The sequence below is a fragment of the Bradyrhizobium sp. WBOS07 genome (genome assembly GCF_024585165.1).
In the GTDB taxonomy this organism is placed as follows: domain Bacteria; phylum Pseudomonadota; class Alphaproteobacteria; order Rhizobiales; family Xanthobacteraceae; genus Bradyrhizobium; species Bradyrhizobium japonicum_B.
In genome coordinates this window covers 2764684-2822354 of the sequence record NZ_CP029008.1, presented here as the reverse complement: position 1 = coordinate 2822354, position 57671 = coordinate 2764684, and the positions used below count along the sequence as shown (strand labels likewise).

General features: G+C 64.8%; 47 protein-coding genes and 1 pseudogene (2 of these 48 only partly in view). 30 read left to right on the top strand and 18 right to left on the bottom strand.

Annotation, left to right across the window (positions count from 1 at the left end):
• The 5 genes from DCM79_RS13245 to DCM79_RS13225 form a co-directional block, all read left to right on the top strand.
• A protein-coding gene (locus tag DCM79_RS13245; protein WP_257180208.1) for a penicillin-binding protein 1A crosses the window boundary here: on the top strand, positions 1-1146 show its final stretch. 1353 nt of this gene lie to the left of the window's left edge; the window shows 1146 of its 2499 coding nt (coding positions 1354-2499); its start codon lies off the left edge, out of view; it ends in the stop codon at positions 1144-1146.
• Positions 1147-1250: 104 nt separating this feature from the next.
• Positions 1251-2382, top strand: a protein-coding gene (gene prfB, locus DCM79_RS13240) for a peptide chain release factor 2 (RefSeq protein ID WP_257180207.1) whose coding sequence is annotated in 2 segments (ribosomal slippage) — positions 1251-1319 and positions 1321-2382 — 1131 coding nt in all. Because the reading frame shifts where the segments join, the coding sequence is not laid out codon by codon here.
• Positions 2383-2384: 2 nt separating this feature from the next.
• On the top strand, positions 2385-3257 hold the full coding sequence (locus DCM79_RS13235; protein WP_257180206.1) for an NAD(P)-dependent oxidoreductase: 873 nt from the start codon (positions 2385-2387) through the stop codon (positions 3255-3257).
• Between the two features lie 86 nt (positions 3258-3343).
• On the top strand, positions 3344-4252 hold the full coding sequence (locus DCM79_RS13230) for a DMT family transporter (protein ID WP_257180205.1): 909 nt from the start codon (positions 3344-3346) through the stop codon (positions 4250-4252).
• Positions 4253-4607: 355 nt separating this feature from the next.
• The gene (locus DCM79_RS13225) at positions 4608-6785 is read left to right on the top strand and encodes a hypothetical protein (RefSeq protein ID WP_257180204.1); all 2178 of its coding nucleotides are present in this window, start codon (positions 4608-4610) and stop codon (positions 6783-6785) included.
• A 67-nt stretch (positions 6786-6852) separates the two neighbouring features.
• Here the strand turns inward: DCM79_RS13225 and DCM79_RS13220 are convergent, their stop codons facing one another.
• On the bottom strand, positions 6853-8205 hold the full coding sequence (locus DCM79_RS13220; RefSeq protein ID WP_257180203.1) for a M23 family metallopeptidase: 1353 nt from the start codon (positions 8203-8205) through the stop codon (positions 6853-6855).
• 111 nt (positions 8206-8316) lie between these two features.
• Positions 8317-9006: a peroxiredoxin gene (locus DCM79_RS13215; RefSeq protein WP_257180202.1), complete on the bottom strand. Its 690-nt coding sequence runs from the start codon at positions 9004-9006 to the stop codon at positions 8317-8319.
• Positions 9007-9210: 204 nt separating this feature from the next.
• Here DCM79_RS13215 and DCM79_RS13210 point away from each other — a divergent pair, with 204 nt between their 5' ends.
• Positions 9211-13032 carry a DUF3971 domain-containing protein gene (locus DCM79_RS13210; protein WP_373568135.1) on the top strand — a complete coding sequence of 1274 codons (3822 nt, stop codon included), beginning with the start codon at positions 9211-9213 and terminating at the stop codon, positions 13030-13032.
• Between the two features lie 151 nt (positions 13033-13183).
• On the opposite strand, the gene DCM79_RS13205 is transcribed toward DCM79_RS13210, so the two are convergent.
• The 4 genes from DCM79_RS13205 to tyrS form a co-directional block, all read right to left on the bottom strand.
• Entirely contained in the window at positions 13184-14878 is a 1695-nt protein-coding gene (locus tag DCM79_RS13205; RefSeq protein WP_257180199.1) for a methyl-accepting chemotaxis protein, read from the bottom strand.
• A gap of 369 nt (positions 14879-15247) precedes the next feature.
• Positions 15248-15652 carry a DoxX family protein gene (locus DCM79_RS13200; RefSeq protein ID WP_257180198.1) on the bottom strand — a complete coding sequence of 135 codons (405 nt, stop codon included), beginning with the start codon at positions 15650-15652 and terminating at the stop codon, positions 15248-15250.
• A 208-nt stretch (positions 15653-15860) separates the two neighbouring features.
• Complete coding sequence (locus DCM79_RS13195; RefSeq protein WP_257180197.1) at positions 15861-17120, bottom strand: MFS transporter; 1260 nt, start codon at positions 17118-17120, stop codon at positions 15861-15863.
• Between the two features lie 56 nt (positions 17121-17176).
• Complete coding sequence (gene tyrS / locus DCM79_RS13190) at positions 17177-18430, bottom strand: tyrosine--tRNA ligase (protein ID WP_257180196.1); 1254 nt, start codon at positions 18428-18430, stop codon at positions 17177-17179.
• Between the two features lie 162 nt (positions 18431-18592).
• Here tyrS and DCM79_RS13185 point away from each other — a divergent pair, with 162 nt between their 5' ends.
• Together DCM79_RS13185 and DCM79_RS13180 are read left to right on the top strand one after the other, a co-directional pair.
• Entirely contained in the window at positions 18593-19693 is a 1101-nt protein-coding gene (locus DCM79_RS13185; RefSeq protein ID WP_257180195.1) for an anhydro-N-acetylmuramic acid kinase, read from the top strand.
• A gap of 1043 nt (positions 19694-20736) precedes the next feature.
• On the top strand, positions 20737-21414 hold the full coding sequence (locus DCM79_RS13180) for a glutathione S-transferase family protein (RefSeq protein ID WP_257180194.1): 678 nt from the start codon (positions 20737-20739) through the stop codon (positions 21412-21414).
• 101 nt (positions 21415-21515) lie between these two features.
• Here DCM79_RS13180 and DCM79_RS13175 read toward each other — a convergent pair whose 3' ends face one another.
• Positions 21516-22163 (bottom strand): alpha/beta hydrolase, encoded by a 648-nt coding sequence (locus DCM79_RS13175; protein WP_024337874.1) that lies wholly within the window; start codon positions 22161-22163, stop codon positions 21516-21518.
• Positions 22164-22510: 347 nt separating this feature from the next.
• Positions 22511-23494, bottom strand: coding sequence for a LytTR family DNA-binding domain-containing protein (locus tag DCM79_RS13170; RefSeq protein ID WP_257180193.1), 984 nt, complete (start codon positions 23492-23494; stop codon positions 22511-22513).
• Between the two features lie 59 nt (positions 23495-23553).
• Here DCM79_RS13170 and DCM79_RS13165 point away from each other — a divergent pair, with 59 nt between their 5' ends.
• The 9 genes from DCM79_RS13165 (at position 23554) to DCM79_RS13125 (ending at position 32446) form a co-directional block, all read left to right on the top strand.
• Complete coding sequence (locus DCM79_RS13165) at positions 23554-24789, top strand: acyltransferase (RefSeq protein WP_257180192.1); 1236 nt, start codon at positions 23554-23556, stop codon at positions 24787-24789.
• Between the two features lie 9 nt (positions 24790-24798).
• Complete coding sequence (locus tag DCM79_RS13160; protein ID WP_257180191.1) at positions 24799-25938, top strand: cysteine desulfurase family protein; 1140 nt, start codon at positions 24799-24801, stop codon at positions 25936-25938.
• A gap of 113 nt (positions 25939-26051) precedes the next feature.
• Positions 26052-27548 carry a Fe-S cluster assembly protein SufB gene (sufB, locus tag DCM79_RS13155; protein WP_257180190.1) on the top strand — a complete coding sequence of 499 codons (1497 nt, stop codon included), beginning with the start codon at positions 26052-26054 and terminating at the stop codon, positions 27546-27548.
• Between the two features lie 132 nt (positions 27549-27680).
• Positions 27681-28433, top strand: a complete 753-nt coding sequence (gene sufC, locus DCM79_RS13150; RefSeq protein ID WP_028136651.1) for a Fe-S cluster assembly ATPase SufC — start codon at positions 27681-27683, stop codon at positions 28431-28433.
• Between the two features lie 12 nt (positions 28434-28445).
• On the top strand, positions 28446-29750 hold the full coding sequence (sufD, locus tag DCM79_RS13145) for a Fe-S cluster assembly protein SufD (RefSeq protein WP_257180189.1): 1305 nt from the start codon (positions 28446-28448) through the stop codon (positions 29748-29750).
• Positions 29747-30994 carry a cysteine desulfurase gene (locus DCM79_RS13140; RefSeq protein WP_257180188.1) on the top strand — a complete coding sequence of 416 codons (1248 nt, stop codon included), beginning with the start codon at positions 29747-29749 and terminating at the stop codon, positions 30992-30994. The genes sufD and DCM79_RS13140 overlap by 4 nt, the downstream gene beginning before the upstream one ends.
• Positions 30991-31362 (top strand): SUF system Fe-S cluster assembly protein, encoded by a 372-nt coding sequence (locus tag DCM79_RS13135; protein WP_018641712.1) that lies wholly within the window; start codon positions 30991-30993, stop codon positions 31360-31362. Before DCM79_RS13140 ends, DCM79_RS13135 begins: the two co-directional genes overlap by 4 nt.
• Positions 31363-31426: 64 nt before the next feature.
• The gene (locus DCM79_RS13130; protein WP_257180187.1) at positions 31427-31837 is read left to right on the top strand and encodes an iron-sulfur cluster assembly accessory protein; all 411 of its coding nucleotides are present in this window, start codon (positions 31427-31429) and stop codon (positions 31835-31837) included.
• Positions 31838-32032: 195 nt separating this feature from the next.
• A complete protein-coding gene (locus tag DCM79_RS13125; RefSeq protein WP_257180186.1) occupies positions 32033-32446 on the top strand; it encodes a TfoX/Sxy family protein in 414 nt (137 codons plus the stop codon).
• On the opposite strand, the gene DCM79_RS13120 is transcribed toward DCM79_RS13125, so the two are convergent.
• Entirely contained in the window at positions 32425-34647 is a 2223-nt protein-coding gene (locus DCM79_RS13120) for a fused MFS/spermidine synthase (protein ID WP_257180185.1), read from the bottom strand. The genes DCM79_RS13125 and DCM79_RS13120 overlap by 22 nt on opposite strands.
• A gap of 352 nt (positions 34648-34999) precedes the next feature.
• Between DCM79_RS13120 and DCM79_RS13115 the strand changes: the two genes are divergently transcribed.
• Positions 35000-35812, top strand: a complete 813-nt coding sequence (locus DCM79_RS13115) for a nickel-binding protein (RefSeq protein WP_257180184.1) — start codon at positions 35000-35002, stop codon at positions 35810-35812.
• A gap of 122 nt (positions 35813-35934) precedes the next feature.
• Here DCM79_RS13115 and DCM79_RS13110 read toward each other — a convergent pair.
• Positions 35935-36162 (bottom strand): annotated as a pseudogene (locus DCM79_RS13110) (beta-hydroxydecanoyl-ACP dehydratase); the annotation flags it as partial.
• A gap of 827 nt (positions 36163-36989) precedes the next feature.
• Between DCM79_RS13110 and DCM79_RS13105 the strand changes: the two are divergent.
• The 4 genes from DCM79_RS13105 (at position 36990) to DCM79_RS13090 (ending at position 39773) form a co-directional block, all read left to right on the top strand.
• Positions 36990-37652, top strand: coding sequence for a glutathione S-transferase family protein (locus tag DCM79_RS13105; protein ID WP_028135874.1), 663 nt, complete (start codon positions 36990-36992; stop codon positions 37650-37652).
• 257 nt (positions 37653-37909) lie between these two features.
• Entirely contained in the window at positions 37910-38113 is a 204-nt protein-coding gene (locus DCM79_RS13100; protein ID WP_126258634.1) for a hypothetical protein, read from the top strand.
• A gap of 172 nt (positions 38114-38285) precedes the next feature.
• Positions 38286-39290, top strand: coding sequence for a hypothetical protein (locus tag DCM79_RS13095; RefSeq protein WP_257180183.1), 1005 nt, complete (start codon positions 38286-38288; stop codon positions 39288-39290).
• 42 nt (positions 39291-39332) lie between these two features.
• Positions 39333-39773 carry a DUF1489 family protein gene (locus tag DCM79_RS13090; protein ID WP_257180181.1) on the top strand — a complete coding sequence of 147 codons (441 nt, stop codon included), beginning with the start codon at positions 39333-39335 and terminating at the stop codon, positions 39771-39773.
• On the opposite strand, the gene panC is transcribed toward DCM79_RS13090, so the two are convergent.
• Positions 39770-40621 (bottom strand): pantoate--beta-alanine ligase, encoded by an 852-nt coding sequence (panC, locus tag DCM79_RS13085; RefSeq protein ID WP_257180180.1) that lies wholly within the window; start codon positions 40619-40621, stop codon positions 39770-39772. The genes DCM79_RS13090 and panC overlap by 4 nt on opposite strands.
• Positions 40622-40904: 283 nt before the next feature.
• On the opposite strand from panC, the gene DCM79_RS13080 reads away from it, so the two are divergent.
• The 4 genes from DCM79_RS13080 (at position 40905) to DCM79_RS13065 (ending at position 44695) form a co-directional block, all read left to right on the top strand.
• Positions 40905-41828 carry a division plane positioning ATPase MipZ gene (locus tag DCM79_RS13080; RefSeq protein WP_028135879.1) on the top strand — a complete coding sequence of 308 codons (924 nt, stop codon included), beginning with the start codon at positions 40905-40907 and terminating at the stop codon, positions 41826-41828.
• A gap of 336 nt (positions 41829-42164) precedes the next feature.
• Positions 42165-43025: an alpha/beta hydrolase gene (locus DCM79_RS13075; protein ID WP_257180179.1), complete on the top strand. Its 861-nt coding sequence runs from the start codon at positions 42165-42167 to the stop codon at positions 43023-43025.
• Between the two features lie 122 nt (positions 43026-43147).
• Positions 43148-43897, top strand: coding sequence for a VWA domain-containing protein (locus tag DCM79_RS13070; RefSeq protein WP_257180178.1), 750 nt, complete (start codon positions 43148-43150; stop codon positions 43895-43897).
• A gap of 69 nt (positions 43898-43966) precedes the next feature.
• A complete protein-coding gene (locus DCM79_RS13065) occupies positions 43967-44695 on the top strand; it encodes a DnaJ domain-containing protein (protein ID WP_257180177.1) in 729 nt (242 codons plus the stop codon).
• A gap of 247 nt (positions 44696-44942) precedes the next feature.
• Here the strand turns inward: DCM79_RS13065 and DCM79_RS13060 are convergent, their stop codons facing one another.
• Positions 44943-46805 (bottom strand): D-alanyl-D-alanine carboxypeptidase, encoded by a 1863-nt coding sequence (locus DCM79_RS13060; RefSeq protein WP_257180176.1) that lies wholly within the window; start codon positions 46803-46805, stop codon positions 44943-44945.
• Between the two features lie 387 nt (positions 46806-47192).
• On the opposite strand from DCM79_RS13060, the gene DCM79_RS13055 reads away from it, so the two are divergent.
• On the top strand, positions 47193-47531 hold the full coding sequence (locus tag DCM79_RS13055) for a phasin family protein (RefSeq protein WP_028135884.1): 339 nt from the start codon (positions 47193-47195) through the stop codon (positions 47529-47531).
• A gap of 72 nt (positions 47532-47603) precedes the next feature.
• Here DCM79_RS13055 and DCM79_RS13050 read toward each other — a convergent pair whose 3' ends face one another.
• The gene (locus tag DCM79_RS13050; RefSeq protein WP_257180175.1) at positions 47604-48956 is read right to left on the bottom strand and encodes a pilus assembly protein; all 1353 of its coding nucleotides are present in this window, start codon (positions 48954-48956) and stop codon (positions 47604-47606) included.
• Between the two features lie 482 nt (positions 48957-49438).
• Between DCM79_RS13050 and clpS the strand changes: the two genes are divergently transcribed.
• Both clpS and clpA read left to right on the top strand, forming a co-directional pair.
• Entirely contained in the window at positions 49439-49771 is a 333-nt protein-coding gene (gene clpS / locus DCM79_RS13045) for an ATP-dependent Clp protease adapter ClpS (protein ID WP_164718725.1), read from the top strand.
• 283 nt (positions 49772-50054) lie between these two features.
• Positions 50055-52460: an ATP-dependent Clp protease ATP-binding subunit ClpA gene (clpA, locus tag DCM79_RS13040; protein ID WP_028135887.1), complete on the top strand. Its 2406-nt coding sequence runs from the start codon at positions 50055-50057 to the stop codon at positions 52458-52460.
• A 71-nt stretch (positions 52461-52531) separates the two neighbouring features.
• Here clpA and DCM79_RS13035 read toward each other — a convergent pair whose 3' ends face one another.
• The 5 genes from DCM79_RS13035 to DCM79_RS13015 form a co-directional block, all read right to left on the bottom strand.
• Positions 52532-52990, bottom strand: coding sequence for a PEGA domain-containing protein (locus DCM79_RS13035; protein WP_257180174.1), 459 nt, complete (start codon positions 52988-52990; stop codon positions 52532-52534).
• A 129-nt stretch (positions 52991-53119) separates the two neighbouring features.
• Positions 53120-54541 carry an MFS transporter gene (locus DCM79_RS13030; protein ID WP_257180172.1) on the bottom strand — a complete coding sequence of 474 codons (1422 nt, stop codon included), beginning with the start codon at positions 54539-54541 and terminating at the stop codon, positions 53120-53122.
• 90 nt (positions 54542-54631) lie between these two features.
• Positions 54632-55012: a cytochrome c gene (locus DCM79_RS13025; protein ID WP_257180171.1), complete on the bottom strand. Its 381-nt coding sequence runs from the start codon at positions 55010-55012 to the stop codon at positions 54632-54634.
• 67 nt (positions 55013-55079) lie between these two features.
• Positions 55080-56105, bottom strand: a complete 1026-nt coding sequence (locus tag DCM79_RS13020) for an aldo/keto reductase (protein WP_257180170.1) — start codon at positions 56103-56105, stop codon at positions 55080-55082.
• A gap of 186 nt (positions 56106-56291) precedes the next feature.
• Positions 56292-57248, bottom strand: a complete 957-nt coding sequence (locus DCM79_RS13015; protein ID WP_257180169.1) for a helix-turn-helix domain-containing protein — start codon at positions 57246-57248, stop codon at positions 56292-56294.
• Between the two features lie 195 nt (positions 57249-57443).
• Here DCM79_RS13015 and DCM79_RS13010 point away from each other — a divergent pair, with 195 nt between their 5' ends.
• Positions 57444-57671 carry the start of a carbon-nitrogen hydrolase family protein gene (locus DCM79_RS13010; protein WP_257180168.1) on the top strand. Its footprint extends 789 nt past the window's final position, so 228 of the gene's 1017 nt are visible here — the first part of the coding sequence; its start codon is at positions 57444-57446; its stop codon lies off the right edge, out of view.

Here is a 57671-nt window from a genome sequence, read left to right as displayed (position 1 = left end):
GTGGCGATGGATCCCTGGACCGGGCGCGTGCTCGCCATGGTCGGCGGCTTCTCGTTCGATCAGAGCCAGTTCAACCGCGCCACGCAAGCCTACCGGCAGCCCGGTTCGTCATTCAAGCCGATCGTGTATTCGGCTGCGCTCGACAACGGCTATACCCCCTCGACCGTCGTCCTCGATGCTCCCATCGAAATCGACCAGGGGCAGGGCGCAGGCGTGTGGCGGCCTGAGAACTTCTCGTCGGGCAAGTTCCAGGGCCCGGTCACGCTGCGCAACGCGCTGCGGCAGTCGTTGAACACCGTGACGGTGCGCCTCGCGCAGGACATCGGCATGCCGCTGATCGGCGAATATGCCCGCCGCTTCGGTGTCTATGACGAGCTGCCGAACTATCTGTCCTACGCGCTGGGCGCCGGCGAAACGACGGCGATGCGCATGGTGACGGCGTACTCGATGCTCGCCAATGGCGGCCGCCGCGTGAAGCCGACCTTGATCGATCGTATTCAGGACCGCTACGGCCACACTATCTTCAAGCACGACCAGCGCGAATGCCGCGGCTGCGACGCACCGGGCGGCTGGAAGAACCAGCCTGAGCCGCAGCTGATTGACCGCCGCGAGCAGGTGCTGGACTCCATGACCGCCTATCAGATCACCGAGCTGATGGAAGGCGTGGTGCAGTCCGGTACGGCCACGGTCATCAAGGCGGTCGGCAAACCCGTCGCCGGCAAGACCGGTACCACCAACGAGGCCAAGGACGCCTGGTTCGTCGGCTTCTCGCCCGACATCGCCGTCGCCATCTATATGGGCTACGACAAGCCGCGTCCGCTCGGCAAAGGTAACGCCGCAACCGGCGGCCATCTGGCAGCCCCTATCGCGCGCGACTTCCTCCAGCTCGCGCTTGCCGACAAGCCCGCCGTGCCGTTCAAGGTGCCGGCCGGCATCAAGCTCGTGCGTGTCGCCGCAAAGACCGGCATGCGTGCAGGCCCCGGCGAAACCGGCGGCACCATCCTCGAAGCCTTCAAGCCGGGCACGGCGCCGCCGGACAATTACTCGGTCATCGGCGTCGCCGATGCCGACAGCCGCATGCCGGTCTCGCAGCAGCAGCCGGATTCCGGGTTCCTCATGCGCCCGGGCACCGGCGGGCTGTGGTAGCGGATAACCCCTGATACGGGCGAGGCGGGCGGTTGCGCTTTACGGCCGCCGCCGCTACATCCCCTCTCGAACTGCACGCGGGATTCCGCAAGACAGAGAACGACATGCGCGCCGAAATCGAACGGTTGGTAGAAGAGATCAAGCAGTCAGTCGGGCTGCTGAGGAGGCATCTTTGACGTCGAGAAATCGACGGCGCGCCTCGCTGAGCTGAACAAGCTCGCAGAAGATCCCAACCTCTGGAACGATCCCCAGAAAGCCCAGAAGCTGATGCAGGAGCGCACCTCGCTGGAGGATTCGCTCTCCGGCATCGGCAAGGTCGAGCAGGAGCTCGAAGACGACATCGGAATGATCGAGCTCGGCGAGGCCGAGGGCGATGACGGCGTCGTCGCCGAGGCCGAGGCCGCGCTGAAGAACCTCAAGAAGGAAGTGGCGCGGCGCGAGCTCGAGGCGCTGCTGTCGGGCGAGGCCGACCGCTTCGATTCCTATCTCGAGGTCCATGCCGGCGCCGGCGGCACCGAGAGCCAGGACTGGGCGCAGATGCTGCTGCGCATGTACACGCGCTGGGCCGAAACGCACGGCTTCAAGGTCGAATATCTCGAAGAGTCCGAGGGCGAAGAAGCCGGCATCAAATCGGCGACCATCCAGGTCTCCGGCCACAACGCCTATGGCTGGCTGAAGACGGAAGCCGGCGTGCACCGCCTGGTGCGGATCTCGCCGTTCGATTCCAATGCGCGGCGGCACACCTCGTTCTCCAGCGTGCAGGTGTTTCCCGTCATCGACGACAGCATCAAGATCGACATCAAGGAATCCGACGTTCGCGTCGATACGATGCGGTCGGGCGGCGCCGGCGGCCAGCACGTCAACAAGACCGAATCCGCGGTGCGGCTGACGCATATTCCGACCGGCGTCGCGGTGGTCTGCCAGGCCGGCCGCTCCCAGCACAAGAACCGGGCACAGGCCTGGGACATGCTGCGCGCGCGTCTCTACGAGATCGAGCTGAAGAAGCGCGAGGAGAAGGCCGCCGCCGACCAGGCCGCCAAGACCGATATCGGCTGGGGCCACCAGATCCGCTCCTACGTGCTGCAGCCCTACCAGATGGTGAAGGATTTGCGCACGGGCGTGCAGACCTCCGACACTTCGGGCGTGCTCAACGGCGAGCTCGACGATTTCATGGCTGCGACGCTGGCACAGCGCGCGTTCGGCACCACGACCGGCGAGATCGAGGACGTGGACTGATCATGCCCCGCGTCGCCTTCATCGGATTGGGGCGGATGGGGCACGGCATGGCCGGCCGCTATCTCGACGCCGGCTTCACCGTGACGCTGTGGAATCGCAGCAGGGCAAAAGCGGAAGACCTGATCGCCCGCGGCGCGCATTGGGCGACCTCGCCGGAGGATGCGGCGATCGATGCCGACGCCGTCGTGACCATGGTCGCCGACGACGAGGCCTCGCGCGCGGTCTGGCTCGGGCCGAAGGGCGCGGCCAAGACCGCCAAGGCCGGCACCATCGCGATCGAGTGCTCGACCGTCTCCTATGACCATGCCCGCGAGATGGGCCGCGAGCTGAATGCGCGCGGGCTGATCTACATCGACTGCCCCGTGACCGGATTGCCGGACGCGGCGGCCGCCGGGAAACTGACGCTGCTGGTCGGCGCCGATGCCGCCGATCTCGAACGCGCGCGGCCCTATCTCGAGCCGATCGGCTCGACCATCCGCCATTTCGGCGCGGTCGGCTCCGGCACCGTCTACAAGCTCATCAACAATCTGATGGGCGCGATTCAGATCGCCGGCCTCGCCGAGGGCCTTGCGATCGCCGAGCAGGCCGGGCTCGACATGAAGCTCGTGCTGGAATCGATCCAGGCGGGTGTCGCTGCAAGCCCGCAGGTCACGCGTCATTCCAAGCGCATGGTCGCCCGCGATTTCTCCGGCGCGACCTTCACGGCGGCGCTGCGGCACAAGGATGCCGCCTATGCGGTGAAGCTCGCCGAGAGCCTCTTGGCCGGGAAGCCGCTGGTCGCGCGCGCCGCGGTCGAGGCCTACGCGCAGGCCAAGACCGCGATGCCGGACGACGACGAAGGCAGGATGATCGAGCTGGTGTCGCGGCCGAAATAAGTCGCTTAGCTCTGTTCCGGAAATCGGGTGGTCGCTTCCATGGCTTCGGGCTAGGCGAAGGCTCTGGGCGCCAGATGCGAGACCTCATGCTTCCGACGGATAACAGGATCGACGCACGCGACTGGTTGCTGTTGGGTCTCCTTTCGATCCTGTGGGGCGGCTCGTTCTTTTTCAACAGCGCGGCCTTGAGGGAATTGCCGCCATTGACGCTGGTGCTGCTGCGAGTGGCGGCGGGTGCGGCCCTGCTTCTGCCGCTGCTGCGGCTTTATGGGATCAGCCTTCCGAAAGACGTCGCGAGTTGGCGGCCGTATGTCGCCATGGCGTTGCTGAACAACGTATTGCCATTTTCCATGATCGTGACGGCGCAATTGTACATTTCGAGCGGGCTGGCGTCGATCCTCAACGCGACCACTCCCTTATTCACCGTCGTCGTCATGGCGGTTGTCGGAGAGGAGAGGCTGATAGCGCGTCGGGCTGCCGGTGTTGTCGTGGGCCTGATCGGCGTCATCATTCTGAAGGGAGCTGGGATCGAGTTGCTGACTGGTCAGGGGATCGGGATCCTGCTTTGCATCGGTGCAGCTCTCAGCTACGGATTCGCGGCCTTCGTGGCACGGCGCTGGCTGTCGAAATCACCTCCGCTTGCGACGGCGACATGTCAGTTGCTCGCATCGACGGTCATGATGACGGTGCTGGCTTTCGTGTTCGACCGGCCATGGCGCCTGCCGATGCCCGGCGTGACGACCTGGCTCGCCGTGCTCGGCTCGGCTGGTCTCTCGACCGCGCTCGCGTATCTCGTCTTTTTCCAGGTGTTGCGGCGCTCAGGCGCAACCAACGTGACTTTGGTAACGCTCCTCGTTCCCGTGACGGCAATCCTGCTCGGCTATCTCGTCCTGGGTGAACCGATTTCAGCGCGTGAGATTGCCGGCGCCCTGATCATTGCCAGCGCGCTTCTCGTGATCGACGGGCGTATCTTGACTCTGCTCCGGCGCAGCTGATGCGGTTCGACGGTCGGGCCTTGGAGCCGTTCGCCAACGTCATGACCGGCGAGGTCGGTCACGCGCGGCAATAGCCGGGAGGAAATGCGGCTCCGCCACAGCGGTGATCGGCGCCACCTAAGATTCCTGGCCGAATGTGGGCCACTTCACATTGCAGGTCGATCACGCGGCATAAGTTTCTGAAGCATCATCCGGAAAAGTGCGCAGCGGTTTTCCGAATAGATCATGCGGAAATAGCTCGGGGCATCTGGGTCGAGCGGAGCGCCTCCGCGATGCCCTCTTGGAATTGAGCCCTGCCGCGGCGAGGGGCGGGCCCGATCGTGCAAGCGTCGCCTGCTGAGTGGGAGCGCGCAACATGGATATCATTCGAGAAATCGTTACGCACAGCCAATGGATCATTGCACTCCTGGCCCTCTTTGTCGTCGCCTGGGCTCGCTTCAACTCTCCACCTACCAATCGGTCGGGCACGACGTTCGCAATGTTCTTTTGGGGGGTGATATTTTACTACGCCTTGATGGTACCGCTCTGGCTGGTGGTGATGATCGGACTCGTACAGGGAAGCATCGGGTTCGATTTCATCGTCGACAAGTTGAAGCAGGTTGATCCAAAGGCACAGGCGCAACTCGCTCAATACGCTCCCATCGTAGCCGTGCTCATCATCGTCGTCGCTTCGCAGTTCCGCCAGGTGGCGCGGATCGACAGGGCGGCGCGGGCGTTTTGCGTCAGATTGGCCGCTATTCCGCGTGGGGCCGACCGACTGGCATTTGAACTGGCGCAAACCACCGGTTTTACCCCGCAGGGTGAGGCTCGAATCAAAGTCACCAGGATCATCTCGGAAAATATTGGTCCGAAGGCGCTGAGTTTCAGCAGGGATGGTACTCTTCCCGACCGCTTTACGAGAGCCGTCGGCCTCTACAATTTGTTCGTTGGACCCCGACAGAACGCCACGGTCCCTGACTTCGCCGGAAACGGATATGGTCGATCAGCGTATGCCGAGATCATGCAAATGGGTGACGCGGTCGCAGCTCGTGCAGATGCCCGCTACGAAGAACTGATGCATGCTGGCCTGGCGTTTTTCACCTCTTCGCTTCCCGCCCCCGAATTGAAGGAAGCGCTGAACCGGAACATTGCCGAGGTCACGAATCTGACTTGCAGCCTCGTCGCTCGTTATGTCCTTTTTTGCGAAAGGACTCACAGCGGCCGGTTGCAGCGCCTTGCGAAGATGGGATTCGCCTACAGTCCTGGGCCGACCTTTGGACTGGATCAATGGGCGACAACGATCTTCCTCGTCGTCGCCTGGAGCGTTGCCACGATGCTCTTCATGCCGGGGGCGCGTCCGCTTGACGTCGGAAAGGTCCTGACGATTGCGATTACGTTTGGGATTTCAATCGGCTTCGCGGTCTTGGGTGCGATCGTCGTTGCGCAACGGTTCATATCACGGAAGGAAGGCGCCTCGCCGGGATATCCGCCCATTGCCGAGCTGGTCGTTGCCGGTCTCATCGTTGTGGGACTATCGATTGCGCTCCGTGTCGGCATTCCACTCGTATCCGCCTTGATGCACGGCGAAGGATATCAGAACGTTCTCAAGCAGTTCTTGGAACGGATATATGGGGTCATCACGCCTTTCGTCTGCACCGTTTCCCTCGGGCTAATCTGTTCCTACCTGGGCAGCTCGCGAGGAAGCTGGTACCGCGTGGCGGCCCTCGGGGCCCTTGGGAATGGTGCGGCGCTGACCTGCGCGGGCTGGCTGGTCGCGCATTTGATCGGCCGGCAGGTGCTGGCCCAGTTCTATGTGGAGCCGGAATATGCGGTTCAGCTCGTGGCGCTAAGCACCGGGCTAACCGGCTTCATCGTCGGCGGCATGGTTCTCGCGGTCTTCAATGAGTCGGAGCGCATTCGCAAGGTTACCGCCGAGCGGGCAAGCGATCCGCGCAAGGATTGTCCCGTGCATGAAGCGCCGTCGATTGCCGGCGGTCTCGAATCTCGGATGTCATCTGGTTCCGATGCCGCCCGCGATCTCGGTTGCTATGCTCGTGCAGGCGTCGAGGCTCTCGAGGGCGATTACATATGCTTCAGGCCGGCTTTCTCCAAAGCCGAGATCATTAGTGCGTACCTCATAGGCGTTCACTGGGACGAGACAGAGTCCTGCCTCATGTTCGAGGAACGAGAACGTGTCGATGCCGGGCACACACAGAGAGGACGGATTTACATCCCGGAGGGACGTCCCTTCCTGAATTTCGTTACACTGGAAATGGGGGCCATACGTCTGATCATGGTGTCGCGTCCGGAGAAGAGCAGCGAGCCAGCCCGCGGTCTGATCACGACATTGTCCAATCCTGGAGGCGCGCAGTTTACCCCGGCAAGTGCTCCGATCGTTCTCAGACGTGTGGTCGATCACATCCCTCGACTTGGCTTCATTCGGCCCGGATCGCCCGACTATGAAAGCTACCGCCAAGAACTTGAGATGGTCGTACCCGCTTTCGGCGTCTTTGCGCCGGCGCCGCACCCGGCGCGCCGCGTACCGGCGGAGTGAAGCCGAAAGGGATCGATTCCTGTCGCTCCTGCGGGCGTTAAATGCGTCCGGGTTGCGGAGAGAAGAACTAACCCGCGCTCAGTCGCACGCCGGCGCGCAGGAACTTCTGCGGATCGACCGCTTCGCCCTCGATCCGGGTCTCGTAATGCAGATGCGGACCGGTGGAGCGTCCGGTCGAGCCGACCAGACCGACGACCTGGCCAATCTTCACGATCTCGCCGACCTTGACGTTGATCTCCGAGAGATGGCCGTAGCGGGTCGACAACCCGTTGCCGTGATCGACCTCGACCATGCGGCCATAGCCGCCGGACCAGCCGGCGGAAACGACCTTGCCGTTGGCGGTGACGCGGACCGGATCGCCGCTGGCGGCGCGGAAGTCGAGCCCGGTATGCATCGCGGGCCGGCCGAGGAAGGGATCGCTGCGGACGCCGAAGCCTGAGGTGAACTCGACCTCGCCGATGACAGGCTTGCGGTAGGGCACCAGCGCCAGCGTGCGGTTGAGACGATCCATCTCAGCGCGGGTGATGTTGATGCGATTGAGCTGCTTCTCGAACGGCCCGGCATTGGCGGTCAGCTTGATGGGAACGAAGGGCCCGCCCATTGCGCTGCGCGGCACGGCGGCTTCGAGACTGGCGAGGTTGAGACCGAGATCGCTGACCACGCCGCGCATCCGGCGCATGCGTGAATCCATGCTTTCCTCGACCGCGCTGAGCACCGCCATCTGGCGACGTTCGACCTGATCGAGTGAGGTGGTGAGCCGGACCAGGACGTTGTCGAAGCCATGGTTCTTCGCAAATTGATTGGTCTGGGGAGCCACGACAGCCGGGGCGCGCGATTCGAGCCGCGCCTCACGGTCCGGCGGCGCCACGAAGATCACGGTGTCGCTGATCGGCGAGGGCTTTGGCGTGCCCTGGCTCGAATCGCCGCGCTGCGGGGCCGCGCGGGGAATCGAGCCGGTCACGTCGGGCATGGCTCCGAGCGCCGTGGCCCGGGACTCCAGCGCCGTCTGGCGCTTCATGATCTGGTCGAGCTTCTGGTCGAACTGCTCCTGGTCGAGCAGCTGCCGGCTGGTGGTGCGATCGACCTTGGCGCGCAGCTCGGCGATGCGGTCCTCGTAGGCGTATTGCATCTCGGCCTGACGGGCGATCAGCCGGGTCAGCACGTCGTCGCGGAAAGCGAAGTAGGTGGCGGTCGCCGCCGACCAGAGACCGAGCAGCACCACCGTACCGACCACGATCCAGAACACCACGGGCCCGAAGCGGACCTGCTTGCCGGCATGGACGATGGTATAGGCATCGTCGGTCGCGGGAAGGGGGATCGCTGCGGCGGCCGCAACCGCGGGACGGCGTTGGAAGGCCCGGCCGTGGTCGTGCGGATGATGTTGGGGGTACTGCGAGTATTGGGCAGAACTTTTCGACATCGGCACTCCCGCGCCGGTCGGATGAGTCCGTACGGCCCTAATTTCCGCAGCAATCTGGGCCGGTCATGGTTAATTTTCCGGAAACGGGAACAGGCCAATTCAAAGGACTGGTTAAAGGCTTCTTGCCGCCTCCAGCACCGCATCGGCATGCCCGTCGACCCGGACATTGCGCCAGATCCTGGCCACCTTGCCGTCGGCGCCGACCAGGATCGTGGTGCGAAGAATTCCGAGGAAGCTCTTGCCATACATGGACTTTTCGCCCCAGGCGCCATAGGCTTCCAGCATCTCGTGCTGCTCGTCCGAGATCAGGGGGACACCGAGCCCGTGCTTGTCGCGGAATTTCTCCTGGGCCTTTAACGGGTCGGCGGAGATCCCGAGCACGGCGGTGCCAGCGGCCGCGAAGGCGCCGGCGAGGCGGGTGAAGTCGATTGCCTCCCGGGTGCAGCCGGGCGTGTCGGCGCGGGGATAGAAGAACAGGACCAGCTTTCGGCCGGCATAGTCCGCCAATGTGACGACGTCGCCGCCGTCGCGCGGCAGGCGGAAGGCGGGGGCTTTCTGGCCCTCGGCCAGGCCGGACTTCGCCGTCGCGGGCGCGGAGGCCGATTTGGAGGAATTTAACTGTTTCGATGCGGCCTTATGTGATCCTGCTTTTGCTAAAGTCCCGGCTGATTTGCTCGCCGGTGTCCGCTGCGTCTTTGCGGACTTTGTTTGACTCGATGCCCGCGCTTTCAGGGTGTTCTTCTTAGCCGTCGGACTGCCGGAGGGCGCTTTGGACGATTTCTTTTGGGATTTCTTGGACATACGCCTTCCTTTCGACGCTTTCGGCGGGTCAACCGAAACGGTATTGCAGCTCTCGTCCGGTGTGCCGGACTGGCGCCCTTGGCTGGGCAAGTCTGACGACGCCGGAGTATGGTTACAAGGAATTCCACGCACCACCCCACTGCTCGTTGAACGCGCTCCCGGGGCGAAATGACGAACAGCAGGAATATTCGAAGTATGGCTGCAATGCCGGCGCAGGGAGCTTTGCTCCCTGGGAGCGGCTGCGGTCCCGGCGGCGCTCAATCTCATGACGGGCGCCTGTATCGAGAGGCAATGGCAAGGAATAAGTCGCCCCAGGATTACAATCGGGACTTCGATCGGCACGGCGGTCAACAGCCGCAGGAATGGGACGACGCCGATTGGGATCCGGATCAGGAGGCGGCCGCGGGCCATCGCGCGCGCCGGCTGTTGGCGCGTTCCAGCTCGCGCTTCCTTCGCTTCGGCGACGGGTTTGGCGCGCTGCGCCGCTGGCTGGCGGCCGATCGCTGGCTGAAGCGCCTCGTCCTCGTCGTCGGGACTGTCGCCGTCATCTTCGTCGGCTGTTTCGCTGCGCTGTGGTGGCGGCTCGGCGCCGGTCCCATCAATCTCGACATCGCCACGCCGTGGCTGGCCGCCGCGATCGAGGACAATATCGGCCACGGCAACACGGTCGAGATCGGGGGCACCCAAATCGAGCGGGCCGGGCGCGTCCGCATCGCCGTCCGCATCCGTGACATCATCGTCCGCGACCGCGATCACGCCGTCGTCGCCAGCGCGCCGAAGGCCGAGGTCAAGCTGTCGGGGGCGGGCCTGCTGATGGGGCACCTGCGCGCCGAAAGCCTCAATCTCGTCGATGCCGAGCTCGCGATCCGGATCGCGCCCGACGGTACTGTCACGGTGTCCGCCGGCGACACGGCAAAGCCGCTGGCCACCGGCGTCGCCTCGAAGAAGGATGCCGGCCTGCCGCCGACATTCCCGCGCAGCGGCGTTCCGCCGCCGCCTTTCGCCACGGCGCCCGCCGGCCAGGATCCATCTCAAGCGGCCTCCCAAGCTGCTTCCCAGGCCGCGCCCCAGGCGACCGCGCAGAGCGGCATTCTTCAGGGTCTCGACTGGCTCGACAGCCTGAGCATGACGGGTCTCGACGGCCAGAACCTCAACGAGATCGGTCTGAAGAACGGCAATCTGATCGTCGACGATCAGCAGCGCGGCAGCAAATGGTCGTTCGAGAACATCACGCTCAGCCTGCGCCGGCCGAGCCGCGGCGGCGTCACGCTCAGCCTCGGCGAGGAGGGTGCGCGCCCCTGGATGCTGCGCGCCACGATCGGTCCGGCCGAGAACGGCGTGCGCTCGGTCGACATCAAGGCCGATAAGGTCTCGACCTCCAACATCCTCCTGGCGCTGCGGGTCAAGGACCTCACCTATACCGCCGATTTGCCGCTGACCGGCGAGCTCAAGGGCGAGCTCGGCCGCGACGGCGTGCCGACCTTCTTCCGCGGCAAGATTGCGGTCGGCGCGGGCAATATCATCGACACCGACACGCCCGACTATCCGATGGCGATCGACCAGGCCGAGATCAATCTCGAGTGGGATGCCAACCGGCGGGTGCTGGTGGCGCCGTTCAAGGTCCTGTCGGGCGCGAACCGGCTGACGCTGCTGGCCCATCTCGAGCCGCCCAACGGCACCGTCAACGACTGGCAGCTCGGCTTCAGCGGCGGGTCGATCCTGCTCGGCGGCATCGACAACGAGCCGCCGCTCGTCTTCAACCGCATCGCGATCGGATTCCGCTTCGACACCGACCACAAACGCTTCCTGCTGACGCAGGCCGACATCAGCAACGGCGAGATCGGCGTCGCCGGCACCGGTGCGATCGATTATTCGGGCGAGCCGCGCCTGACGCTGGGCTTTGCGGGAACGCCGATGTCGGCCTCCGCGCTGAAGCGGATGTGGCCGACGCTCGTCGTTCCCGAATTGCGCGAATGGGTGATCGAGCGGATCGAGCGCGGCACGCTCCAGCGCATCGAGATCGGCATCAACTCGCCGACCAAGAATCTTCCGCGCAAGGGCCCGCCCATTCCCGACGACGGCCTCTCGGTCAACATCGTGGCGAGCGGCGTCGCGGTCCGTCCGGTGGACGGCATGCCGGTCGTGCACGATGCCGATCTGAAGGCGCGCGTGACCGGCCGCACCGCGACCGTGACGATCGGCCAGGGCATCGCCGATACGCCTGCGGGCCGCAAGATCACCATCTCCGATTTCGTCTTCGAGGTGCCCGACATGGCGCCGAAGCCGTCGCCGTCGCGGACCAGGTTCCGCGTCGATGGCCCGGTGCCCGCGGCGGCTGAAATGCTGTCCAATGATCGCCTCAGCGATCTGTCGTCGACGATCATCGATCCCAACACCAGCAAGGGGACGTTCACGGCGAACATCCAGCTCGGCCTGCCGGTCAAGGGCGAATTGACCAAGTCTGACACCATCTATGCCGTCACCGCCGATCTCAACGGCTTTGCCGCCGACAAGCTGGTGATGAACCAGAAGCTCGAGGCCAACAACCTCAAGATCGTCGCCAACAACGGCGGTTATCAGGTCAAGGGCGACGTCAAGATCAACGGGCAGGCGGCCTCGCTCGACTATCGCAAGCCGACCGAAGGCGATGCGGACGTCAGGCTGCAGGCAACGCTCGACGATGCGAGCCGCGCCCGCCTCGGCTTTGATCTCAGTCCCGCCGTCAGCGGATCGTTGCCGATCAAGCTGTCGGGCAAGATCGCCGGCGGTCCCGACCAGACCACGAAGCTCGGCGTCGAGGCCGACCTGACGTCGGTCAAGCTCGACAATATCCTGCCGGGCTGGGTCAAGCTGCCGGGCAAGTCGGGCAAGGCCAGCTTCAAGGTGGTGCCGACCGCGCAATCGACGCGTCTCGAGGACATCGTCATCGAAGGCGGCGGCGCCTCGATCAAGGGCTCGCTCGAAGTCGACGCGAACGGCGACCTCGTCAACGCGAACTTCCCGGTCTATTCGCCGTCCGACGGCGACAAGACCTCGTTGAAGGCCGAGCGTGGTCAGGACGGCGTCATCAGGGGCACCATACGCGGCGACGTGTTCGATGGCCGCGGCTTCCTCAAGTCGGCGATCTCAGGCAATTCCAAGGATGACAAGAGCAACAAGATGAAGGGCGTCGACTTCGACATCGACGTGAAGCTCGGTGCCGTCGCGGGCTTCAACGGCGAGGCGATGCGCAGCGTCGATGCCAAGATGTCGAAGCGCAACGGCGCCATCAAGGCCTTTACCCTGAGCGGGAAGATCGGCCGCGATACGCCGGTGGCGGCCGATCTGCGCGGCGGGCGTGCGCAGGGCAGCCGCGAGGTGATCTATCTCCAGACCAACGATGCCGGCGCGCTGCTGCGCTTCACCGACACCTACACCAAGGCGGTCGGCGGCCAGATGGTGGTGGCGATGGAGCCGCCGACATCCGAGCCGAACACCTCGCGCGAGGGTCTCATCAACGTCCGCGACTTCACGGTGAAGGGCGAGGCGCAGCTCGAGCGCGTTGCCGCCGGCGCGCCCAACGGCACCGGCAACGGCGTCTCCTTCAGTGCGCTGCGCGCCGAGTTCACCCGGCAGAACGGCGCCCTGACGATCCGCGACGGCGTCGTCAAGGGCCCGATGATCGGCGCCACCATCGAAGGCTCGATCGACTATCCCGGCAACCAGGTCTGCATGAGCGGCACCTTCGTGCCGATGTACGGGTTGAACAACATGTTCGGACAGATTCCGGTGCTCGGGCTGTTCCTGGGCGGTGGCGACAAGGAAGGACTGATCGGCGTGACCTACGAGGTCATCGGCACGCCGGCCGCGCCGGTGATGCGCGTCAATCCGGTCTCGGCCATGGTGCCGGGCGTGTTCCGCAAGATCTTCGAGTTCAACACCGGCAAGCAGAACACGCCGTTCGAGGAATTCCCCTCGCAGTCGAACGACGGCTCGACCGGCTCGACGCGTCAGCTCTCGAGCGGCTGCAGCCTCACGCGGCGGTAGTAGCGGCCTTTTTCTCGCGAACAGTAGCAGACGATCGTCATGCCCGGGCTTGTCCCGGGCATCCGCGTTCTTCCCTTCGCAGTGTCTGAAAACGTGGATGGCCGGGACAAGCCCGGCCATGACGCACGTGGAGATATTCGGGCCTGAAGGCCTACGCCGCGCGTACGCCGGCCAGGAACGTGCCGACTTCGCCGGAGAGCTGCTCGGCCTGCTTGGAGAGGTTGCTGGCTGCGGCGAGCACCATGCCGGCGGCATTGCCGGTCTCGTTCGCGGCGGTCGAGACGCCGCCGATATTGGTGGTGACCTCCTGGGTCGCCTCCGCGGTCTGCGAGACGCTGCGGGCGATCTCGGCGGTCGCGGCGCCTTGCTCCTCGATCGCGGCGCCGATCGAGGTGGCGATGCGGCTGACCTCCTCGATGGTGGCGGTGATGCCGCCGATGGCGTCCACGGCCTCCCTGGTCGCGCCCTGGATCTGGGCGATCTTGTCGCCGATCTCGCGGGTGGCTTCCGCGGTCTGGCTCGCGAGCGACTTCACCTCGGAGGCGACGACGGCAAAGCCGCGGCCGGCTTCGCCGGCACGCGCGGCCTCGATGGTGGCGTTGAGCGCGAGCAGATTGGTCTGGGCGGCGATGTTGGAGATCAGCTCGGCGACGTGCTCGATCTGCTGGGCGCCGTCCGAGAGCGCGCGCACGATCGTGTCGGTGCGGCGGGCGCTGTCGACCGCGCGTCCGGTGACCTCTGCGGATTGGGCGACCTGGCGGCTGATCTCGGTGATGGAGGAGGAGAGCTCCTCGGCGGCGGCCGCGACGGTCTGAACGCGCTGGCTGGCTTCGGTGGCGGCAGAGCCGACCAATGCGGCGCGGCGGTTGGTGCCTTCGGCGGTCGAGGACATCGACTTGGCGGTATGCTCGAGCTCACCCGAGCCGGAGGCCATCAGGCCGACGAGCTGGCCGACGGAGGCATCGAAGCGATCGGCAAGGGCGATCAGGGCGTCGCGCTTCTCCTGCTCGGTGCGCGTCTTGGTGGCGGCCTGTTCGGCTTCCAGTGCGCGGGCCGTCAAAGCGGTCTGCCTCAGCACCTCGAGGGTCTCGGCCATGCGGCCGATCTCGTCGCCGCGGTCGGTTTCCTCGACCGGCTTGTCGATGGCGCCTTCGGAAATCTCCTGCATGCGGTTCTTCTGGCGTTCGAGCGCGCTGAGCACGTCGCGGGCGATCAGCCAGGACAGTGCCGCCATCAGCAGCATCAGGCCGGTGCCGATCGCGGCAAGCTCCAGCGTTAGCGCACGCACGTCGGCGTCGATGTCGTCGACATAGAGGCCGTAGCTGATGGTCGCATTCCAGGGCGCGAATTTGCGCGCGAACACGGTCTTGCGGACCGGCTCGGTCTGGCCGGGACGGGGGTAGAGATAAGAGGTGACCCCGCCCTGCGCGGTCTGCTCGCCCGCCTTGACAATGGCGTCGGCGATCAGGACGCCGTTGGAGTCCTTGGCGCCGGTGATCTTGCCTTCGAGCTGCTGATTGGCGCCGTTCACCAGGATCGACGTGTCGGGATTGTAGACGACGGGGTAGCCCTGGTTGCCGTTGAAGTTCATGCGGCGGCCGCGCTGGTGGAATTGGGCCTTGGCATCGGCCAATGTCAGCTTGCCGGCGGTCACCTCGTCCTGGAGCGATTGTGCGTAATTGTAGAGCAACTCGACCGCGGTCCGCATCTGCTGGACGCGATCCTCCATCATGCGGCTCTTGCTCAGCACGGACGATACGCCGATGATGGCCGCGACTGTGAGGGCCGCAAGGCAGACCATGCTGGCAAGCTTGGTGCGGATCGTCAGATGGCTCAGCAGTTTCATCACAGCCCCTACGGAATGGTTATTGCTCGCCTGGGTAGCATGAAGTTCTTACCAATCATGAATGTAGGCATGCGGCGGCCTGCCGGGCGCGCGGCATTTGCAGCCTCATGCGCAATCGTGCAGGCAAATCGCCTTGCCGACCGGCTCAAGCCCGTCCGGGGGACAGAATCGATTTTGGATTTTGGGATCTAAACAGCCTGGCTGGACCTGCAATGACTCGATTCGTTCATCGCATCATCATGTCCGTGCTGCTCGTCGCGGCCCTCGTTCTGATCTGGAACGTGCTGGGGGCGCGCTGAGACGGCACCGCCGGTCTGCCGGTGCCGTCCGTTTGCGGGGCCGGCGCCGCAGCGCCGCGGACCGGGGTCGCTAGTCCTTGCCCATCGCTGCGTCGGCGCTGACCGAGCCGCCGCCGGCTGCGGCGAGATACAGGCAGGCGAAGCAGAACAGGATCGCCGAGGTGCCGCCGTTGAGCAGCGGAAGGAACACCGGCGTCTCGCCCTTGAACATGTGGCCGATGAAATAGGCGAACGCCATTTGACCCGACAGGATGAATGCGGTCAGGCGGGTGAACAGCCCGATCATCAAGAGCGCGCCGAGCACGAGCTCGATTGCGCCAGCCGTCCAGATCAGCGGCGGGATGTTTGCGAAGTAGGGAAGCACCGGAAACTTGAAGATCTTGGCGACGCCGTACTGAAACAGCAACAGGCCGGTCATGAAGCGAAACAGGCTCAGGAGAACCGGTTGAAAGCGAGTGAGAAAAGGAAAGTCCATTGGTTTGCCCTCCATCCAATGCTGTGACTAGGACCGTATTCAGCGCCGCCTCGCAAGCCGTCTCAGATCAATTTCGCGCTGACATTTTCGTCATGTCGGACGCGACACCACACGTCCTCCGTCCGCGTCCGAGCTATTGCTTACGGTGTCCGCATGACGTGCGTAATTCCCCGGTGACATCGAGGGGCGCAGGTTACGTCGGGGAGACTTACTCCCGCAAGGCGGGGACGATGAGGAATGGAATCATTCCGAGGATCACGGTCGCAAGTGCGAAAACGAGCAGCAGATTGTAGCCGTGCGTGAAATCGTGGATGAGACCGCCGCTCCATGAGCCGACGGCAGAGCCGAGGCCGCTGCCGATCGAGATGGTGCCGAAGATCGTGCCGACGCGCTTGCCGCGGAAGATCCTCATCGCGGTCGCCGTGATCAGCGGCCCGCGCGAGCCCATCATGCTGCCGAAGCAGACGACGAAGCCGGTGAGCAGGATGACATCTGGATAATACTGAAGCAGCCAGAGCAGCAAGATGCCGAGGATCGAGATGGCGTAGCTGAGCAGCACCGAAGGCCGCCGTCCGATCAGCCCGTCGAGTGCCGATACGCCGATCATGCCGAACACGAGCACGACGCCAGAAAACCCCCAGGCGGTCGCAGCCTGGAGCGGCGGGAAGCCGGCGTCGATCAGATAGGCCACGATCTGGGCAGCGATCGCGTACATGCCGACCGCGGTGAAGAAGAAGGTCGCGAACAGCGCCCAGAAGGCATGGTGGCGCATGGCGCTCGCCAGCGTCCAGCCATTGTCGATGAAGTCGGGATCGCTTCTCTTGGCGACATGCGGCGAGCCGGCGGAAAACATCCGCCAGGGCAGCAGCAGCAGCGGCACCAGCAGCGCGAGCGCGGCGAGGCCATAGACCTGATAGGTCTCGCGCCAGCCGAGATGATCGATCAGAAGCTGCGATGCCGGCAGCAGCGCCAGTACGCCGCCGCCCATCGCCGAGTACACCACCGCCATGGCGGTCGGCAGCTTTGGTCCGAACCAGCGGCCGAGCAGGATCGAGTTCGGCACGTTGCCGATGAAGGCAACGCCGATGCCGACACAAAGGCCGATCGAGAGCTGGAATTGCCAGAGCGCCTGGGCCCGGCTTGCGATCAGGAAGGCCGAGCCGAGCAGGAGCAGCCCGAGTGCGTAGACGATGCGCGGACCGGAATGGTCGAACAGGCGCCCGACCAGCGGCGCGGTCAGTCCGCTGATCAGCCATGTCAGGGAATAGATCGAGACGACTTGCGCGCGGTCCCAGCCGAAGTTCTCGGAGATCGGCTTGAGGAAGACGGTGAAGCTCTCGCTGAGCCCGCGGCCAAGAACAGCCAGCGTGAAACACAGGCAGAGCACCACGAGCGCGGTGCGCACCGCCTGCCGCTGCGTGCTTGCGCCCTGTTCCTTGGGCGTTTCGCTGGGCGTGTTCTGATCCATTGCCGTCAGGGAGCGCGCATCCGCGCAGCCTGACAAGCAGCGAAAAGCTCATACGCCTATGCAGGCTTGATCAGGATGTGCTTCTTCTTGCCGAAGGACAGCTTGATCACGCCTTCCGGCGTCAGATTGGCCGCAGAGAGCGCCATCTTCTCGTCGGTGACGGGCGCGTCGTTCACACGCAGGCCGCCGCCCTTGATCTGACGCCGCGCCTCGCCGTTGGAGGCAACGAGGCCCGCCTTGACGAAGGCGGCGAGCACGCCGAGGCCGGCATCGAGTTCGCCGCGCGGAATTTCCACCGTCGGCAGGCTTTCGGCGAGCGCGCCTTCCTCGAAGGTGCGGCGCGCGGTTTCGGCCGCTTCGTTCGCGGCGTCGCGGCCGTGCAGCAGCGCGGTCGCTTCGGTGGCGAGCACCTTCTTGGCCTCGTTGATCTCCGAGCCGCCGAGCGCTTCGAGCTTCCTGATCTCGGCCATCGGCAGCGTCGTGAACAGCTTCAGGAACTTGCCGACGTCGGCATCCTCGGTGTTGCGCCAGTACTGCCAGAAATCGTAGGGGCTGAACTGGTCGGCGTTGAGCCACACCGCGCCTTGCGCGGTCTTGCCCATCTTGGCGCCCGAGGCGGTGGTCAAGAGCGGCGTCGTCAACGCGAACAGCTGGTGCGTGCCCATGCGGCGGCCGAGATCGACGCCCATGATGATGTTGCCCCACTGGTCCGAGCCGCCCATCTGCAATTTGCAGCCGGTCCGCTTGGCGAGCTCGACGAAGTCGTAGGCCTGGCAGACCATGTAGTTGAACTCGATGAAGCTCATCTCCTGCTCGCGCTCGAGCCGCAGCCGCACGGAATCCATGGTGAGCATGCGGTTGACCGAGAAGTGCCGGCCGACGTCGCGCAGCATCTCGATCCAGTTCAGCTTGGTCAGCCATTCCGCATTGTCGAGCATGATGGCGTCGCTCTTGCCGTCGCCATAGTTGAGCACCTTGGCGAACACGCCGCGGATCGAGGCCTTGTTGCCCTCGATCTCGGCGATCGTCCGCATCGCGCGCGTCTCGTCCTTGCCCGAGGGGTCGCCGACCATGGTGGTGCCGCCGCCCATCAGCGTGATCGGCTTGTTGCCGGATTGCTGCAGCCAGTGCAGCATCATCATGGTCAGGTAATTGCCGATATGCAGCGAGCGGGCGGTGCAATCGTAGCCGACATAGGCGGTCGCTTCGCCCTTGGCGGCGAGCGCGTCCAGCCCCTCGAAATCCGAGCATTGGTGGATGAACCCACGTTCCTGCAGGATATTGAGGAAATCCGATTTAAATACAGTCATCTGTCGGCGTGCCCAACAATTCTTGGTTTACTGTTTTGGGGGCAATTTAAGGGTCTTGCATGGGAACCCGACGGCCGCCCGCCACTTGGCGCTGTGGCATTATAAGATGTGCCCCTCTGGCACAAGATCGGCATGCTGGAAGGGTCTTGAGGACGCTGATCCATGATGTTGACGGCACTCGGTCTGATGAGCGGCACCTCGCTGGACGGGGTAGATGTCGCGCTGATCGAGACCGATGGAAAGCAGGTGAAGGCATTCGGGCCGTCCGGCTACCGGCCCTATCAGCCTGCGGAGCGCAATCTGCTGCGCCAGGCCCTGGGCGAAGCCGTGCATTTGACCCAGCGCGATGCGCGCCCAGGCGTTCTGGCCGAGGCCGAGCGGGCGGTGACGCGGGCCCATGCCGAGGCGGTCGCCAGCTTCCTGGCCCAGAACCGCATGAGGCCGGAGGACATCGACATCGTCGGCTTCCACGGCCAGACCGTTCTGCACCGGCCCGAAAAGCGGCTGACGGTGCAGATCGGCGATGCGCCGGCACTGGCAAAAGCGATCCATATTCCCGTGATGTATGATTTCCGTGCCGCCGATGTCGAGGCCGGCGGGCAGGGCGCGCCCTTTGTCCCGGTCTACCACCGCGCGCTCGCCAATTCGCTGGACCGCGAGGGACCGATCGTCGTGGTCAATATCGGCGGCGTCTCCAACATCACCTATATCGACGGCGACACGCTGATCGCCTGCGACACCGGCCCCGGCAATGCGCTGCTGGACGATTTCATGTACCGCACCATGAACCAGGCGTTCGACGCGGAAGGAAAGTTCGCAAGCCTCGGCAAGGTCGACGAGGCCTGGATCGCGCGGGCGCTGGGGCTGCCGTTCTTCGCGTTGCCGCCACCGAAATCGCTCGACCGCAACGACTTTGCGGCGCTGAAGCTCGGCGACGTCGCACCGGCCGACGGCGCCGCGACCCTGACCGCCTTCACCGCGGCGGCGATCGCACGCGTCATCCCGCTGTTGCCGCGGCGGCCGCGGAGCTGGATCGTCTGCGGCGGCGGCGCCCGCAACCTCACCATGCTGCGGATGCTGCGGGAGCGGGTGGGGGCAGCCACGGTCGAGGCCGCCGAGACGCTGGGCTGGGCCTCCGACGCCATCGAGGCGCAGGCCTTCGGCTTCCTCGCCGTCCGCGGCATGAAGGGCCTGCCGCTGTCGTACCCCGCTACCACGGGCGTACCGATGCCGATGACCGGCGGGGTGATCGCAAGGCCCTGAGGGCGGGCGCTGATGTATCAACGTCTTTGCGAGCGGAGCGAAGCAATCCAGAATCTTTCCGCGGAGGGATTCTGGATTGCTTCGTCGCATCAGCGCAAAACTGCTACGCAATTTTGTCGCGAGCTCTTCGCAATGACGGAATATGGGGTGACAACTTGCCTCTCCAACTGACGCGGTCATTCCCCGCGCAGGCGGGGAATCCAGTACGCCGCGGCTTCTCGGTTCGATCACGGCTTTTCTGGAATACTGGATCGCCCGCCTTCGCGGGCGATGACAACGAGTGGGTGGTTGCAGACGCGTCTTCGCATTCCCGCGGCGCGTTTTGCCCGAGTGGTGCTGCCGTCTTGCGCCCCATGATTGCCAAAGGGCGCAGGGAAGGCCGGGCGCCGGCGGCACCCGCAGGTCCGTGGGCGTAAGAACGCACACGGGGTGGACCACAGGTGTGCCGGTCGCCCGGCCTTCCCTGCGCGGATGGTTTTAACGGTGTCCTTCGTGCTCTCCTCGGGGAGCGTTGCACTATTGCCCCCGTCGCCTTGCGGCTGAACGATGCGCGCGCCGGTTGGCCGCCGCATCGCCGCGAGACTTGACGCCAGAACCCCCGGGCGTCGGGACCACACGACTTCTCCGTCCGCGGACGTTCCCGCCGAACGACCCGAAGGCTTGCGTGTGCTCGCCTCCAGGCATCAACGAGACCGCTGTGACCGCGCCGTGTCGTATGCACGTTGCGTGAGACTCACGGTTGGGCCGCCCTGTCGCCACACATCCGCGCCGGCGCTGCCGCGTCCACCGCACCCCGGCTCGCATCTCGTGACGATCGCGAAGCGCCCCTCTGGCAGGGCCGGGATGGACAGTGTATGCCATAAATCCGAAATTCGGAAAAGTGAAATATTTTCGCCGGCGGGGATTGACGAATTTTGGGTGTTTTGCCCGACGCCTCGATGATCGCAGACGTGCGAATTAATGCAGGTGCATTGACCTTGACAGATGCATGCAAATGCATCTATAATGAATGCAGTTGCATCAAACCGCGCCGGGATCGCATCATGACCGCCTCACTCAAGCTCATCAGCCACAAGCTTTGCCCCTACGTGCAGCGCGCGGTGATCGCGCTGAAGGAAAAGGGCGTACCGTTCGAGCGGATCGACATCGATCTCGCCAACAAGCCCGACTGGTTTCTAAAACTCTCGCCGCTCGGCAAGGTGCCGGTGCTGGTGGTGACGACGGAGCAGGGCGAGGTCGCGCTATTCGAGAGCAACGTGATCTGCGAGTACATCGAGGAGACGCAGGGTGGGGCAAAGCTGCATCCGGCGGATGCGTTGAAGCGCGCCGAGCACCGCGCGTGGATGGAATTCGGCTCGGCGGTCCTCGGCGACCTCTGGGGGCTGGAGACGACGACGGATGCGGCGACGTTCGAGAGCAAGCGTCAGGCGCTGGTGTCGAAGTTCGCGCGTGTCGAAGCCGCGCTAGGCGGAGGCCCCTTCTTCTCCGGCGAGCAATTCAGCTTGGTCGATGCCGTATTCGCGCCGATCTTCCGCTACTTCGATCTGTTCGACGAGCTGACCGAGCACGGCATCTTCCGCGATGTGTCGAAGGTCCGCGCGTGGCGCGCCGAGCTCGCGAAACGTCCAAGTGTGCGCACCGCGGTCGGCGCCGACTATCCGGAATTGCTGCGCGCCTTCCTCGTCCGCCACGACGCGCATCTGCTCAAGCTCGCGGCCTGAGCGCCTTTTCGTAGCCCGGATGGAGCGAAGCGCAATCCGGGTTCTCTTTCCGCGGATGCAGTTTCCCGGATTTCGCTTCGCTCCATCCGGGCTACATGGCCTCAGCGCACGTTGGCCAGACGCATGTCCAGATACGCCGTGATGGTCTCCATCAGCGGCTCGAGCTTGGCGTCGAAGAAATGATTGGCGCCGGGGATGATCTGCTGGTCGATCACGATGCCCTTCTGCGTCTTCAGCTTCTCGACCAGCGTGTTGACGTCCTTGGGCGGCACCACCGCGTCCTTCTCGCCGTGCACGATCAGGCCCGACGACGGGCAGGGCGCGAGGAACGAGAAGTCGTAGAGATTGGCCGGCGGCGCGATCGAGATGAAGCCCTCGACCTCGGGACGGCGCATCAACAGCTGCATGCCGATCCAGGCGCCGAAGGAGAAGCCGGCGACCCAGCAGGCGCGCGCCTCGGGATTGATGGTCTGCGCCCAATCGAGCGCGGCGGCGGCATCCGACAATTCGCCGGTGCCGTGGTCGAACGAACCCTGGCTGCGGCCGACGCCGCGGAAGTTGAAGCGCAGCACCGAGAAGCCGCGATGGGCGAAGGCGTAGTAGCACTGGTACACGATCTGATGGTTCATCGTGCCGTGAAACTGCGGATGCGGATGCAGGATCATCGCGATCGGCGCGTTCTTCTGCTTGGCCGGGTGATAGCGACCCTCGAGGCGGCCGGCAGGGCCGGTGAAAATGACTTCAGGCATGGATGTCTCTGATTGAGTCCCTTGGAGGTGATCCCTGCGCAATCGTCCGATTGTGGCTCTGCCCGCGTTGCCGCCGACGAGAAGCACGGATGAAAGGTGGAGAGGCGCGCCCTCGGATGATGCGCGAGTGGCGCGCAGGTGAACTGACGCGCGCTTCTAACACGAGGCAAGGGTCAAAAAGCAAGCTTCTTCGACATCTCTCAATGGGCTCAAGAGCTTAGCCAGTCATCTCAGCGTCATGTCCGGCCCTGTCGCCGGCGCGGGACGTCGCCTGGATACAATCGGTGCCGGCAAGAGGCGGCGGCTCTGCCGCAGGACACCGCTCAACCGATTGGAATCACGATTGTTTATGCATCGCCGGCCGATCGGGGGGCGGCGATTCCCGCCGGGGCGGGCCGGCTTCCGAGCGAGGCGACCGCCGGCCGGTAACGCCGGCTGCCCCCGAGCGTCTGGCCGTTGTCGAAAACGAGCTCGAAATCTCCTGACGGCTTGAGGTCGACGCCGCGCACCCGGTCGAGATTGGCAAGCTTGGTCCGGTGAACGCGAACGATGGAAAAGCGCGTCAGCTCGCTTTCCGCCGCCGCCAGCGTGCCCCGGATCAGATGCCGGGTGCCGTCGGCGAGGCTGTACTCGATGTAGTTGCCGGCGGAGGCGACCCAGAGGATGTCGCGCGGCACCACGCGAATGCGGCTCGTCCCGTCGCGTAGCCAGATCACGTCGGGGGACGAGGGCTGGAGCGGGGAGGGCGGAGGCGCGGGAGCGGCTGCGGCGCTCTTCAACTCACGCCGGCTTTCGAGCAGCCAGATCGTGCTGGCGATCAGGACGACGGCCACCGCGTCCTTGCGGAATTCGTACAGGACGGTCGCGAGCGAAAAGCGGAAATCGTAGGCGCCGCCGGCGAGCCAGAGCGCCAGCTTGCGCACCCAGACCATGCCAGTGATGTGGAGGGCGGAGAAGCTGAGGACGGTGATCGCCCCGATGGCGGCGCGGGCGGCAAGGCCAGGGGTCCCGCGCATACGGCGGACCGCCAGCACCAGGATCGGCAGCAGCAGCAGGATGATCGCGATGCTCGACATCTCCCAGAACAGCCGCCGGCCGATGTCGTAGCTGTCGCCGCGCCAGGCCGCGTCCTGGGCGCCCGAGAATGCATTGACGATTCCGATCGCGAGCGCGACCGCCGCGATCGCAGCGAACGTGGTCCGGTCGCCCCCGCTGATCCCGAAAGGCCCGCTGTTCGTCCCAGCCGCCGGCGGCTCATCCCGTCGCGTCGGATGCTGATCCCAAACCGGCTCGACGCGCGGCGTCGGCGGCGCATTTTCGGTGTCAGCCATTTTCAGTGTCAGCCATGGCCCGGAAACCGCGTTCGTCGTCCGTCAAGGAGCAGAAAACCATGACAACACCACAGCAATTCCAAAGCTCGGACAGGCGCATCGATCTGGACTGGGTGAGGATTTTAGCCTTCGGGCTGCTGATCTTCTACCACGTCGGCATGCTCTACGTGTCCTGGGGATTTCACATCAAGAGCGTGCACCGGCTGACCTGGCTGGAACCGGTGATGCTGTTCCTGAACCCCTGGCGGCTGTCGCTGCTGTTCCTGGTATCAGGGGTTGCCACCCGCTTCATGCTCGACAAGTCGACCTTGACCGCGCTTGCCGGTGCCCGGTCGACACGGCTGCTGATCCCGCTGGTCTTCGGCATGCTCGTGATCGTGCCGCCGCAATCCTATCTCCAGATCGTCGAGAGCCTCGGCTATCCCGCAGGCTTTCTCGATTTCTATACCAGGCATTACTTCGCGTTCGGCGCGCAGTTCTGTCCGAACCCGTGCATCGTGCTGCCGACCTGGAACCATCTCTGGTTCGTGGTCTATCTGTGGGTCTACACGATGGCCTTGATTGGCGTACTCGCGCTGTGGCCGGCCGGCGCGGACTGGCTGGGCCGCAAGCTGGCCGTCGTGCTCGCCGGGCCGCGGCTGCTGATCGTGCCCTGCGTGCTGTACGTGGCCTGGCGCCTGGTGCTGTTTCCGGCCTTCCCGTCGACGCATGCGCTGTTCGGCGACTGGTACAACCACGCCGACCACGCCACCGCCTTCCTGATCGGTTTCCTGCTGGCGAAGCAGGAGGGGATCTGGCGCGAGGTCGAGCGCCAGCGCTGGGTGGCGCTGGCGGCTGCAGCGGCCTGCTTCTCGGCCTTCATCCTGGCTCGCGCCGGACTGTTTGCACCGTCGCCCGCGCTGAGGTGGGCCGCCGCCTCGGCCTATGGCTGCTACCAATGGCTCGCGATCGCCGCCGTGCTGGGCTTTGCGCGACGCCACCTCGCTGCCGACGGCCCGGTGCGGCGCTATCTCACCGACGCGATCTTCCCGTACTACATCGTGCATCAGACCGCGATCATCGTGATCGCCCATGCCTTGCGCGGCAGCGGTCTCCCGGTTGGGGCCGAGGCCTCCATTGTCATCATCGGGACCGCGCTCGCATGTGTGGCGACCTATGAAATGGTCCGGCGCATCGTCTGGCTGCGACCGCTGTTCGGATTGCGGGCGCTGCCGCGGATTGTTGCCGCGATCGAGCCGCACCGGCCGGCCCTGGCGCACGCGGCCTCCGATTGGACGGATGGCAAAAGGTGCTAAGAGGGCGAGATGCCGACCCGTGTCTATCTCGACTGGAATGCGACCACGCCGCTGCGGCCCGAGGCTCGGGCCGCGATGGTTGCGGCCTTTGACCTGGTCGGCAATCCATCGTCGGTCCATGCCGAGGGGCGGGAGGCGCGGCGATTGGTGGAGGAGGCTAGAGCCGAGCTTGCCTTGGCGGTCGGCGCCTTGCCGCGGAACGTGGTCTTCACCTCCGCAGGAACCGAGGCCAATGCGTTGGCCCTATCGCCGGGGTTGCGAGGGCCGTCCAGCGGGCCTGTCGAGCGGCTGCTGGTATCGGCGGTCGAGCACGCCTCGGTGCTGGCGGGTGGCCGGTTCCCGGCGGACAGGATCGGCCTGATCCGCGTCACGCGCGCCGGCGTGGTCGATCTCGAATACCTAAAGGCACGGCTCGCGGACGGGCCGCCGGCGCTGGTCTCGATCATGGCCGCCAACAACGAGACGGGCGCGCTCCAGCCGGTCGCCGAGGCGGCGCGGATCGTTCACGAGGCCGGCGGCCTCCTGCATGTCGATGCGATCCAGGCGCTGGGGAAAATCCCGTTCGATATCAAGGCTATGGGTATCGACCTTGCGACCTTTTCTGCGCACAAGATCGGCGGCCCCAAGGGCGTCGGCGCACTGGTCATGGCCGAGGGAATCGCCGGACTGGAGCCGGTGCTGCGAGGCGGCGGGCAGGAGCTCAGCCGTCGCGCCGGAACCGAGAATGTCGCCGGCATCGCCGGCTTTGGTACTGCCGTGAAGGTCGCGCTTGAGGCTCTGCCGGAGGATGCGGAGCGCATCACAACCCTCAGAATCCGCTTGGAAAACGGCATCCGGGGGATCGCCGGCGCAACCATCTTCGCGGAGGACGCCAGGCGGTTGCCAAATACCGTCCTGTTCACGGCACCCGGCCTCAAGGCCGAGACGGCCGTGATCGGCTTCGACCTCGAAGGCATCGCCGTCTCCTCCGGCTCGGCCTGCTCCTCCGGCAAGGTTCAGCCGTCCCACGTGCTTTCGGCCATGGGCTTCGACCCCGCGGTGGCGCAGGGAGCGGTGCGTCTCAGTCTGGGCTGGTCCACGGAACCGGATGACATCAATAGGGCGTTAGAGGCTTGGCGAAAGCTCGGTAATACCCTACTTAAGGGCTAAGCGATGAAACACGGCTTGAACGGTTCTAAGCCCGTGCTTTCCGCACAGAAATATCGTAATACTCGACCGAGTTTGATCCACCGCGGTCCTTGAAACCGCGAGCGGAGGATGGAATGCCAGCCGTACAAGAGACGGTCGAGCGCGTGAAGCGCATCGACGTCGACCAGTATCGTTATGGGTTTGAGACCCTGATCGAGTCCGACAAGGCCCCCAAGGGGCTGTCGGAAGAAACCGTCAAGTTCATCTCGCAGAAGAAGAACGAACCCGACTGGATGCTGCAGTGGCGGCTCGAAGCCTATCGTCGCTGGCTGACCATGCAGGAGCCGACCTGGGCTCGCGTCGACTATCCCAGGATCGACTTCCAGGACCTCTATTACTATGCGGCGCCGAAGCCGAAGAAGACGGTCACGTCGCTGGATGAGATCGATCCGGAGATCCTGAAGACCTACGAGAAGCTCGGCATCCCCTTGCGGGAAGTCGCCATGCTCGAAGGCGTCGAGCCCAAGCCCGGCGAGGAAGATCCCGCCCGCCGCAAGATCGCGGTCGACGCTGTTTTCGATTCGGTCTCGGTGGCGACCACCTTCAAGGCCGAGCTGAAGAAGGCCGGCGTGATCTTCATGCCGATCTCGGAGGCGATCCGCGAGCATCCTGAATTGGTGCAGAAGTACCTGGGCTCGGTGGTGCCGACCTCCGACAATTTCTACGCGACGCTGAACTCGGCGGTGTTCTCCGACGGCTCGTTCGTCTATGTGCCGCCCGGCGTGCGCTGCCCGATGGAGCTGTCGACCTATTTCCGCATCAACGAGCGCAACACCGGCCAGTTCGAGCGCACGCTGATCATCGCCGACAAGGGCGCCTACGTCAGCTATCTCGAGGGCTGCACCGCGCCGCAGCGCGACGAGAACCAGCTGCACGCCGCCGTGGTCGAGCTCATCGCGCATGATGATGCCGAGATCAAATATTCGACGGTGCAGAACTGGTACCCCGGCAATTCCGAAGGCAAGGGCGGCATCTACAATTTCGTCACCAAGCGTGGCGATTGCCGCGGCGCCAATTCCAAGATCTCCTGGACCCAGGTCGAGACGGGATCAGCGATCACCTGGAAATATCCGAGCTGCATCCTGCGCGGTGATAATTCCCGTGGTGAATTCTATTCGATCGCGATCTCGAACGGCTTCCAGCAGGTCGACAGCGGCACCAAGATGATTCACCTCGGCAAGAACACGTCGAGCCGGATCATCTCCAAGGGCATCGCCGCCGGCAGGTCGCAGAACACCTATCGTGGCCTCGTCACCGCGCACCGCAAGGCGACCGGCGCGCGCAATTTCACGGCCTGCGATTCGCTGCTGATCGGCGACAAATGCGGCGCGCACACCGTGCCCTACATCGAGGCGAAGAATTCCTCGGCGACGTTCGAGCACGAAGCGACGACGTCGAAGATCTCCGAGGACGTGCTGTTCTACTGCATCCAGCGCGGGCTCAGCCAGGAAGAGGCGGTCGGCCTCGTCGTCAACGGCTTCGTCAAGGACGTGCTGCAGCAGCTGCCGATGGAGTTCGCGGTGGAAGCGCAGAAGCTGATCTCGATCTCGCTCGAAGGCAGCGTCGGTTAGCTCGGACCTCATCCTGAGGAGGCCGCGCAAGCGGCCGTCTCGAAGGATGACGACCGGAAAGATTGTTGGCCTCGCTCTTCGAGACACGCCTTCGGCGCTCCCTGGGGTGAGGGGATAGATGGAAACAAGACCATGGCTTTGCTTGAAGTGAAAGACCTTAAGGTTCGTGTCGAGGAGCGTGAGATCCTCCACGGGCTGACGCTGACCGTGAACGAGGGCGAGGTTCACGCAATCATGGGACCGAACGGCTCCGGCAAGTCGACGCTCTCGCACGTCATCGCCGGCAAGCCCGGCTATGAGGTCACCGACGGCCAGATCCTGTTCAAGGGCGAGGATCTCCTGGAGATGGAGCCGAACGAGCGCGCCGCCAAGGGTGTGTTCCTGGCGTTCCAGTACCCGGTCGAGATCCCCGGTGTCGCCACCATGAACTTCCTGCGCACCGCGCTGAACGCCCAGCGCAAGGCGCGCGGCGAGGATGAATATTCGACGCCGGACTTTCTCAAGAAGGTGCGCGAAGTCTCGAAGTCGCTGAACATCCCGCAGGACATGCTCAAGCGCGGCGTCAATGTCGGCTTCTCCGGCGGCGAGAAGAAGCGCAACGAGGTGCTGCAGATGGCGCTGTTCGAGCCGAGCCTGTGCATCCTCGACGAGATGGATTCCGGCCTCGACATCGACGCGTTGCGCATTGCGGCCGACGGCGTCAACGCGCTGCGCTCGCCCAAGCGCTCGATGGTCGTCATCACCCATTATCAGCGGCTGCTGAACTACATCGTGCCCGACGTCGTGCACGTGATGTCGAAGGGCCGCGTCGTGAAGAGCGGCGGCAAGGAGTTGGCGCTGGAGCTGGAAGCGTCCGGCTACGCCCAGTTCGAGGATGCCGCGTAAGGATTGTTTGCAATGAACGTTGCTGTGGCAAAGACCGGAAAGGGCCGCGCGGTGAGCGATCTCTTCACCAGCGCCGAGGGCCGGCTGCCGGGTTCGCCTAACGTGATTGCGGTGCGCCGCGAGGCGTTCGAGACCTATGAACGGCTCGGCCTGCCGCACCGCCGGATCGAGGAATGGAAATACACCGACCTGCGCGCGCTGGTCGGCGAGGTGCTGCCGCTGGCCGCCGCGCCCGATGCGGCCGCGTTGAAGCGCGCCGCGGATACGGTGAAGGTGCATGCGATCGACGGCGCCCGCAAGCTGGTGCTGGTCGATGGCGTGTTCGCGGCCGATCTGTCCGACGTCAAGGCGCTTGTCGCCGAGGCGGGCTTCAAGACCCTGCGCGAGACGCTGGAGAGCAACGCCGGCCTGCTGAAGACCGCGGCCACCGATGCGGTGATCGCGCTGAACGCGGCGATGGCGACCGACGGATTCGTGTTGTCGATCGCCGACGGCGCACAGCTGTCCGCGCCGATCCAGATCATCCACATCGCGGCCGCCGGGTCAGCGTCGGCGTTCACCCGCTCGCAGGTCGTGATCGGGAAGGGCGCTCGCGCCACTCTCGTCGAGACCTTCGTTGCGGCGGACGCCGGGGCTTACCAGGTCAACGACACCGTGCTCGTCTCGGTCGGCGATGATTCCGACGTCGCCCACATCCGCCTGATGGACGATGCGCCCGACGCGTTGAACGTCACCTCGCATTTCGTCACCATCGGCGCCAACGTGAAGTACAATTTCTTCAACATGACCACCGGCGCTGCGGTGAGCCGGCTGCAGGGCTTCATCACGCTGGCGAGCGAGGGCAGCGAGCTCTCGGCCAACGGCGTCAACCTGTTGAAGAAGACCGAGCATGGCGACACCACGCTGGTGGTCGATCACGCCGTGCCGAACTGCGTCAGCCGCGAGATCTTCCGCGCCGTGATCGACGACCGCGGCCACTCGGTGTTCCAGGGCCGCATCATCGTCCGTCCCGACGCGCAGAAGACCGACGGCAAGATGATGACCCGCGCGCTGCTGCTCTCGGACGAGGCCGAGGCCGACAACAAGCCCGAGCTCGAGATCTTTGCCGACGACGTCTCCTGCGGCCACGGCGCCACCGCCGGCGCGCTCGACGACAGCCTGCTGTTCTATCTGAAGGCGCGCGGCCTGCCGGAGAAGCAGGCCCAGGCGCTGCTGATCCAGGCTTTCGTCGGCGAGGCGGTCGAGCAGATCGCCGACGAGGCCTTGCGCGAGCACGTGATCGGCATCGCCGAGCGCTGGCTGGAGCGGCGCCAATGAGCACGCATCCCGCGGTCAAGAACGGCACTTACGACGTCGCGCGCGTGCGCCAGGACTTTCCGGCGCTCGCCATGCAGGTCTACGGCAAGCCGCTGGTGTATCTCGACAACGCCGCCTCGGCGCAGAAGCCGAGCGCCGTGCTCGAGCGCATGACGCAGGCCTATACATCCGAATACGCCAACGTGCATCGCGGCCTGCATTACCTCGCTAACGCGGCGACCGAAGCCTATGAGGGCGGCCGCACCAAGGTGGCGCAGTTCATCAATGCACCGCGGACCGAGGAAGTGATCTTCACCCGCAACGCGACGGAGGCGATCAACCTAGTCGCATCGTCCTGGGGCGGGCCGAACATCGGCGAAGGCGACGAGATCGTCATCTCGATCATGGAGCACCATTCCAACATCGTGCCCTGGCATTTCCTCAGGGAGCGCCAAGGTGCGGTGATCAAATGGGCGCCGGTCGACGACGAGGGCAACTTCCTGATCGACGAGTTCGAGAAGCTGCTGACCGCGAAGACCAAGCTGGTCGCGATCACCCAGATGTCGAACGCGCTCGGCACCATCGTGCCGGTCAAGGAGGTCGTCAGGATCGCGCATGCGCGCGGCATTCCCGTGCTGGTCGACGGCAGCCAGGGCGCCGTGCATCTGCCGATCGACGTCCAGGACATCGGCTGCGACTTCTACGTCTTCACCGGCCACAAGGTGTACGGGCCGACCGGCATTGGCGTGCTCTGGGCCAAGTACGACCATCTCGTCGCGATGCGCCCCTTCAACGGCGGCGGCGAGATGATCCGCGAAGTCTCGCGCGAGGTCGTCACCTATGGCGATCCCCCGCACAAGTTCGAGGCGGGCACGCCGGCGATCGTCGAGGCCGTGGGTCTTGGCGCGGCCATCGACTACGTCAACTCGATCGGCAAGGAACGCATCGCTGCGCACGAGGCCGATCTCACCGCCTACGCCCAGGATCGCCTGCGCGAGATCAACTCGCTGCGGCTGATCGGCACGGCGAGGGGCAAGGGCCCGGTGATCTCTTTCGAGCTCAAGGGCGCGCACGCCCACGATGTCGCCACCGTGATCGACCGCCAGGGCATCGCGGTGCGTGCCGGCACCCATTGCGTGATGCCGCTTTTAGAGCGGTTCAACGTGACGGCCACCTGCCGGGCCTCGTTCGGCATGTATAATACGCGGGAAGAAGTCGATCATCTGGCACAGGCGCTGTTGAAGGCGCGGGATTTGTTCGCATGAGTGACACGGCCGAAATCAAAGCCAATCCGATGGAGACCCATTCGGCGCTGCCGCCGGAGGAGACCGAGCGGCTGACCCGCGAGATCATCGCCGGGCTCAAGACCGTGTTCGACCCGGAAATTCCCGCCGACATCTACGAGCTCGGCCTGATCTACAAGGTCGAGATCAAGGACGACCGCTCCGTCGACGTGCAGATGACGCTGACGACGCCGAACTGCCCCGCCGCCGGCGAGCTGCCGACCATGGTCGAGAACGCGGTCGCCAGCGTTCCCGGCGTCGGCGTGGTCGACGTCAAGGTGGTCTGGGAGCCGCCGTGGTCGCCCGAGCGCATGAGCGACGAGGCCCGCCTCGTCCTCAACATGTGGTGACGCGTAAACCCTTGCTTTGAATCTCGGGCATTGAATTCGCTCCGCAACGGACCAGATAGACAAGATGACCCAGATTTCGTCAGGTTCGACCCCAGCATCCAATCCGAAGCCGCGGCGTCCGCGGCCCCAGGTGATGCGGCTGACGGATGCGGCCGCCCAGCGCATCACCGAGCTGACCCAGCGTGCGGATTCCGAGATCGTCGGCTTGCGCGTCGGCGTGAAGAACGGCGGCTGCGCCGGCCAGTCCTACACGGTCGAATATGCCCACGAGATCCGGCCGACCGACGAGGTCGTCGAGGACAAGGGCGTCAAGATCCTGGTCGACCCCAAGGCCGTGCTGTTCCTGCTCGGCACCGAGATGGACTACAGGGCCGACAAGATGCAGGCCCAGTTCGTCTTCAACAACCCCAACCAGATCTCCGCCTGCGGCTGCGGCGAGTCGGTGGAGCTGCGGCCGGCCAAGATCGACGGGTAGTTTCGCCCAACCCTCCATTCCCGTGTCCCGGACGCGCTGCAGCGCCATAGCGCGTTCAAGACGCGCGTAAACGCGCTTTTGCCGCTGCTGCGCAGAGCCGGGACCCACGCTATAGTCGGTGCAAGACGGGTGGGCCCCGGCTCTGCAGCGCATCGTTGCTCGCTGCGCTGCGTCCGGGGCACGAGAGATGTGCTCATGGACCGCGAATTCCTGATTGACCTGTTCGCCGATTTCGGCCCCGTCACCATCCGCAAGATGTTTTCAGGCTTCGGCATCTCCGCCGACGGCATCAACTTCGCCTTGTCCTTGCGCGCCGGCCTGTTCTTCCGCGCCGACGAGGCGACCATCCCGGACTTCGAGGCCGAAGGCTCAAAGCCGTTTCAGTATTCGACCCGCGCCAAGACCGTGGTGGTGAAATCCTATTGGGAGCTGCCGGCAAGGCTGTTCGACGATTCCGAGGAGTTTGCGCAATGGGCGAGGGCGGCGCTCGCCGCCGCCCAGCGCGCCAAGGTGAAGAAGCGGCCGAAGGGGAAGAAGGTGGCGAGGAAGATCGCGGCGAAGAAGTCCATAGCGCCCCGGAGGCAGGCTCAGTCCAAACCGAGAAAGTAGCGCCACTCGGTGCCCATATTGTTGTCGGTCACGAGGGTTTGGCCGGTGGTCGCCTCCAGCAGCTGCGGACATGGTTCGATGGTGGGACCATCCTGACGGAAGTCGGCGATCAGTGCATCGAGCCGAGCGCGGTCAGTGTCGTCGGGAGCAAATTCGGGTTTGCCGTCGATGCTGTAGGTTTCGAGCGTTCGTCGCCAGCGATCATGATCCCACGCGATCGGGGTCTGCGACAGCACCATATGGTTCAGGAACCGGGCGCCGTAGGAGAAGGCGGTGCAGCCTGTGCGCTGCGCGCGCCGCGAATTGGTGGTGTTGTAGAAGAAGATCCCGCCGGGCTTGAGGTGTTGCTGCACCAGGCCAAGGAATTCCGACGACAGCAGATTGGTGATGTTGGCGCGGAAATGCCACGTCGTGTTGGAGACGACCGCATCGAAACGGGCGTCGGGATGGTGGCGGAGCCAACGGCGTCCGTCGTCCTCGACAATCCTGACCTTGGGATGGCTCAGGATCGACCTGACATCGTCGTGCTTTGCGATCAACTCGAGATATCCGCGATTGATCTCGACGATCGTGAGCGATTCCACGTCCGGATTGTTGGCGATGACCTGAGCCCATGACCCGGATGAGAGGCCGATCATCAATACCTGCCGTGGTGCGGGGTGGAAGAGACTCAGCGCGTACGGCCGGATGATGCCATTGCGATCGGACTTCAGATCCGTGTTGAAGCGGCCGTCATACATGCCGTTGCCAAAGACGGTGCCGTCGTTGTCGACGGTGATGATGCCGCTACGATTCTCGACAATCTGCGCGAAGTCGTGGTCGGCGAGCGTCTTCGCCTGCAGATTTTCCAGCAGCCGTTGGCTCAACAAGGCGCTTGCGCCGAGGCCGAAGACGAGAACCGCAATGGCAAGATAACCAAGACGATTTCGCTCCTGCTTTGGGGCAAGCGCTATCAATGCAAATGCGGCCATCGTGCCGCCGACGAGCAGCATCGCCGCGATCTGCCTGATTCCAAGATAGTCCGTCAGCACGAAGCCCGTGAGGATCGCCCCGCTGGCGCAGCCTGCGATGTTGGCGAAATAGAGCAGCGCTGTCCGCTGGCCGATTCGTTCGTCGGTCGCGATACCGAACTGCGAAAGATAGGGGAGCAGCGCACCCCATTGCCGCGCGATCAGGTAGGTGATCGCGACGGCGATGCCGATCACGCCGGCGCCGACCCAGGCCAATTGCGTCATCAACGGAAGGAACATCGCGGCGAAAAAATTGGCCCAGATCAGATCGCTCGCGGCCTGGCGCAAGGCATCCTGCGGCGCAAGCGTCCTGCAGGACTGTCCGGCCTTTCGTGCGCCGACCGCGATTCCTGTCAGGAAAGCATAGAGCGTCATCGCAAATGCCAGCGAGCTCGATCCCGAGGCAAACGACATCACGCGGAACAGGTAGATCTCGTAGGACAACGAGATGAATCCACCCGCCATCGCGAGCAGGACGACAACACCCATGCCAAGGATCGGCTGGGTGTCTGGGGCCGTGGTCGACGTTCGAGACTCCGGCGCCGCGCCGGGACCAGAGAGGATGTGCGCCGCGATCGCACCGGCGCCGACCGCGAGATTGATTCCAGCCGCGATCGTGATCGCCTCATGCATGCCGAGAAAAGGGAAGATCAGGGTGGCGCATACGAGGCACGCGGCACCGGCGCCGAGCGTATTGACAAAATAGAGCGTACCGACAGCGTCGCCGATCTCGCCGGTCATGCGTGCCAGATACGAGACCAGGATCGGCAGCGTTGCGCCCATCAGAAGGGTCGGCAGCAGCACCAGGACGAGGTTGATTGCGGCAAGGGCGGGCAGCGGCAGGTCTGCGACCATCGCGCCCACCTTCTCGAAGATCTGGAGCGAGGCCAATCCAAATGCGGCGGTCGCGAGCTCGATCACTCCGAGCAGCAACAACGGCTTGACGTTGGTGCGTCGGGATATCCAGCCGCCGCACAGGCTGCCAAGCCCGAGCCCGAGCATGAAGGCGGTCACGATAATCGTGACTGATTCCGAATTGACGCCGAAGATCCGGAACAGGCTTCGTTGCCAGGTCAGTTGATAGATCAGTGCCGGGAAGCCGGAAAAGAAGAAGAGGATGCAGAGGACGCGGACACGGGACGCAGCGAATCTCTGCCCTGGCGCATCCGCAGGCAACTCGACGGCCGTCATATCAATGGATCCATTTTCCCACGCCCTCGCAACCTGCTGGAGAAAGGTAAGTAAAGGTTGCGGTTGGTTGGCTGAACGAGGCTGGATCAACGGCCCAATCCGGCAACTCGGTGCGCAGGGTTAAGCCATGGTGAACAGGGGATCGGGACGCCCGACTTAGGACCTGTGCCGGAGGTCCATCGAGGCACCAAAGGTCAGCTCCTAAGCCGTAGCTGACGTACACGGCGATGCCCGCTGAGGGCGGCTTGTGACCCCGGAGCTGACATCAGGACGCAGGGATTGGCCTTTCGGGAACTTCAAGCTTAGTGCAGACTTCAGGCCATACTTCGAAGAATTGGATAGGGTGCTGCCGATGCCAATTTTCCTTGATCGACACGATCTCTCGGGGCTGACCGCCGCCGATATTGCCGAGGCGCATCGCAAAGATTTGGAAGTGCAAGATCGATACGGCGTTCGTTTTCTAACGTACTGGTTTGATGAATCGCGCGGTACGGGCTTCTGTCTCATTGACGCACCGGACATCCGAACGGCGATGAGGGTTCATGACGAAGCTCACGGCGACGTAGCGAAAGATGTCATCGAAGTGGACCTCTCGGCGGTCCAGGCGTTTCTGGGGAGGGTGTCCGACCCGGCCCCTAGCGGCGCGGCAGACGATGTCAAATTCGATTCGGCGCTGCGAGCTATCATGTTCACCGACATCGTTGGTTCTACCAGCATGACGGAGCGTCTTGGCGATGCCCGTTCAGTGGAGATGGTTCGGGCTCATGACGCGCTGGTGCGCCGGGCCTTGAAGGACGAGGGCGGGCATGTGGTGAAGCACACCGGCGATGGTATCATGGCATCCTTTGCCGACGCCTATGCCTCCGTGCAATGCGCCCGCGCCATCCAGCGCGCATTTGAAGCCTTCAATCTGGCGAGCAAGGAGAAGCTTCAGGTGCGAATTGGCATCGATGTCGGCGAGCCGATTGCTGACAGCAACGACCTGTTCGGTGCGACCGTTCAACTGGCCGCTCGTTTGTGTCAGTTGGCCGACCCCGATGCCATTCTCGTGTCAAAGGCTGTACAGGATTGCATCCGAGATCGTGTGCAAGTGTCAAGCTTGGGTGCCCACCATCTCAAAGGCTTTCAGCAGCCCATTGATGCATATGGAATCGAATGGCGTTAATTGTCGCGACGACTGGCGACGTCTGCGTTTGGCCCGTCGCGTCCCCGGGAGCTAGCCGCTTTTTCGCTGCTATTGGGGCGTGAGCAGACATCAAAGGCCAGTGGCTTGATGGGTACCGGGGGCTAGTAAGCGGCCTTGGTCAGGCCGACGCGCATATCCTTCGCCACGAAGACAGATGCGCCGTCGGCCAGCACGCGCCCGTCGGCGATTCCGAGCACCAGCTTGCCGCGCCGGACCATGCGCATCGCGACCTCGTAGCGAACGCGCTTGGTGTCGGGTTTCACCGTGCCGGTGCACTCCACCTCGCCGACGCCGATGGCGCGGCCTTTGCCCGGTGAGCCCGACCAGCCGCCAATAGCGTGCCCACGGACTATACGTGGGCACGGCGCTTTGCGCCTTTGCCCACCCTGTACCCTTCTGGCGTTCGGAGGCCAGTCAGTTGGTGTAGGCTGGTCGGCCGGGCCGATCCGCCGGGAGCCGCCTTGCCCACCTGTGCCTTGAGCACCGACGTAGGACCCGCGCCCCAGAAGGAAAGTTCGGCTCCCGGGAGAGCACGGCATAAGCCGTCCGACCACCGCGCAGGGAAGGCCGAGTGATCGGCACCACCTGTATGCTGCTGTGCGGTTCTTCTGCGTGTGCATTTTGCGCAGCAGACCGCGGGTGCCTGTCGGCACCCGGCCTTCCCTGCGCCCTCTTGGCTTTAGAGGGTGGCGACGCCAGCAAAGCTCGGGTGAATTGCGCCGCGAGGCCGACGAGTCATGTCTGTCACCACACACGCGCTGTCATCGCCCGCGAAAGCGGGCGATCCAGTATTCCAGAGGCCCTCATGATTGAACCGAGAAGCCGCGGCGCACTGGATTCCCCGCCTTCGCGGGGAATGACAGCGTCATTGGAGAACCAGCTCTCGCCTCATACTCCGCAATGACGGGGAGAGAGCATGTGCGCCACTCCGCTCGCGTGCCCCGGACGCAGCGCAGCGCTTCCCCGGCGATGCGAAGCATCGTCCGGTGCGGTGCGCTGCAGAGCCGGGGCCCATGTCGCCGCATTGTGCCGTGTCGCCCGGGGGCGCGGACTGCAACGATTGCCGCGCGTGAGCCGGTGCGGCAACGATTGATTGGCAGCAGGCGATGGCGTTAAAAGCGGCTCGCTCGAGCACGTCTCTGGAAGGAGTGAGGACATGGCTGCGCTGAAACTCGCCATCGGCAACAAGAACTACTCGTCATGGTCGATGCGGCCCTGGCTCGCGCTTCGCGCCAACGACATTCCGTTCGTGGAGACGCTGATTCCGCTCTACACCGACAATCCCGCGGACAAGGAGCAGATCCTGTCCTTCAGCCGCGCCGGCAAGGTGCCGGTGCTGGTCGACGGCGACGTCACGGTGTGGGATTCGCTCGCCATCATCGAATATATCGCCGAGCGCTATCCGGAAGTGAAGCTGTGGCCCGACGAGGTCGCTGCGCGCGCGCATGCGAGGTCGGTGTGCGCCGAGATGCATTCCGGCTTCGTGGCGCTGCGCAACGAATGCGGCATGAACCTGCATCGGCCGATCCGCCCCGTGGCGCTGTCCGCGGACGCCAAGGCCAACATCGCGCGCATCGAGGAGATCTGGCGCGAATGCCGCACGCGGTACGGCGCGAAGGGTCCGTTCCTGTTCGGCCGCTTCGGCGCGGCGGACGCGATGTACGCGCCGGTCGTGCACCGCCTGCGCACCTACGCGATCGAGGTCGCGCCGGATACCAAGGCCTACATGGAGACGATGATGGCGCTGCCGGCGTTCCAGGAATGGACCCGGGACGGGCTCGCCGAGACGCTCGTCATCGCCAAGTTCGAGGACGCCTGACCCCCCGGGACTGCTCGGGGCCGCCGGCCCCGAGTCGGCCGGCGCTTTGGGTGCGACAAGCTGTCTGACCGAAGGGCCGCGCCGGTATCATCGGCCCGCCGCTTCCGGTCCTATCACTCTGAAAAGACTACCAAATATACGCGTTTGCCATGCTGCCATGGCGCTGGCCAAAACCACAGGTCGCGTGCTATACAGCGCCTGGGTTTCCGGCCGGCCGTCGTAGTGGGACCATGGACGAGGCAGGCGCTGTTTGAGTGATGGAGAGGGTGTTGAAGCACAAATTCCCGATTGGAACGCGCGTATTGTTCACGGCCAGCAACGTCGCGCGCCCCGCCGCCAGCGGCGCGTATGAGATCATCCGTCTGCTGCCGACCGATGGCGACGACTGCCAGTATCGGATCAAGAGCTCGACCGAAGCCTTCGAACGCGTTGCCAAGGAAAGCCAGCTCGCGCTGTCCTGAATCCAGCCCGCGCTCCCGAAGGCTGACGCGCCCCGCATTGCTGCCATCAGGGAATAGTGTCCTGCCGCCGTCAAAAGGCCCGCTTCACCTTCAAAAAGTGAGCCGGAGCAGTTGCCGACTCGCGGTGCTCGCTTGACCATTCGCTCTCTGCTCGCGTGAGGGGACGTCGCGCATGAACTGGGCATGGGCCGCTTCGCTCGACCAAATCTGGCGCTCACCGGCCTTTCCGATGTGGATGACGCTGGCCGCTGCGGGATTCTTCGGATTGATCCTGCTGATCACGCTGCTGCGCGCCGATCGATCGGTCGCGAACGGCGCCCTGACCGTGATCACGCTGCTCTCCATGGCGATCGCCGGAGCTGCCACCGTGCGCGTCTATGGCCCGGACGCGCCGACCGAGACGCGCGCGCAAGGTCAAGGTGCGGTCGTTGCCAGCCTGCCGGCGCTGTCCTGCCTTGACGACCTCGCCGGCGATGCGGTCGCCATCGGCTGCGAGAAGGCGCTGTTCGGCTCGCCGGATGCGGTGGCGGCCTCGGTCTCCTACACCGCGGCCCGGATCGACCGGCTGACGGCGCTCGGCGATGCCGCGACCGCCGAGAAGAGCCTGACGGCGGACGTGAAAGCGCTACGCAAGGCGCTGGAGCGCGATCGCTACGGTCTCGTGGCGCAGGTGCTGGTCGTGCGCGACGGCTGCACCCAGTTCGACTGTGCCGCGTTCCGCTCGCTGACCGACCAGCAGCAGGTCGCTGCCAACATGGATTCCCATCTCTACGACACGCTGGTCGCGCGCCATGCGCCGACCTGGAACGCGCCGGCGATGGCGACGGCGCCAGCGGCGCTGCCACCGACTGCGGCGCTCGCGGGGCTGCCGCCCTCGATGCCGACGGGCAAGCCGACCAATGCCGAGTTTCCGAGCGCCTCGTCGACCCCGCCGGTCAGCATCATGAATCCGGAGCCCGCGGCGACGACGCGGCAGGCGGCCCCGGCCGCGAACGCTGCGGCCGCGCCGGCAGCTTCCCGCGCGCCGGCAGCTGCCTCGGCGCAGGCTTCCGCGCCCGCGGCGCCGGCTGCAAAAAGACCGCCGCCGCCGAAGGCTGCGCGTGCCCCCGCAGCACCGGTTCCGCTCGCACCCCCGCCGGCGACGGCGGCGGCTCCCGCGGCTGCGGATAACGAATAGTTCGGCATTCCCAATGCGGTGCTGCCCGGCTAATGCTGGGCCATGCCGTTACATCTGATCAAGCTCGCCGTCGGCTGCGACTCCGTCAAGGAATTGAAGGAGTGGATCGCCGAACGGATGCAGACCGCCAAGAAGAAGGGTCTGCCGCAACGTCACGTCCACATCACCCGCATGGTCCCCAAGCGCGACGCCGAGATCCTCGCCGGCGGGTCGCTGTACTGGGTGATCAAGGGCGAGATCGCCGCGCGGGAAAAGATCATCGGCATCGAGCCGTTCCGCGACAAGGACGGCATCGGGCGCTGCCGCATCGTGATGCAGCCGAAGGTGATCTCGGTGTCGCCGCGGCCGATGCGCCCGTTCCAGGGCTGGCGCTATTTCACGGAGGATGCCGTGCCGCCCGATCTCGGCAGGTCCGCCGCCGGCTCGATCGCGGCGATGCCGGAGCCGATGCGGCGCGAATTGCGTGATCTGGGGCTGCTCTAAACGGCTATATTGTCGATCAGCCGGGTGCTGCCGAGCTTGGCCGCGACCAGGATCCGCAACGGGCCGTCCTTGCGCGAGGCCACCTCCGCCAGCGTCTCGGCATGGCGGACCTCGTAATAGTCCAGCGCAAAGCCCGCCGCCTCGATCATCTCGGCGCCGCCGGCCATCGCAGGGGCGATGGCATCGCCGGCCTTGATCCGCCGCGCGCTCTCCTTCATGGCCCGGTAGAGGATGGGGGCGGTCTGCCGCTCCTCGGGCGACAGGTAGACGTTGCGCGAGGACATCGCGAGCCCGTCGCGCTCGCGCACGGTGCGCGAACCGATCACCTTGACGCCGAGGTCGAGGTCGCGCGCCATCTGCGTCACCACCCGCAGCTGCTGAAAGTCCTTTTCGCCGAAGATCGCGAAGTCCGGCCGGACTTGCGTGAACAGCTTGCCGACCACGGTGGCGACGCCGCCGAAGAAATGCGGGCGGAAGCGATCCTCGAGCCCGGCGAGGGCCGGCCCCTCCGGCACGATGCGGGTGGCGAAACCCTCCGGATACATCGCCTTGACGTCCGGATGCCAGACGATGTCGACGTCCTCGGCCGCGAGCTTGGCGATGTCGGCTTTCCAGGTGCGCGGATAGGCACCGAAATCCTCGGTAGGCGCGAACTGGGTCGGGTTGACGAAGATCGAGACCACGACGCGGCTGGCGCGCCGCTTGGCGAGGCGGACGAGGGACACATGCCCGTCATGGAGCGCCCCCATGGTCGGGACCAGCGCGATCGTGGCCTTTCGCTTGCGAAGATTGTCGGCGGCGCGGCGCAAGGTCGGGACCGTGCGGGCGATCAAGGGGCTTGATGACATCAGGACTCGGCAGGGTTGGGAATCGGCGCGGCGCGATCTGCGCCCGGTGCGGCTAACCTTAACAAGCGGCGATCATGGACGCCATGCACCCGGATGCGGCACAGCATCCCGCGCAAGGCCGCGCATGACATCGCGACATTGTGGGCTGGATCACAGACGAAGATTGGCGCCGCCATTCGTGATGAAGAACGGCGCAATACGATTTGCAAGACCTGTCACGCATTTCACTTGACCGCAGACGCGGCCAACTCGAAGATATTCATCAGGAGTGTTGAGGATCGCCATGCTTGTGCAGGCTAGCCAAGGCCAATCCGGCTCGGCGCATGTGGTCGTGCTCGGCAACGAGAAGGGCGGCTCCGGCAAGTCGACCACCGCCCTGCACATCGCCGTTGCGCTCCTGAAAGCCGGCCAGCGCGTCGCCACCATCGATCTCGACTGCCGTCAGCAGAGCTTCACCCACTACATCAACAACCGCGCCGCCTGGGCCCGCCGCACCAAGCTCGACCTCGAACTGCCGGTGCATCGCTGCATCAAGCTCGGCGAGACCATGCAGATCGCCGACAACGAGAATTCCGAGTTCCAGCAGTTCATGGAGGCGGTCTCGGCGGTCGAGAGCAGTTTCGACTTCATCGTCATCGATACGCCGGGCACCGACAGCTACCTGATGCGGCTTGCGCATTCGATGGCCGACACGCTGGTCACGCCGATCAACGACAGCTTCCTCGATTTCGACGTGCTCGGCACCGTCGATCCCGCCAGCTACGCGGTGACCGGCGAGAGCCACTATGCCGAGATGGTGCGCGACGTCCGGCGCAAGCGCCGCCAGCTCGACGGCTCGACCACCGACTGGATCGTCGTGCGCAACCGCCTGTCGATGCTCGGCTCCCGCAACAAGCAGCTGGTCGCCGAGGGGCTGAAGGACCTGTCGCTGCGGCTCGGCTTCCGCTACGTCGACGGCTTCGCCGAGCGCGTCGTCTATCGCGAATTCTTCCCGCGCGGCCTGACCGCCCTCGACGAGATCGACGAGGCCACGCTCGGCATGCGGCCCAATCTCGGCCATCTCACCGCTCGGGAAGAGGTGACGAGCCTGCTGCGTCAGCTCAAGCTGCCGCTCGACGAGCGCGGCCGCCGCCGCGCCGCCAACCGGGCCGAATGGTTCAACCAGATCGACAAGCCGCTTGAGGTCCACGACATCCTCGGCGCCTGAGGCGGTATATCGCTACTTTCGACTGATCTGACCGCCGGGTTCCTCCTGGAACTGTCACGGCGTTCGGCCGTTTTTATTTGACGTTTACCGTGAAATTGAACCCGACCAATACCGGCTGCGTCGGATGGTGAGCTGCGTCCGATGTGGTCGCTGGATACAGGTGCTCAGAAAACATGTGCGCCGCACAACGAAAGGGCTGCCGGTTCACAATATTTGGCCTTCCTGTCACGCGCCTGTGACATATATTAGCGATAGGCGACGAGGGGACGGAGAGCCCCGGACAACACGATTTTCAACAGGGATTCAGGCCACAAGCGCCTGAGGCTGAGGACGAAAATGAAGCGTGGAATTGCCGTTCTGGTGTCGGTCAGTGCCCTCTGCGGCATCGCCTATTTCACGGCGAGCAAGTGGGCGATCAAGCACGAGACCATCACCTTCTACGACGCCTCGCGCGACAACCGCCCGGTGCCCGTCCAGATCGCGGTGCGCCGCGACAAGGAAATGCAGGCCAATGCCGGCATGATCACGCTGCCGGTCGCGGTGATCAACCACGGCAATACGGTCAAGAACACCGAGTATGGCTTCCTCGCCAACATCTTCGCTGCGCGCGGCTACATGGTCGTCAGCCCGCAGCATGATTTGCCGACCGATCCTCCGATGGTCACCAAGCCCGGTGAACTCTATGTCGGCCGGCTGCCGCAGATCCTGCGCGGCGTTGCCAACATCCATCACGCCATGCAGGAGTTGAAGAAGGTTCAGCCCAATGCCGACTATGCCAAGGTGACGATGGTCGGTCACTCCATGGGCGGCGACATCACGATGTACTTCGCCAAGCACTATCCGGATGAGGTCAAGAAGGTCGTCACGCTCGACAATCTGCGCGTGCCCTTCGTCACCGCCGGCAAGTTCAAGATCCTCTCGTTCCGCTCACAGGATCCGCAGTTCAAGGCCGATGCGGGCGTGATCCCGACCGACGAGGAGTGCGAGAAGGCAGGCATTCAGGTCGTGAAGACCGAATTCCAGCATAACGACATGCGCGACACTGGTCCGGATGTCGCCAAGAGCTCGATCCAGAGCATGCTCGACAAATTCCTGAGTGCGACCGATAGCGAGATTGCGCCGGTCGATACGCAATCCTCGCCGCCCAATGTGCTCGAGCCTGGTCCGGTCGCGCTGATGGCGCCTGCCAAGAGCTGATGCGCTAGCGCTCATCGTCCGCCGCATTCGCAAGGCCCCCGCCGGCTCCGTCCGCGGGGGCTTTGCACATTGACCGGGCCGCCCCCGCTGACCACATTAATTGTCCACGCAAGGGTCAAGGGATGTCGGGCGAACCCATCAAGCCGCGCGGCGGCGATGCCGTCTCGGCAGACGCCGGCGGCGCGCTGCCGCGAGCCGGAACGTCGACCGCGGATGATATCGCCGCTTTCATCGCCAAGGCGCGGGCGCTGTCACCTCATGCGCCGGGCGCGAAGGGGCGGCTGATCTTCGCGTTGGATGCGACGATGAGCCGGCAGCCTACCTGGGACATGGCCTGCGCGCTCCAGGCCGACATGTTTCGCGAGACTGCCGCGCTCGGCAGTCTCGATATCCGGCTGATCTATTATCGCGGCCTGAACGAGTGCCGCGCCACGGGCTGGATCTCCGACAGCGCCAGGCTTGCGGCGTTGATGAGCAGGATCGATTGCCGCGGCGGCGATACCCAGATCGGCAAGGTGCTGACGGAGGTGCGACGCGAAGCGATCGCGTCGGGCGTGCGGGCCGTCGTCTTCGTCGGCGATGCCATGGAGGAGAACGTCGACGAGCTCTGCGCCAAGGCCGGCGAGCTCGGCATGCTCAAGGTGCCCGTGTTCGTGTTTCAGGAAGGTCATGACGCGGTCGCCGAACAGGCCTTTCGCGAGATCGCGCGCCTGACCGGCGGTGCCTGGTGCCGGTTCGATCCGGGCGCGGCGGCGCAGTTGCGCGAGCTGCTGCGGGCAGCCGCGGCCTATGCCGCCGGCGGCCGCGAGGCCTTGTTGCGATTGGCGGCGTCCGCAAGCGGCGCGGCCAGGCTGATCAGTCAGATGAAATAGGCGTTCAGCTGTCCGGCTCGTGGTGGCGTGCGCCATGCATTTTGCCGCGAGGGCGACTATATTCCGGCCATGACTCTGCTCGCCGGCGCTGTCGCCGTTATCACGCTCTACCTGCTGCTCCAGATGTTCCGCGCCGCCAACCCGGCGGTGCTGGCGCGCGCCGTCAGATTTGGCGGCGGCGTGCTGGCGCTGGCGGTCGCTGCGTTCACGGGCCTGCGCGGCGAGCTGGCGGTGGCGATTCCGCTGGGGATTTTCGGCGCCGGGCTATTGGGCTGGACCCCGCTGGCAAACACCGGCTTCGGCAATATCGGCGGGCTGTTCGGCGGCGGCGGTGCCACGCCCTCATCAGGGCAGACCTCGCGCGTGCGCTCGCAATTTCTGGATATGCGGCTCGATCACGATTCCGGCCAGCTCGGCGGACAGATCGTGGCCGGGCCTCACGCCGGGCGCGATCTCGGCGAGTTCGATCTTGCGAGCCTGCTGGCGATGGTCCCGACCTTCGACGCCGAGAGCGTGGCCTTACTTGAAAGCTATCTGGACCGCCGGTTTCCCGCTTGGCGTCAGAACGCGCAGGGCGATGCGGCAGGGGGGCAGCGCCGCACGGCGGCGAGCGGCAAAATGACGGCGGAGGAGGCCTATCAGATCCTTGGCCTGCAGCCGGGCGCGGGGCGTGACGACATCACCCGGGCGCACAAGTCCCTGATGAAGAAACTCCATCCCGACCAGGGGGGCTCGAACTATCTCGCTGCCCGGGTAAACGAGGCCAAGGATACTCTGCTTCGTACGCATAACGGCTAACTCCGGCACCACGCCACAAACGCCCGTACCGTGTGAGCTCCGCTTGCTCCGTTTGCCGTCGCCCCGATGCCCGCCATTCCGGCGTGGTCGATCCCTTGAGCAAAGTTTTAACCGTAAATTCTTGACGAGAGGTTGTCGCGGAACGGCCTCGTCGCGATCGCGCCACCGTCTCCGCATCACGAACGCGTCCCCAAAACGAAAATGCCCGCGCAAGGCGCGGGCATTTCGTCTGGAACGGGAAGCGAGATCAGTTGCGGACGGTGATGCAGGAAATCTCGGCGCGCTTCAGGGTGCGGCAGACCGCCTCGGCCTGGTCGCGCTCGAGCCCAGCAAAACGGGCGCGGTAGAGCTTGCGATTGTCCTTGGCGACGACGGGCTCGGTGAACGGATCGGCCTTGCTGAGCAGGCCGCGAGCCGAGCTGCGCGCGGCGTCGATACGCTGCTGGGCTTCGTTCTCGCTCTCGAGCGCGCCGACCTGGACGATCCAGCCGCTGTGGGTGACGGCAGGCTTGGTGGTGGCGCTCATCTGGACCGGCATCGGTTCGGCCGAGGCGAGCTTCGGAGCGGCAGGGGCAGGGGTATGGGCGTGCGCGGCGGCCGTTGCAGCCGGCAGCACGCCGAGGATCCCGTTGCCGGTGCCGAAGCCGGCCGGCTGCCGCGGCAGCTCGGTGCGGGCGATCTCGGCCTTCGGCGCCTCCGGTTGGCTGGCGAGCTCGGGCTTGTTGATGAGGTCGGCCCGGGCGACGACGGCGCCGGAGGTTTCCGCGACGTCGGAGCGGGACGGAATGGCATTGGTGACGGGCGGGCCAACCTGGACCGGGGCTGGGGCGGCGGAGGCGACCTTCACCGGGCCGGCCTTGACCTGAACCGTCTTGACCCGGACCGGCTTCATCGGCTCGGACGAGCCGGGAATGATGGAGAGCGGCTGGCTCGAGATCACGCCATTGGTGAGCGGCGCGGGCTCGACCCTGGATTCCGTCGGCCGAACCTCAGGCTTGCTGGTTTCCGGCCTGGTCGGAGCCGGCGGCACCGCGGCCGTCGCGGCGGCCAGCGTCGCGAGGCGGGCAGCGAGACGAGACGGCGCAGGCTCGGGAGCAGGGGCCGCTGCCTGGACCGGCAGTGCGGGACGCGCCGGCTGCATATCCGAAGCGGCGGCAACAGCGGTCGCGGTGTCGGCACCGTTGCGCTCGGTGACCGCGGCAACGGTGTGGACCGTCGCACCCTTCTCGAGATTCTCCGCGAGCAGGTTGCGCATGATGGCATCGCGCGAGCCGCCGCTGCGGCCGCCCAGCACGACGCCGATCAGATGGCGGTTGCCGCGGCGCATCGAGCTGACGAGGTTGAAGCCGGAGGCGCGGGTGTAGCCGGTCTTGATGCCGTCCACGCCCTCGACGCTGCCGAGCAGGTGATTGTGATTGCGGATCGACTGTCCACGCCAGTTGAACGTGGAGGTCGCGAAATAGCGATAATAGCGCGGGAAGCGCTCCTGGATGGCACGGCCGAGCGTGGCTTGATCGCGCGCGGTCGTGACCTGCTCGTCGTTGGGAAGGCCGTTGGCGTTGCGGTACACCGTCTTGGACATGCCGAGCGCGCGCGCCTTGCGCGTCATCATCTGGGCGAAGTCGTCCTCGTCGCCGGCGATCGCTTCCGCGATCACCACCGCGGCGTCGTTGGCGGAGCGGGTGACGAGACCCTTGATCGCGTCCTCGACACGAATGGTCTGGCCGGCACGCAGGTTCAGCTTGGTCGGATCCTGGTCGGCCGCGTGCTTGGACACCGGCATCTCGGTGTCGAGCTTCATCTTGCCGGACTCGAGGCGCTCGAACAGAAGATAGAGCGTCATGATCTTGGTCAGCGAGGCGGGATGGCGGATTGCGTCGGGGCTGGTTGCCTGCAGCACCGCACCGGAATTGCCGTCGACGATGATGGAGGCGAATTTGGAGCTGGAGCTCTCGGATACATCGCGCTGCACCCGATGGTGCACGTAGTGCCGGCGATGGCGCCGTGCCTCGGCGGCATCGATGGTGAAGATGACCGCGCTGGTGATGGTGAGAAGCCCAAAAACGCCAACCCGCGCCAAGCGCGAGGCAGACAAGTTTTTACGAAGCATGGAACCCCGTCCCCGTTTCTGACTAGATCACCGGCTCGTGAGGCGAAATTGTGCCCAACGGACCCGGGATCACTACCTGCTCAGGCTGTCCCTCCGCTGGTGTTCGCCGCGGGGGACGTTGGACCTGAGCCGCTATTCTGGCTAAGGTGATGTTCTCAAACGGCTTTCGACCGTCTTCGGAAGCTGACCACGTCCGGGAATCAGGGTAGGGGGCCGCGGTTTCCAAAAGCTTAAGGAAACCTTGCGGGAAACCCCGGGAATTTGCGCGAATGACGCCAAATTTTGTGCGACGCACAAATATTCTTGACTTATTTGTGCGTTGCACTAATTATGAGCAGAGTCAGGGAGCCGAGGCTTCCGACGAAAGCCAGGGAAAAGGATTCCGGAATGTTCAAGGTTGAAGACTTTCAGAGCTACGGGAAAGAGCAATTCGAGCAGTGCGTTGCTTCCGCGACCTCGGTGCAGCACGGCCTCCAGGCGATCGCCAGTGCCTATGGCGACTACACCAAGAAGTCGTTCGAAGACACCAAGTCCTTCGTCGAGAAGCTTTCCGGCGTGAAGTCGCTGGACAAGGCCATGGAAGCGCAGACCGATTTCGCCCGTTCCGCCTACGAGACCTTCGTTGCGGAATCGCAGAAGATCGCCGGCCTCTACAGCGACCTCGCCAAGCAGGCGTTCAAGCCGGTCGAGACCATCGTGTCGAAGTTCACCCCGGCCGCCCAGTAACGCTTCAGGACATCTTGGAATCGAAAGCCCGGCTGATCCAGCCGGGCTTTTTGTTTGTGCGCGGCCAATCGGTCAGCGCGCCACGCGCAGCTTGGACAGCGAGGTGCCGATGTCCTTGAACACCGATGCGGTCTGGCTGGCCGACGTGACCAGGTAGAACTTGTCGGTCCCGCTGGCGCAATATTGCAGCACGCTCGAGGTCGGATCGCTGCCGGTGTTCACCTGCACCGTGTAGATCGTGATGTTGGAAGGCTGGGCCTTGGCGTTGTCGCACAGCTTCTTCTGCCGCGCGTCGATCTGCGCCGCGTTGTTATACCAGCGGTTCTGCGTATTGAGGCCGTCGGACAGCAGCACGATGGCGTCCTTGTAGGTGTAGTTGGTATCCTTGGCCGGGGCGTTCATGGGATCGCCGGTCGACAGCGTCATCCACCCCCAGGCGAGGCCGATGCCCTGGTTGGTGTTGCCCGTGGGCTTCATGGCGTCGATCCGGCCCTTGAGCGCGGTCCAGTCGTAGCTCAACGGCATGATCGGTTGCAGGTAGGACCAGCTGGCCGTGTTGCAGTAGGAGTACTGTTCGGCCGGGAACTGCGTGCCCACATTGCCGCTCGTCGGCGTGGTGTTCTTGGTGTCGTAGTCCTGATCGCGATCGGCCACGCAACCGGTCCAGGTATCGCGGTTCGCCGGCGTCCATTTCCATTTGTTGCAATTGTTGGAATTGCCCGACGCGCAGCTCCAGCTGCCGTTGGCGGCATCCCAATCGGTGAAATCAATCCAGCTCTTGTTGTAGTTGCTGGCGCCGACGTTGACGTCCTTGGCGAACGGAACGATCGAGATGTAGACGTCGCCCGGATTCTTGGCGAGCGCGCTGAGTTGATCGACCAGATTCTTCGCCGCCGTCTGCATCGCCCCCATCTTGCCGTCGCTGGCCATCGAGCCGGTATTGTCGAGCACCAGGGCCACGCGCATGCGGACGTTGCCCCAGGCGCTGGTGGACGTGGTGCCGACGTCGAGCGTCGGAAAGCCGGCGATCTTCATGAAGGTGGTCGTATAGGTGCCAGCTCCGGTGAGCTGGATCGTCGAGCCCATGCTGGTGCTGGGCGTATAGGTGGCCGCGACGCTGACCGAGGGCAGGGCGGACGTAGCCGTAAACAGAGCGTTGAAATAGGCCTGCGCCTTCGTGCCAAGCTGCGACGTGGTGATCGTGCCGTTCGACAGGTCCTTGGAGAGCATCAGAGCCGCGGAGTCGAGGGCCGCCTGCATGGACGTGCGGGCCTGGACGGCGCGGCTGTAGTCTATGGCAGCCCCGATGAAGCTCAGCACCGGGACCAGGGCAATTGCGAAGATCATGGCGATATTGCCTTGCTCGGCCGCCGCGAAGCGGGCGAACTGTCGACCAATCAGGCGGACGAGCGGCGAGCGAAACATGACGAGCCCCGAAATCGGTGGTTTTGCCCGATTTCGCGCCACGCCACTGAATGCCTGGTAAATCCCACCGTAGAGGACCGGGGTATCCCGGGGGAAACGTCGCAATCGTGTTAAATGGCTTGGTTCCTGGTCAACAGATTCTAAGCGGTATGGGCATAAATTTTTGTCAAATCGGTCCGGATTGATTAACCTTGGCTCGGATCGCCCGGACCGGGAATCGGGACTTGCGCGGCCATCGGTCGGACCTTTGCACGCTTGCGACGAGCCGGGGGCAGGCCCATATTGCTGGCGAACGATCCGGCTTGAACCGGATCTGTCGGGAGCGGCGATCCAACAAGGCGGCGCGCCTGCGCCAGGCTCCGAAGGGCGGGGTCGCGCGGTGACCGCCATTCGCTTCCGTGGGGAATTTGAACGCCTGAGCCATGCCGCAATTGACTTCCAGACTCGACCTGTCCGCGCCAGCCGCTGCCTCCGCTCCTCGCATGAGCAATGACGAGAACCGTTCAGGCAGCCCGTCGGGGCCGAACACGTCGGTCATCACCAAGGTCAAGCCCAAGACCAAGCGGCCGAACCTCTACCGCGTGCTGATCCTGAACGACGACTACACGCCGATGGAATTCGTCGTCCACGTGCTGGAGAAGTTCTTCAACAAGGACATCGAGGCCGCGACCAAGATCATGCTTCACGTTCACCATCACGGCATCGGAGAGTGCGGCGTGTTCACCTACGAGATCGCCGAGACCAAGGTGACGCAGGTGATGGATTTCGCCCGCAAGCACCAGCATCCTCTGCAATGCGTGATGGAAAAGAAGTAGACGGTGCGTTTGATGCCGGCCCTCGTGTCGGTCGCCGTATGAGCGTCGCGCGACGCCGGTGCGCACCAACGTGTGTCGCGGTCGGCAAAACTACGGAATTCCGCGCCGTCCCCGCTCCCGCCCGATCGGAACGGGTTTTGCATCGAAAAATGCCTCAAGTGTGAGTCGCCCGAGTCGCGGAACCGGTCTTTCGCCGCGATCTTGTATAACTATATGTGACAAAGGTTGTTGTTGCCTGACCGGGCGATCACGACCATGATGGTGGGGGCCATAGAGGACGCGAATGCCGACTTTTTCCCAAAGCCTTGAACAATCCCTGCATCGTGCGCTGGCGATCGCAAACGAGCGTCATCACCAATACGCGACGCTCGAGCATCTCTTGCTCTCCCTGATCGACGATTCCGATGCAGCCGCCGTCATGCGCGCCTGTAGCGTCGATCTCGACAAGCTCCGTACGAGTCTCGTCAATTATCTTGAGACCGAATTCGAGAATCTGGTGACCGATGGCGCCGACGACGCCAAGCCGACCGCCGGTTTCCAGCGCGTGATTCAGCGCGCGGTCATCCACGTGCAGTCCTCCGGTCGCGAAGAGGTGACCGGCGCCAACGTGCTGATCGCGATCTTTGCCGAGCGCGAGAGCCATGCCGCGTATTTCCTGCAGGAGCAGGACATGACGCGCTATGACGCCGTCAACTACATCAGTCACGGCATCGCCAAGCGTCCGGGCGTCTCCGAAGCGCGCCCGGTTCGCGGCGTCGACGAGGAGACCGAGGCCAAGGGCAACGAGGACGCCAAGAAGAAGGGCGAAGCGCTCGAGACCTATTGCGTCAACCTCAATAAGAAGGCGCGCGACGGCAAGATCGATCCGGTGATCGGACGCAATTCCGAGATCAACCGCGCGATCCAGGTGCTGTGCCGCCGGCAGAAGAACAACCCGCTGTTCGTCGGCGAAGCCGGCGTCGGCAAGACCGCGATCGCCGAAGGCCTCGCCAAGCGCATCGTCGACAGCGAAGTGCCGGAGGTGCTGGCGGCGGCGACGGTGTTCTCGCTCGACATGGGCACGCTGCTCGCGGGCACGCGCTATCGCGGCGACTTCGAAGAGCGCCTGAAGCAGGTGCTGAAGGAGCTCGAGGCGCATCCCAACGCCATCCTGTTCATCGACGAAATCCACACCGTGATCGGTGCGGGTGCGACGTCGGGCGGGGCGATGGATGCCTCGAACCTGCTCAAGCCCGCGCTCGCCTCGGGCACGATCCGCTGCATGGGCTCGACCACCTACAAGGAATATCGCCAGCACTTCGAGAAGGACCGCGCGCTGGTGCGGCGCTTCCAGAAGATCGACATCAACGAGCCGACGGTCGAGGACGCGATCGCGATCCTCAAGGGTCTCAAGCCGTACTTCGAGGACTATCACCGGCTGAAGTACACCAATGAGGCGATCGAAGCTGCCGTTCAGCTCTCCTCGCGCTACATCCACGACCGCAAGCTGCCCGACAAGGCGATCGACGTGATCGATGAGTCCGGTGCGGCGCAGATGCTGGTGGCCGAGAACAAGCGCAAGAAGACCATCGGCATCAAGGAGATCGAGACGACGATCGCCTCGATGGCGCGGATCCCGCCGAAGAGCGTGTCGAAGGACGATGCCGAGGTGCTCAAGCATCTCGAGACGACGCTGAAGCGCACCGTGTTCGGCCAGGACAAGGCGATCGAGTCGCTCGCCGCTTCGATCAAGCTGGCGCGCGCCGGTCTGCGCGAGCCGGAGAAGCCGATCGGCTGCTACCTGTTCTCTGGTCCCACCGGCGTCGGCAAGACTGAGGTCGCCAAGCAACTCGCGGCGAGCCTCGGCGTCGAGCTGCTGCGCTTCGACATGTCCGAATACATGGAGCGGCACACCGTGTCGCGCCTGATCGGCGCGCCTCCCGGCTATGTCGGCTTCGACCAGGGCGGCCTCTTGACCGACGGCGTCGACCAGCATCCGCATTGCGTGGTGCTGCTCGACGAGATCGAGAAGGCGCATCCCGATCTCTACAACGTGCTGCTCCAGATCATGGACCACGGCCGGCTCACCGACCACAACGGCAAGCAGGTCAACTTCCGCAACGTGATCCTGATCATGACCACGAATGCGGGTGCGTCCGATCTCGCAAAGCAGGCGTTCGGCTTCACGCGCTCGAAGCGGGAAGGCGACGACCACGAGGCGATCAACCGGCAGTTCGCGCCGGAATTCCGCAACCGTCTCGATGCCATCGTCTCGTTCGGCCATCTCAGCGTCGAGGTGATCGGCACCGTGGTCGAAAAGTTCGTGCTTCAGCTCGAAGCGCAGCTCGGCGACCGCGACGTCACCATCGAGCTGTCCGAGCCCGCCAAGGCCTGGCTGGTTCAGCATGGTTACGACGAGCAGATGGGCGCGCGCCCGATGGCCCGCGTGATCCAGGAGCACATCAAGAAGCCGCTGGCCGACGAGGTGCTGTTCGGCAAGCTCAAGGGCGGCGGTCACGTCCGCGTCGTTCTGGTCAAGGACGAGGCCGACGAGACCAAGGAGAAGATCGGCTTCGAATTCGTCGAGGGTCCGGTCACGCCGAAGCAGGAAAAGCTGCCCGGCGCCCGCAAGCGCCCGCCGGGCAAGTCCAAGCCGGGTGGTCCCGGCGGCTCGAAGGGGCCGACCAAGGGTCCGCTGGTCAAGGCTTGATCTGGCCGCATCATGAATCGAAAGGCCGGCTGTGAAGCCGGCCTTTTTGTTTCTGAAGCGGTCCAGGTCCCTTACGTTCCGGTTTCGGGGGGCGCCGCTGGCGGACGCGGCTTGCGGGGGCCGGCTGGCCGTGCGCCGCGGGCAGGGGCCGACGGCTGCATCGTCACGATGACCGGGTTGGGTTTGTGATCGGTTGCGGCGCCCGTTGCGGCATCGACGCCCATGCCGACGACGCCACCGAGCAGAAGATTGCCGGCAAAGCCGGCGGCTCCACCGGTCTGGATGTCTCGGCTGAGGGGTACGATCTGCGGTTCATAGCCTTCCTTCTGGAAGGTAATCGAAATGTCGGCGTTCCGCTTGACGACCACGGAGCAGGGCGTCGTGCAGGTGGTCGGAACCTCCATTCCGCTCACGACGGCTTCCACGCCCGAAGGTGTCGATGAAATGCTGATGTTCTCGGTTGTGCCGCGCGTGACAGACGCGCAGCCGCCCAGCATGACGCTGAGCGCCACAATTCCCAATAAGCGCATGAATTGCCCCCATATTCCCCGCGTCTATCAAGCGCAACCGGAGCGTGAGGGCAATAGGTCATTGGTCCGGATAGTTAAGCCACGCAGGGGTTGTGCACGGGAATGGCAGGGACCTGAAGGTGGACGTCGTCAGTCGCCGCGCAGGCGCTGATCGTCCTGCACGCGGACATGCTCGGCGCCGCGCGCGCCGGCCGGGGACAGCCGCAGCATGCTCAGGACCGCGCCGCAGAGGGCAAAGCCGACGCCGGCGAGGAGGGCATATCGGGTGCCTTCGACCGGGTAGCGGCCGAGCAGCAGCGCCACCAGCGCTGCGCCGGTGGTCTGGCCGAGCAGGCGCGCCGTCCCGAGCATGCCGCTGGCCCCGCCGGCGCGCTCGCGCGGGGCGGCGGCGATCATGGTGCGGTTGTTGGGGGTCTGGAACAGGCCGAAGCCGGCGCCCGCCAGTGCCATGCGCCAGATCACGTCGAACGGCGTCGGGTCCGCCGGCAACAAGGCCAGCGCGGCAAGGCCGCAGGCGAACAGCGTGAGCCCGATGCCGCCGAGCAGGCCGGCCGGATAACGCTCGACCAGGCGGCCGGCGAGCGGCGCTGCGAACGCCACCGCGATCGGCCATGGCGTGATCAGGAGTCCCATATGCACCGCCGAATAGCCGAAGCGGCTCTGGAGGTAGAAGGGGATCGCGACGAAGGCGAGCATCTGTCCGCAGAACGAGGCGATCGAGGTCGCGATCGACAGTGCGAACACCGGGATGCGCAGCAGATCGACCGGCAGCAGCGGCGAGGTCATGTGGGTTTCGCGCCAGATCAAGAGCGCCCCGGCGACGATGGCGATGGCGAACTGGATCAGGCAGACGATCGCCGGCTCGCCATGACCGACGCTATCGATCGCTGCGATGCCGACGCCGAACGTGATCGCGGAAAGGCCCGCGCTCTGCCAGTCGAAGGAACGGCCGGCGGGCCTGGTATGCGGCAGGCTGCGCAAGCCGATCAGCAGCGTCACCGCGCCGAGCGGCACGTTGATGGCGAACAGCCAGGGCCAGCTTCCGACCGCGAGGATGCCCGCGGCGAGCGTCGGACCGGCCGCGGCCGAGAAAGCGACCACGAGCGCGTTGAGCCCGATGCCGCGGCCGAGCAGATGGCGCGGATAGGTGAAGCGCACCAACGCTGCGTTGACGCTCATGATGCCGGCAGCGCCGAAGCCCTGGAGGATGCGCGCGGCCGTCAGCAGCGGCAGCGTGTCCGCCAGTGCGCAGAGGGCGGACGCCAGCGTGAACAGCACCAGCCCGGCCAGATAGACGCGGCGATAGCCGACGATCTCGCCGAGCGAGGCCAGCGGCAGCAGCGAGATCGTGATCGCGAGCTGGTAGCCGTTGACGATCCAGATCGAGAAGGCCGGACTCGCGTCCAAGTCGGCCGCGATCGTCGGCAGCGCGACATTGGCGATGGCGCTGTCGACCACCGCCATGACGATGCCGAGCGCGATCGTCAGCACCGCCTGGTTGCGCTGCGGCTGCGGCAGGCCGTCGACATGCTCGATCGTGGTGAACGACATCGTGACGCGCGTTGGGTTGAGATGCGGTTGCTGGTCGCAACTTGGTCCGGCCCGGGATGGTTCCGGCCAGAGCGGCAGCCGGTTCAGCGCCTATTTCGGCTTCCGCGGCTCCTGAATCGCCCTGAGATAGCTTACCACGGCCTCGGCGTCGTCGCGGTCGAATCGGGCGGTCGGCATGGCGCGGTGAATGCTGCTGTAGCCGTCCTGGAGGCGCTGCGCGAAGTCGGGATCGTAAAGCTTGTTCTCGCCCAACGTCCGGAAAGGCGGCGCCAGCTCATTTGGGCTCGCGCCGCTCCTGCCGACCGCGTGGCACTCCGCGCACATCCGCTGCAGCATGCCTTCTGCGCGCCGCTGCTCGGCGTCCAGGGCTTCACTCGCAGTGCTCCACAGAACGCCAGCGGCCAGCCACGCCGGTGCGGCGCGGCTCAGACCGAGGGCCGTGAACAGAGCCTTCATGGCAAATCGACGCATCGGGGCCTCGCGATGGCCGCAGAATGCCACGGCCGAGGCCAGCGCGCTTGACGCAGCTCAAGCGGTCCTAGACCGCCGGCGGGTTGCGGTCGATGAACGTCGTCCTCTGGTGCCAATAGGGATAGGGCAGCGTCACCTTGCTCGCCGCGTCGAGCTTTGCGACCTGCTCCTTGGTCAGCGACCAGCCGACCGCGCCGAGATTTTCGCGGAGCTGCGCCTCGTTGCGCGCGCCGATGATCAGCGTCGACACCGTGGGACGCTGCAGCAGCCAGTTCAGCGCGATCTGCGACACGCTCTTTCCCGTTTCCTTCGCAACCTCGTCGATCGCCTCGACGACGCGGTAGACGTGCTCGTCGGGCACGGGCGGGCCGAACTCGGCGGTCTTGGGCAGGCGGCTCACCTCGGGTTTCGGCTGCCCCCGGCGGATCTTGCCGGTAAGGCGCCCCCATCCGAGCGGCGACCAGACCACGGCGCCGAGGCCCTGGTCGAGGCCGAGCGGCATCAGCTCCCATTCGTAGTCGCGCCCGATCAGCGAATAATAGGTCTGGTTGGCGACGTAGCGCGGAAAACCGTGCTTGTCGGCAAGTGCGAGCGACTTCATCAGGTGCCAGCCCGAGAAATTCGAAACGCCGACGTAGCGGATCTTGCCGGCACGCACCAGCACGTCGAGCGTCGAGAGCACCTCCTCGGGCGGCGTGAAGGCGTCGAAGCCGTGGAGCTGGAACAGATCGATGTAGTCGGTGCCGAGCCGGCGCAGCGAACCGTCAATGGCGGCGAGCAGATGCTGCCGCGACGAGCCGATGTCGTTGGGACCGTCGCCGAAGCGGAAGGTGGCCTTGGTCGAGATCAGCACCTTGTCGCGGCGGCCCTTGATGGCTTCGCCGAGCACGCGCTCGGATTCGCCGAGCGAATAGACGTTGGCGGTGTCGAACATCGACACGCCGGCTTCGAGGCAGATGTCCAGGAGGCGCCGCGCCTCGGTCGCGTCCGTGCTCCCCCACGCAGCGAGGCGGCCGACGCCGCCGAAAGTGCCGGTGCCAAGGCTGAGAGCGGGCACCATGAGGCCTGAGCGGCCCAAGCGTCGGTATTCCATCGATATGCTCCTCGGCTGATTGCTGATTGATGTGTGCGGCCTGGTACCGACGTTAGCGCAAGCAGGCGCCTTGTCCTATCACGCCCTCACATACCGGACTTGCTTGGAGCTGCCGACCAGAGCCAGCACCGCGAGCCGGAGCGCGAAGCCTCCCGGCGAGCGCAGGCTCCGGCCGATGGCTGCGGATCAGTGCCGCAACTGGCTGTGCCGGAAGTCGCGCGGCGACATGCCGAAACGCTCGCGGAAAACGCGACCGAAATGCGAGAGGTCGTTGAAGCCCCAGGCGAAGGCGATCTCGCTGATATGGCGGTGACCGAGCAGGGGCGAGGCGAGGTCGCGCCGGCATTGGGCGAGCCGTTCGGCGAGGACGAAACGTTGGAAGGAGGTCTCCTCGTCGGCGAGCAGATCGTTGACGTAGCGCGGCGAGATGCCGAGCGCGGCCGCGGTCTCCGACAATGAAAGGTCGGGATCGGCGAGATGGGCGCGGACGTGCGCCTTGAGCCGGTAGAGCAATGCAGAGCGGTGGGTCGAGGACGGCAGCGATGTCTTCCGGAGCCGTTCGCTCAGCGCCATCGCGAGCAGATCGACGGCCTGCTCCGACAATGCGGCGGCGCCGTCGGACGCGAGCCGGTCGGCGCTCTGGCAAAGCCGGAAGATGAAATCATAGGCGAGCCGTTCGAGCGGCGCGTCGCCGCCGAACGACATCGCGGTCAGCGTCTCGGTGCCGCCGAGCCGACGCTGCAGCATCTCCCGCGGCACCTTGAAGATGGACTGCGTGAAAGGATCGTTGAACTTCAGCTCATAGGGGCGCGTGGTGTCGTAGAGCGCGAATTCGCCGGGATGGATCACGGTCTCGCGGCCGTCTTGCACCACGCCGCCGTCGCCGCAATGGCCGAGCGCGACCAGGACGAAATCCTGATCCGAACGCGCAATGCGCGAGGGTGTACGGAATACGTGCTGGCGATCGGAGCAAACCTCGGAGCATACCGCCTTGCCGAGCGCAGCTTGCGTGACCGAGCCGCGAAAGGCGCTGCCGAGATCGGACCTGCAGTCGAGCCCGACGAAGACGTCGCAGACGATGTCCTGCCAGAGCGCGAGCCGCCGATGGGCCGGGCTGCCGTCCGTCGTGAACTGGATTGGCATCTGGAAAGCCTCCCTTGTCCCGTCCAGCAAAACCGCCAATGGACGGACCCAGCCTGACCGGAGGCAAATCCCGTACCCGGCAGGAATTCCGTCCGGTCGAGTTTTTGTTCCGCCGCGGTCGAGCGCTCGATCGCCCGCTTTGGTCCAATAGACTGCATCGGAGATGGCTTCCGATCAACCGGCCAGGAGGCGGCAATGGGCATCGAACATCCGAAATACAAGGTGGCGGTGGTGCAGGCGGCGCCGGCCTGGCTCGACCTCGACGCCTCGATCGACAAGTCGGTCGGGCTGATCAAGGAGGCCGCCGAGAAGGGGGCCAGGCTGATCGCCTTCCCGGAGGCCTTCATCCCCGGCTACCCCTGGCACATCTGGATGGACTCGCCGGCCTGGGCGATCGGCCGCGGCTTCGTGCAGCGCTATTTC

Coding starts and splice junctions, on each gene's coding strand:
- DCM79_RS13050 (WP_257180175.1), bottom strand. CDS start 48,956: ATGTTTCGCTCGCCGCTCGTCCGCCTGATTGGTCGACAGTTCGCCCGC.
- DCM79_RS13170 (WP_257180193.1), bottom strand. CDS start 23,494: ATGGCTGACACCGAAAATGCGCCGCCGACGCCGCGCGTCGAGCCGGTT.
- DCM79_RS13125 (WP_257180186.1), top strand. CDS start 32,033: ATGGACCGCGAATTCCTGATTGACCTGTTCGCCGATTTCGGCCCCGTC.
- tyrS (WP_257180196.1), bottom strand. CDS start 18,430: ATGACTGTATTTAAATCGGATTTCCTCAATATCCTGCAGGAACGTGGG.
- clpS (WP_164718725.1), top strand. CDS start 49,439: ATGAGCAATGACGAGAACCGTTCAGGCAGCCCGTCGGGGCCGAACACG.
- DCM79_RS13135 (WP_018641712.1), top strand. CDS start 30,991: ATGAGTGACACGGCCGAAATCAAAGCCAATCCGATGGAGACCCATTCG.
- DCM79_RS13070 (WP_257180178.1), top strand. CDS start 43,148: ATGTCGGGCGAACCCATCAAGCCGCGCGGCGGCGATGCCGTCTCGGCA.
- DCM79_RS13205 (WP_257180199.1), bottom strand. CDS start 14,878: ATGAAACTGCTGAGCCATCTGACGATCCGCACCAAGCTTGCCAGCATG.
- DCM79_RS13060 (WP_257180176.1), bottom strand. CDS start 46,805: ATGCTTCGTAAAAACTTGTCTGCCTCGCGCTTGGCGCGGGTTGGCGTT.
- DCM79_RS13065 (WP_257180177.1), top strand. CDS start 43,967: ATGACTCTGCTCGCCGGCGCTGTCGCCGTTATCACGCTCTACCTGCTG.
- panC (WP_257180180.1), bottom strand. CDS start 40,621: ATGTCATCAAGCCCCTTGATCGCCCGCACGGTCCCGACCTTGCGCCGC.
- DCM79_RS13120 (WP_257180185.1), bottom strand. CDS start 34,647: ATGACGGCCGTCGAGTTGCCTGCGGATGCGCCAGGGCAGAGATTCGCT.
- DCM79_RS13055 (WP_028135884.1), top strand. CDS start 47,193: ATGTTCAAGGTTGAAGACTTTCAGAGCTACGGGAAAGAGCAATTCGAG.
- DCM79_RS13175 (WP_024337874.1), bottom strand. CDS start 22,163: ATGCCTGAAGTCATTTTCACCGGCCCTGCCGGCCGCCTCGAGGGTCGC.
- DCM79_RS13030 (WP_257180172.1), bottom strand. CDS start 54,541: ATGTCGTTCACCACGATCGAGCATGTCGACGGCCTGCCGCAGCCGCAG.
- DCM79_RS13235 (WP_257180206.1), top strand. CDS start 2,385: ATGCCCCGCGTCGCCTTCATCGGATTGGGGCGGATGGGGCACGGCATG.
- DCM79_RS13080 (WP_028135879.1), top strand. CDS start 40,905: ATGCTTGTGCAGGCTAGCCAAGGCCAATCCGGCTCGGCGCATGTGGTC.
- DCM79_RS13095 (WP_257180183.1), top strand. CDS start 38,286: ATGAACTGGGCATGGGCCGCTTCGCTCGACCAAATCTGGCGCTCACCG.
- DCM79_RS13165 (WP_257180192.1), top strand. CDS start 23,554: ATGACAACACCACAGCAATTCCAAAGCTCGGACAGGCGCATCGATCTG.
- DCM79_RS13215 (WP_257180202.1), bottom strand. CDS start 9,006: ATGTCCAAGAAATCCCAAAAGAAATCGTCCAAAGCGCCCTCCGGCAGT.
- DCM79_RS13020 (WP_257180170.1), bottom strand. CDS start 56,105: ATGGAATACCGACGCTTGGGCCGCTCAGGCCTCATGGTGCCCGCTCTC.
- DCM79_RS13160 (WP_257180191.1), top strand. CDS start 24,799: ATGCCGACCCGTGTCTATCTCGACTGGAATGCGACCACGCCGCTGCGG.
- clpA (WP_028135887.1), top strand. CDS start 50,055: ATGCCGACTTTTTCCCAAAGCCTTGAACAATCCCTGCATCGTGCGCTG.
- DCM79_RS13075 (WP_257180179.1), top strand. CDS start 42,165: ATGAAGCGTGGAATTGCCGTTCTGGTGTCGGTCAGTGCCCTCTGCGGC.
- DCM79_RS13105 (WP_028135874.1), top strand. CDS start 36,990: ATGGCTGCGCTGAAACTCGCCATCGGCAACAAGAACTACTCGTCATGG.
- DCM79_RS13230 (WP_257180205.1), top strand. CDS start 3,344: ATGCTTCCGACGGATAACAGGATCGACGCACGCGACTGGTTGCTGTTG.
- DCM79_RS13210 (WP_373568135.1), top strand. CDS start 9,211: ATGCCGGCGCAGGGAGCTTTGCTCCCTGGGAGCGGCTGCGGTCCCGGC.
- DCM79_RS13195 (WP_257180197.1), bottom strand. CDS start 17,120: ATGGATCAGAACACGCCCAGCGAAACGCCCAAGGAACAGGGCGCAAGC.
- DCM79_RS13200 (WP_257180198.1), bottom strand. CDS start 15,652: ATGGACTTTCCTTTTCTCACTCGCTTTCAACCGGTTCTCCTGAGCCTG.
- sufD (WP_257180189.1), top strand. CDS start 28,446: ATGAACGTTGCTGTGGCAAAGACCGGAAAGGGCCGCGCGGTGAGCGAT.
- DCM79_RS13115 (WP_257180184.1), top strand. CDS start 35,000: ATGCCAATTTTCCTTGATCGACACGATCTCTCGGGGCTGACCGCCGCC.
- DCM79_RS13140 (WP_257180188.1), top strand. CDS start 29,747: ATGAGCACGCATCCCGCGGTCAAGAACGGCACTTACGACGTCGCGCGC.
- DCM79_RS13185 (WP_257180195.1), top strand. CDS start 18,593: ATGATGTTGACGGCACTCGGTCTGATGAGCGGCACCTCGCTGGACGGG.
- DCM79_RS13100 (WP_126258634.1), top strand. CDS start 37,910: ATGGAGAGGGTGTTGAAGCACAAATTCCCGATTGGAACGCGCGTATTG.
- sufB (WP_257180190.1), top strand. CDS start 26,052: ATGCCAGCCGTACAAGAGACGGTCGAGCGCGTGAAGCGCATCGACGTC.
- DCM79_RS13015 (WP_257180169.1), bottom strand. CDS start 57,248: ATGCCAATCCAGTTCACGACGGACGGCAGCCCGGCCCATCGGCGGCTC.
- sufC (WP_028136651.1), top strand. CDS start 27,681: ATGGCTTTGCTTGAAGTGAAAGACCTTAAGGTTCGTGTCGAGGAGCGT.
- DCM79_RS13035 (WP_257180174.1), bottom strand. CDS start 52,990: ATGCGCTTATTGGGAATTGTGGCGCTCAGCGTCATGCTGGGCGGCTGC.
- DCM79_RS13090 (WP_257180181.1), top strand. CDS start 39,333: ATGCCGTTACATCTGATCAAGCTCGCCGTCGGCTGCGACTCCGTCAAG.
- DCM79_RS13025 (WP_257180171.1), bottom strand. CDS start 55,012: ATGCGTCGATTTGCCATGAAGGCTCTGTTCACGGCCCTCGGTCTGAGC.
- DCM79_RS13180 (WP_257180194.1), top strand. CDS start 20,737: ATGACCGCCTCACTCAAGCTCATCAGCCACAAGCTTTGCCCCTACGTG.
- DCM79_RS13130 (WP_257180187.1), top strand. CDS start 31,427: ATGACCCAGATTTCGTCAGGTTCGACCCCAGCATCCAATCCGAAGCCG.
- DCM79_RS13225 (WP_257180204.1), top strand. CDS start 4,608: ATGGATATCATTCGAGAAATCGTTACGCACAGCCAATGGATCATTGCA.
- DCM79_RS13220 (WP_257180203.1), bottom strand. CDS start 8,205: ATGTCGAAAAGTTCTGCCCAATACTCGCAGTACCCCCAACATCATCCG.